This window comes from Planifilum fulgidum, from assembly GCF_900113175.1.
Classification (GTDB): Bacteria; Bacillota; Bacilli; order Thermoactinomycetales; family DSM-44946; genus Planifilum; species Planifilum fulgidum.
Genome location: NZ_FOOK01000004.1, coordinates 1 through 57009 on the forward strand (window position 1 = coordinate 1; position 57009 = coordinate 57009).

61 protein-coding genes are annotated in these 57009 nt (G+C 60.5%); 53 read left to right on the forward strand and 8 right to left on the reverse strand.

Annotation, left to right across the window (positions count from 1 at the left end; translation table 11 throughout):
- From BM063_RS02885 to BM063_RS03050, 33 genes are all read left to right on the forward strand, one after another.
- Positions 1-192 (forward strand): transposase (locus BM063_RS02885; RefSeq protein WP_177198945.1); only part of this gene is annotated, 192 nt, incomplete at its 5' end.
- A gap of 182 nt (positions 193-374) precedes the next feature.
- Positions 375-1340, forward strand: a complete 966-nt coding sequence (gene spoIIIAA, locus BM063_RS02890) for a stage III sporulation protein AA (protein WP_092035987.1) — start codon at positions 375-377, stop codon at positions 1338-1340.
- Entirely contained in the window at positions 1334-1852 is a 519-nt protein-coding gene (gene spoIIIAB / locus BM063_RS02895; RefSeq protein ID WP_092035831.1) for a stage III sporulation protein SpoIIIAB, read from the forward strand. Before spoIIIAA ends, spoIIIAB begins: the two co-directional genes overlap by 7 nt.
- 24 nt (positions 1853-1876) lie before the next feature.
- The gene (gene spoIIIAC / locus BM063_RS02900) at positions 1877-2083 is read left to right on the forward strand and encodes a stage III sporulation protein AC (RefSeq protein WP_092035832.1); all 207 of its coding nucleotides are present in this window, start codon (positions 1877-1879) and stop codon (positions 2081-2083) included.
- Between the two features lie 13 nt (positions 2084-2096).
- Positions 2097-2486 carry a stage III sporulation protein AD gene (spoIIIAD, locus tag BM063_RS02905; protein WP_092035833.1) on the forward strand — a complete coding sequence of 130 codons (390 nt, stop codon included), beginning with the start codon at positions 2097-2099 and terminating at the stop codon, positions 2484-2486.
- Positions 2487-2498: 12 nt separating this feature from the next.
- Positions 2499-3689 carry a stage III sporulation protein AE gene (gene spoIIIAE, locus BM063_RS02910; RefSeq protein WP_092035834.1) on the forward strand — a complete coding sequence of 397 codons (1191 nt, stop codon included), beginning with the start codon at positions 2499-2501 and terminating at the stop codon, positions 3687-3689.
- Between the two features lie 12 nt (positions 3690-3701).
- Positions 3702-4340 carry a stage III sporulation protein AF gene (gene spoIIIAF, locus BM063_RS02915; protein ID WP_177198946.1) on the forward strand — a complete coding sequence of 213 codons (639 nt, stop codon included), beginning with the start codon at positions 3702-3704 and terminating at the stop codon, positions 4338-4340.
- 12 nt (positions 4341-4352) lie between these two features.
- Positions 4353-4982, forward strand: a complete 630-nt coding sequence (gene spoIIIAG, locus BM063_RS02920; RefSeq protein WP_245751991.1) for a stage III sporulation protein AG — start codon at positions 4353-4355, stop codon at positions 4980-4982.
- A gap of 30 nt (positions 4983-5012) precedes the next feature.
- Positions 5013-5552, forward strand: coding sequence for a SpoIIIAH-like family protein (locus tag BM063_RS02925; protein ID WP_092035836.1), 540 nt, complete (start codon positions 5013-5015; stop codon positions 5550-5552).
- A 153-nt stretch (positions 5553-5705) separates the two neighbouring features.
- Positions 5706-6206: an acetyl-CoA carboxylase biotin carboxyl carrier protein gene (gene accB, locus BM063_RS02930; protein WP_092035837.1), complete on the forward strand. Its 501-nt coding sequence runs from the start codon at positions 5706-5708 to the stop codon at positions 6204-6206.
- 17 nt (positions 6207-6223) lie between these two features.
- Positions 6224-7591 carry an acetyl-CoA carboxylase biotin carboxylase subunit gene (gene accC / locus BM063_RS02935; RefSeq protein WP_177198947.1) on the forward strand — a complete coding sequence of 456 codons (1368 nt, stop codon included), beginning with the start codon at positions 6224-6226 and terminating at the stop codon, positions 7589-7591.
- Complete coding sequence (locus BM063_RS02940) at positions 7584-7982, forward strand: Asp23/Gls24 family envelope stress response protein (protein ID WP_092035839.1); 399 nt, start codon at positions 7584-7586, stop codon at positions 7980-7982. The genes accC and BM063_RS02940 overlap by 8 nt, the downstream gene beginning before the upstream one ends.
- A gap of 37 nt (positions 7983-8019) precedes the next feature.
- Entirely contained in the window at positions 8020-8556 is a 537-nt protein-coding gene (amaP, locus tag BM063_RS02945) for an alkaline shock response membrane anchor protein AmaP (RefSeq protein ID WP_092035840.1), read from the forward strand.
- Between the two features lie 14 nt (positions 8557-8570).
- The gene (locus tag BM063_RS02950; protein WP_245751992.1) at positions 8571-8801 is read left to right on the forward strand and encodes a DUF2273 domain-containing protein; all 231 of its coding nucleotides are present in this window, start codon (positions 8571-8573) and stop codon (positions 8799-8801) included.
- A 44-nt stretch (positions 8802-8845) separates the two neighbouring features.
- The gene (gene nusB / locus BM063_RS02955; RefSeq protein ID WP_092035841.1) at positions 8846-9274 is read left to right on the forward strand and encodes a transcription antitermination factor NusB; all 429 of its coding nucleotides are present in this window, start codon (positions 8846-8848) and stop codon (positions 9272-9274) included.
- Positions 9274-10245: a tRNA (adenosine(37)-N6)-threonylcarbamoyltransferase complex transferase subunit TsaD gene (locus tag BM063_RS02960; RefSeq protein WP_092035842.1), complete on the forward strand. Its 972-nt coding sequence runs from the start codon at positions 9274-9276 to the stop codon at positions 10243-10245. The genes nusB and BM063_RS02960 overlap by 1 nt, the downstream gene beginning before the upstream one ends.
- A gap of 91 nt (positions 10246-10336) precedes the next feature.
- Positions 10337-11206, forward strand: coding sequence for a bifunctional methylenetetrahydrofolate dehydrogenase/methenyltetrahydrofolate cyclohydrolase FolD (folD, locus tag BM063_RS02965; protein WP_092035843.1), 870 nt, complete (start codon positions 10337-10339; stop codon positions 11204-11206).
- A 21-nt stretch (positions 11207-11227) separates the two neighbouring features.
- On the forward strand, positions 11228-12586 hold the full coding sequence (xseA, locus tag BM063_RS02970) for an exodeoxyribonuclease VII large subunit (RefSeq protein ID WP_092035844.1): 1359 nt from the start codon (positions 11228-11230) through the stop codon (positions 12584-12586).
- The gene (xseB, locus tag BM063_RS02975) at positions 12579-12845 is read left to right on the forward strand and encodes an exodeoxyribonuclease VII small subunit (RefSeq protein ID WP_245751993.1); all 267 of its coding nucleotides are present in this window, start codon (positions 12579-12581) and stop codon (positions 12843-12845) included. Before xseA ends, xseB begins: the two co-directional genes overlap by 8 nt.
- Positions 12846-13742, forward strand: a complete 897-nt coding sequence (locus BM063_RS02980) for a polyprenyl synthetase family protein (protein WP_092035845.1) — start codon at positions 12846-12848, stop codon at positions 13740-13742.
- A gap of 764 nt (positions 13743-14506) precedes the next feature.
- Positions 14507-15121 carry a hypothetical protein gene (locus BM063_RS02985; protein ID WP_092035846.1) on the forward strand — a complete coding sequence of 205 codons (615 nt, stop codon included), beginning with the start codon at positions 14507-14509 and terminating at the stop codon, positions 15119-15121.
- Positions 15102-16991, forward strand: a complete 1890-nt coding sequence (dxs, locus tag BM063_RS02990; RefSeq protein WP_092035847.1) for a 1-deoxy-D-xylulose-5-phosphate synthase — start codon at positions 15102-15104, stop codon at positions 16989-16991. The genes BM063_RS02985 and dxs overlap by 20 nt, the downstream gene beginning before the upstream one ends.
- Positions 16992-17055: 64 nt before the next feature.
- Positions 17056-17868, forward strand: coding sequence for a TlyA family RNA methyltransferase (locus tag BM063_RS02995; protein WP_092035848.1), 813 nt, complete (start codon positions 17056-17058; stop codon positions 17866-17868).
- A gap of 61 nt (positions 17869-17929) precedes the next feature.
- Positions 17930-18448 carry a hypothetical protein gene (locus BM063_RS03000; protein WP_092035849.1) on the forward strand — a complete coding sequence of 173 codons (519 nt, stop codon included), beginning with the start codon at positions 17930-17932 and terminating at the stop codon, positions 18446-18448.
- A gap of 29 nt (positions 18449-18477) precedes the next feature.
- Positions 18478-19359, forward strand: a complete 882-nt coding sequence (locus tag BM063_RS03005; RefSeq protein WP_092035850.1) for an NAD(+)/NADH kinase — start codon at positions 18478-18480, stop codon at positions 19357-19359.
- Positions 19356-19805, forward strand: a complete 450-nt coding sequence (gene ahrC, locus BM063_RS03010) for a transcriptional regulator AhrC/ArgR (protein WP_092035851.1) — start codon at positions 19356-19358, stop codon at positions 19803-19805. Before BM063_RS03005 ends, ahrC begins: the two co-directional genes overlap by 4 nt.
- 32 nt (positions 19806-19837) lie before the next feature.
- Positions 19838-21526, forward strand: a complete 1689-nt coding sequence (gene recN / locus BM063_RS03015) for a DNA repair protein RecN (protein ID WP_092035852.1) — start codon at positions 19838-19840, stop codon at positions 21524-21526.
- A 154-nt stretch (positions 21527-21680) separates the two neighbouring features.
- On the forward strand, positions 21681-23027 hold the full coding sequence (gene spoIVB / locus BM063_RS03020) for a SpoIVB peptidase (RefSeq protein ID WP_425439110.1): 1347 nt from the start codon (positions 21681-21683) through the stop codon (positions 23025-23027).
- A gap of 81 nt (positions 23028-23108) precedes the next feature.
- Complete coding sequence (gene spo0A, locus BM063_RS03025) at positions 23109-23888, forward strand: sporulation transcription factor Spo0A (protein WP_092035853.1); 780 nt, start codon at positions 23109-23111, stop codon at positions 23886-23888.
- Positions 23889-24679: 791 nt separating this feature from the next.
- On the forward strand, positions 24680-25840 hold the full coding sequence (gene steA / locus BM063_RS03035) for a putative cytokinetic ring protein SteA (protein WP_245751994.1): 1161 nt from the start codon (positions 24680-24682) through the stop codon (positions 25838-25840).
- 8 nt (positions 25841-25848) lie between these two features.
- Positions 25849-26496: a copper transporter gene (locus tag BM063_RS03040; protein ID WP_092035855.1), complete on the forward strand. Its 648-nt coding sequence runs from the start codon at positions 25849-25851 to the stop codon at positions 26494-26496.
- Positions 26474-27154 (forward strand): glycosyltransferase family 2 protein, encoded by a 681-nt coding sequence (locus tag BM063_RS03045; RefSeq protein ID WP_092035856.1) that lies wholly within the window; start codon positions 26474-26476, stop codon positions 27152-27154. The genes BM063_RS03040 and BM063_RS03045 overlap by 23 nt, the downstream gene beginning before the upstream one ends.
- Complete coding sequence (locus BM063_RS03050) at positions 27151-27993, forward strand: hypothetical protein (protein WP_092035857.1); 843 nt, start codon at positions 27151-27153, stop codon at positions 27991-27993. Before BM063_RS03045 ends, BM063_RS03050 begins: the two co-directional genes overlap by 4 nt.
- A gap of 45 nt (positions 27994-28038) precedes the next feature.
- On the opposite strand, the gene BM063_RS03055 is transcribed toward BM063_RS03050, so the two are convergent.
- Together BM063_RS03055 and BM063_RS03060 are read right to left on the reverse strand one after the other, a co-directional pair.
- A complete protein-coding gene (locus tag BM063_RS03055; RefSeq protein ID WP_092035858.1) occupies positions 28039-29016 on the reverse strand; it encodes a superoxide dismutase in 978 nt (325 codons plus the stop codon).
- Positions 29017-29095: 79 nt separating this feature from the next.
- Complete coding sequence (locus tag BM063_RS03060) at positions 29096-29341, reverse strand: DUF2627 family protein (RefSeq protein WP_092035859.1); 246 nt, start codon at positions 29339-29341, stop codon at positions 29096-29098.
- Positions 29342-29476: 135 nt separating this feature from the next.
- On the opposite strand from BM063_RS03060, the gene BM063_RS03065 reads away from it, so the two are divergent.
- The 7 genes from BM063_RS03065 to lipB all read left to right on the forward strand — a co-directional run bounded on the left by BM063_RS03065 (position 29477) and on the right by lipB (position 39270).
- Positions 29477-31528, forward strand: coding sequence for a sigma-54 interaction domain-containing protein (locus BM063_RS03065; protein WP_092035993.1), 2052 nt, complete (start codon positions 29477-29479; stop codon positions 31526-31528).
- 271 nt (positions 31529-31799) lie between these two features.
- Positions 31800-32894 carry a Leu/Phe/Val dehydrogenase gene (locus BM063_RS03070; protein WP_092035860.1) on the forward strand — a complete coding sequence of 365 codons (1095 nt, stop codon included), beginning with the start codon at positions 31800-31802 and terminating at the stop codon, positions 32892-32894.
- Between the two features lie 794 nt (positions 32895-33688).
- A complete protein-coding gene (lpdA, locus tag BM063_RS03080; protein WP_092035862.1) occupies positions 33689-35116 on the forward strand; it encodes a dihydrolipoyl dehydrogenase in 1428 nt (475 codons plus the stop codon).
- Positions 35117-35147: 31 nt separating this feature from the next.
- A complete protein-coding gene (locus tag BM063_RS03085) occupies positions 35148-36140 on the forward strand; it encodes a thiamine pyrophosphate-dependent dehydrogenase E1 component subunit alpha (protein ID WP_092035863.1) in 993 nt (330 codons plus the stop codon).
- 12 nt (positions 36141-36152) lie between these two features.
- Positions 36153-37136 carry an alpha-ketoacid dehydrogenase subunit beta gene (locus BM063_RS03090; RefSeq protein WP_092035864.1) on the forward strand — a complete coding sequence of 328 codons (984 nt, stop codon included), beginning with the start codon at positions 36153-36155 and terminating at the stop codon, positions 37134-37136.
- Positions 37137-37196: 60 nt separating this feature from the next.
- A complete protein-coding gene (locus BM063_RS03095; RefSeq protein ID WP_092035865.1) occupies positions 37197-38492 on the forward strand; it encodes a dihydrolipoamide acetyltransferase family protein in 1296 nt (431 codons plus the stop codon).
- Between the two features lie 106 nt (positions 38493-38598).
- On the forward strand, positions 38599-39270 hold the full coding sequence (gene lipB, locus BM063_RS03100) for a lipoyl(octanoyl) transferase LipB (RefSeq protein WP_092035866.1): 672 nt from the start codon (positions 38599-38601) through the stop codon (positions 39268-39270).
- Positions 39271-39511: 241 nt separating this feature from the next.
- Here lipB and BM063_RS03105 read toward each other — a convergent pair whose 3' ends face one another.
- The 5 genes from BM063_RS03105 to prli42 form a co-directional block, all read right to left on the reverse strand.
- Complete coding sequence (locus BM063_RS03105; protein WP_092035867.1) at positions 39512-40246, reverse strand: metallophosphoesterase family protein; 735 nt, start codon at positions 40244-40246, stop codon at positions 39512-39514.
- Positions 40247-40332: 86 nt separating this feature from the next.
- Positions 40333-40851, reverse strand: a complete 519-nt coding sequence (locus tag BM063_RS03110; RefSeq protein ID WP_092035868.1) for a DNA topology modulation protein — start codon at positions 40849-40851, stop codon at positions 40333-40335.
- 402 nt (positions 40852-41253) lie between these two features.
- On the reverse strand, positions 41254-41433 hold the full coding sequence (locus tag BM063_RS17175) for a hypothetical protein (RefSeq protein WP_143085216.1): 180 nt from the start codon (positions 41431-41433) through the stop codon (positions 41254-41256).
- Positions 41434-41538: 105 nt separating this feature from the next.
- Entirely contained in the window at positions 41539-41709 is a 171-nt protein-coding gene (locus BM063_RS17525) for a hypothetical protein (RefSeq protein ID WP_177198949.1), read from the reverse strand.
- Positions 41710-41760: 51 nt separating this feature from the next.
- The gene (gene prli42, locus BM063_RS17530; protein ID WP_177198950.1) at positions 41761-41853 is read right to left on the reverse strand and encodes a stressosome-associated protein Prli42; all 93 of its coding nucleotides are present in this window, start codon (positions 41851-41853) and stop codon (positions 41761-41763) included.
- Between the two features lie 260 nt (positions 41854-42113).
- Between prli42 and BM063_RS03115 the strand changes: the two genes are divergently transcribed.
- The 6 genes from BM063_RS03115 to BM063_RS03135 all read left to right on the forward strand — a co-directional run bounded on the left by BM063_RS03115 (position 42114) and on the right by BM063_RS03135 (position 49038).
- Positions 42114-43766 carry an acyl-CoA mutase large subunit family protein gene (locus BM063_RS03115; RefSeq protein ID WP_092035869.1) on the forward strand — a complete coding sequence of 551 codons (1653 nt, stop codon included), beginning with the start codon at positions 42114-42116 and terminating at the stop codon, positions 43764-43766.
- A gap of 86 nt (positions 43767-43852) precedes the next feature.
- Positions 43853-44263: a cobalamin B12-binding domain-containing protein gene (locus BM063_RS17535; RefSeq protein WP_177198951.1), complete on the forward strand. Its 411-nt coding sequence runs from the start codon at positions 43853-43855 to the stop codon at positions 44261-44263.
- Positions 44260-44688, forward strand: a complete 429-nt coding sequence (gene mce / locus BM063_RS17540) for a methylmalonyl-CoA epimerase (RefSeq protein WP_177198952.1) — start codon at positions 44260-44262, stop codon at positions 44686-44688. The genes BM063_RS17535 and mce overlap by 4 nt, the downstream gene beginning before the upstream one ends.
- A gap of 24 nt (positions 44689-44712) precedes the next feature.
- Positions 44713-46254, forward strand: coding sequence for an acyl-CoA carboxylase subunit beta (locus BM063_RS03125; protein ID WP_092035870.1), 1542 nt, complete (start codon positions 44713-44715; stop codon positions 46252-46254).
- 387 nt (positions 46255-46641) lie between these two features.
- Positions 46642-47763, forward strand: coding sequence for a M20/M25/M40 family metallo-hydrolase (locus BM063_RS03130; protein WP_092035871.1), 1122 nt, complete (start codon positions 46642-46644; stop codon positions 47761-47763).
- A 141-nt stretch (positions 47764-47904) separates the two neighbouring features.
- Positions 47905-49038 carry a DUF3866 family protein gene (locus tag BM063_RS03135; RefSeq protein WP_092035872.1) on the forward strand — a complete coding sequence of 378 codons (1134 nt, stop codon included), beginning with the start codon at positions 47905-47907 and terminating at the stop codon, positions 49036-49038.
- 231 nt (positions 49039-49269) lie between these two features.
- Here BM063_RS03135 and BM063_RS03140 read toward each other — a convergent pair whose 3' ends face one another.
- Positions 49270-50163 (reverse strand): alpha/beta hydrolase, encoded by an 894-nt coding sequence (locus BM063_RS03140; RefSeq protein WP_092035873.1) that lies wholly within the window; start codon positions 50161-50163, stop codon positions 49270-49272.
- Positions 50164-51280: 1117 nt separating this feature from the next.
- On the opposite strand from BM063_RS03140, the gene BM063_RS03150 reads away from it, so the two are divergent.
- The 7 genes from BM063_RS03150 (at position 51281) to BM063_RS03180 (ending at position 56876) form a co-directional block, all read left to right on the forward strand.
- Positions 51281-51826, forward strand: coding sequence for an NUDIX domain-containing protein (locus BM063_RS03150; protein ID WP_092035875.1), 546 nt, complete (start codon positions 51281-51283; stop codon positions 51824-51826).
- On the forward strand, positions 51823-53016 hold the full coding sequence (locus BM063_RS03155; RefSeq protein WP_092035876.1) for an endonuclease Q family protein: 1194 nt from the start codon (positions 51823-51825) through the stop codon (positions 53014-53016). Before BM063_RS03150 ends, BM063_RS03155 begins: the two co-directional genes overlap by 4 nt.
- Before the next feature lie 63 nt (positions 53017-53079).
- Positions 53080-53733, forward strand: coding sequence for a stage II sporulation protein M (spoIIM, locus tag BM063_RS03160; RefSeq protein WP_092035877.1), 654 nt, complete (start codon positions 53080-53082; stop codon positions 53731-53733).
- A gap of 141 nt (positions 53734-53874) precedes the next feature.
- Positions 53875-54354 (forward strand): ferric iron uptake transcriptional regulator, encoded by a 480-nt coding sequence (fur, locus tag BM063_RS03165; protein ID WP_092035878.1) that lies wholly within the window; start codon positions 53875-53877, stop codon positions 54352-54354.
- A 109-nt stretch (positions 54355-54463) separates the two neighbouring features.
- Positions 54464-55597: an alanine dehydrogenase gene (gene ald, locus BM063_RS03170; protein WP_092035879.1), complete on the forward strand. Its 1134-nt coding sequence runs from the start codon at positions 54464-54466 to the stop codon at positions 55595-55597.
- 115 nt (positions 55598-55712) lie between these two features.
- The gene (locus tag BM063_RS03175; protein ID WP_092035880.1) at positions 55713-55955 is read left to right on the forward strand and encodes a DUF4227 family protein; all 243 of its coding nucleotides are present in this window, start codon (positions 55713-55715) and stop codon (positions 55953-55955) included.
- A gap of 93 nt (positions 55956-56048) precedes the next feature.
- Positions 56049-56876, forward strand: coding sequence for a purine-nucleoside phosphorylase (locus BM063_RS03180; RefSeq protein WP_092035881.1), 828 nt, complete (start codon positions 56049-56051; stop codon positions 56874-56876).
- Positions 56877-57009: the final 133 nt, after the last annotated feature.

Sequence of the window (57009 nt, forward strand, 5' to 3'; positions counted from 1 at the left end):
AGTCAGACCATTGAGCGCAGCTTCGCTGACGCCAAAGAACTTCATGGGCTTCGTTATGCACGCTACAGGGGGCTTGCCAAAGTCAGAGAGCAATGCCTCCTTATTGCCGTGGCTCAAAACATCAAAAAAATGGCCTTGCTCCTCTCGAAGAGAGGAAAAGGCTTTGTGATCCGCCTAATTTACCAAATCTAATTTCCTTTATCTGTTTATTCCCCATAAACATGCAACCCCTGGCGCTTTTCTTGCGAAAAGAGCCAGGGGGTTTGTCATCAATCTCGAGCGGCTTGGCCGCTCTTTTTTGTTGGCTTGGTCATATTGCACCGGGACGGGCAATAAGTATGAGGTAAACCGAGTGGACAGGAGGCTTCTCCATGATTGACCGAGTGCTCCGCGTGCTTCCGCTGTCCATCCGGAATTTGCTGGAGTCCCTGTCGCCTGTGGAGAGAAGCCGGCTGGAGGAGATCCGAGTGCGGAAGGATCGCCCGCTGGAGGTCATTACCACGGAAAAGTCCCGGTTTGTCACTCCGGAGGGGCGCCTCACGCGGGATCCCCGGGAGGCGTACCGGCCTTCCGGCGAAGATTGCCGGAAGATGCTGAATCTGATCAGCAACCATTCCCTGTACGCACTGGAGGAGGAGCTGAGGAGGGGCTATGTCACCATCGAGGGGGGACACCGGATCGGGTTGTCCGGAAAAGTAGTCGTCGAAGGCGGGAGAGTGAGGCACCTGAGGGACATCACCGGGTTCAACGTCCGGATTGCCCGGCAGATCCCCGGGGTGGCCGGCGGTCTCATCCCATACCTCTTTCAGGGGGGGCGGGTGGAGAATGTGCTCATCGTTTCTCCTCCGCAATGCGGCAAGACCACCTTGCTCCGGGATCTGGCGCGGATCGTCAGCACCGGGGACAAGGGCCTCTCCCCCCTAAAGGTGGGGATTGTGGATGAACGCTCGGAACTGGCCGGGTGCGTGCAGGGAATTCCCCAGCATGATGTCGGTCCCCGCACGGATGTGTTGGACGGGTGCCCGAAGGCGGAAGGGATGATGATGATGATCCGCTCCATGTCGCCGGACATTCTGGTGGTGGATGAAATCGGCCGCAGGGAGGACGGGGAGGCGGTGTACGAGGCGGTCCATGCCGGAGTGCATGTGTTTACCACCGCCCACGGCCGAACCCTGGAAGAGGTGTGCCGAAGGCCCACGATTTCCGCCCTGGCGCGGGACGGGGTGTTCGGCCGGTATGTGCTTTTGAGCCGGCGCCGCGGCCCCGGAACGGTGGAGGGCGTGTTCGACCGGTCCTTTCGGCGGGTCGAACGGCTGGAGATGGTCCGTTCGCCATGTTGAAGCTGATCGGAGCCGTTTTGATCCTGATTTCCACCACCATGACCGGATTTCGCATCGCCCGCCGCTATGCCGAACGTCCCAGGCAAATCCGGCAGCTCCGGCAGGCCCTGTCCCTGTTGGAGACGGACATCGCCTACGGATCCCGCACGCTGACGGAAGCTTTTCGGTGGATCGGGAAACGGGAGCGGGAGCCGGTCGCTTCCCTCTTTTCCTCCTGCGTCCGATATCTGGAGACCCTCGATGGAGCATCCACGTACCAATGCTGGAAAAAGGCCGTGGAGGAGACGTGGCCGCATACGGCGATGGGCGTGCCCGAGCGGGAAGTGATGATCGATTTCGGCAAGACTCTGGGTTTGTCCGACCGTCAGGATCAGCTGCAGCACCTGAGGATGGCCGTCGCCAACTTGAAGGTGGAGGAAGATCATGCCCGGGACGAGCAGGTGCGTTACGAGAAGATGTGCAAGACCCTGGGTTTTCTTGCCGGAGCGCTCCTCGTCATTCTGATGATCTAGCCTTTTGCGACCGGGGGGTCACCGATGTCGTTCAATGTGGACGCTGTCTTTCAAATCGCCGGGATCGGGATTATCGTCGCCATGATGCACACGGTCCTCAAGCAGATGGGCAAGGAGGACTATGCCCAATGGGTGACGCTGATCGGGTTTATTGTGGTTTTGTTCATGGTGGCCACGATGGTTGAGGATCTGTTCCAGACGATCAAAAACGTTTTCCTGTTCCAATCGTGAGGGGGCGATCCCCTTGGAAATCATCCAGGTGGTCGGCCTCGGCTTGATCGCCACCTTTCTCATCCTGGTCATCAAGGAACAAAATCCCGTCTTTGCCTTTTTGCTGGCCACCTTCGCCGGAATCGTCATTTTTATCTCCCTTGCAGGCAAGTTGGCCGATGTGATCCGGACCCTGGAACAGCTGGCCGCCCAGGCGGGTGTGAAAGCGGCCTTTCTCGAGACGGTGCTGAAGATCATCGGCATCGCCTACATTGCCGAATTCGGCGCACAGGTGACGCGGGACGCGGGCCAAGAATCCATCGCCTCCAAGATCGAGATGGCCGGAAAAGTGCTGATCATGGTGATGGCAATCCCCATTGTGACGATGATCATCGAAACGATCGTCAAAATTCTTCCATCGTGAGGATGGTTGTTCATGGATCGGCTCCTGAAGCGGATCGGGCTTGTTGTGGCGATCTTCCTGACGGCGCCGCTCGTCTGCGCCGCCGCGAATGACCAGCCGGATTCCTCCGTCAGCGAACAATTGGTGCGGACCCAGCTGGAGCAGTTGGACACGGAACCGCTGGAGTCTTTTTGGCGGGATCTGAAACAGGAGTACGGCCGGTACATGCCGGGGGGAGAAAAAGGGGATCTTTTTGACGCGGTCCTTTCCCCGGAGGGCGGTTTTTCCCCGGAAGAGACGCTCAAGGCCTTGGCCCGCTACTTTTTCCACGAGATCCTGTACAGCGGAAAGCTGCTCGGCACGGTGATCGTCCTCGCCGTATTGAGCATGATCCTTCAGCTCCTTTCCACCGCCTTTCAGCACGATCAGGTGAGCCGGGTGGCCTTCGCCGTCGCCTTCATGGTGATCATCATCCTCGCGATGGACAGTTTTTCCGTGGCCGTCGAGTCGGCCAAGACGGCCATCGAGCGGATGATCCACTTCATGCTGGCCCTGATTCCGCTGGTGTTGACGCTGCTGGCGTCCATGGGCAATTTCGGCTCCGTGGCCATGCTTCATCCCCTGATCGTGTTCATGATCCATGTCGTCGGAACGCTTATCTACACCGTGATCTTTCCGCTCCTGTTCTTTTCGGCGGTGCTCGGCATCGTCAGCTGCCTTTCGGAAAAATACAAATTGAACCAGTTGGCCGATCTTTTCCGGCGGGTGAGCATGGCGCTGTTGGGAGGGCTTTTGACCATCTTTCTGGGCATCATCTCGATCCAGGGGGCGACGGCGGCCGTCACCGACGGGGTGACCATCCGCACGGCGAAATACCTGACGGGAAATTTTGTTCCGGTTGTGGGCAGGATGTTTTCCGATGCGGCGGACACAGTGGTGGGCGCCTCCCTTCTGGTGAAGAATGCGGTCGGGATGGCGGGGGTGTTGATTTTGCTGTTTATCAGCGCCTTTCCGGCGTTGAAGATCATCTCCCTGGCCGTCATCTACAACTTTTCGGCGGCGGTGATGCAGCCCCTCGGGAGCGGTCCGATCATCGATTGCCTGAACATCATCGGGAAAACCCTGATGTACATTTTCGCCGCGCTGGCCACCGTCGGGCTGATGTTCTTTCTCGCCGTCACCATCATCATCGCGGCCGGGAACATCTCGGTGATGATCCGGTAGGTGAGGGAAATGATGGAATTCGTCGGCGGATGGCTCAAACAGATCATCCTGTTGGTGCTTGTCGCCACCTTTTTCGATTTGCTTCTTCCCAACCACTCGATGGAGCGCTATGTGAAGCTGGTGATGGGCCTGTTGATCATCCTGGCGATTTTGAATCCGATTTTCTCGCTTTTGGACAAGAATCTGGATCTCGCATCCTTCACCCCGGACAGCCAGGGGGTGCCGGAGGGGAACGCCGCCGCCTTGAGCGCCATCCGCCGGGAAGGGGAAGCCCTTCAAAAAACCCGGGATCGGTTGATTCTTTCCCAGGTGCAGAAGAAGTTGGAGGAGACGATCAAACAGGATGTGGAGAGGCAATTTGACGTGAGGGTCGTAAAGAGCCAGGTGTCCGTCTCCCAGCCCGGGGAAAAGGAATCTCCCGAAATCCAGCGGGTTCACCTGGTGATTTCCCCTCGGCGGAACGAAGGGGAAGGGGGTGAGGTGATGCCCGTTCAACCGGTGGAACCCGTGGTCATCGGTCCGGATCGGACCGCTTCCGCGGGACGGGATTCCCCATCCCCCCGGGTGCCCTCCCGGATTGCCAGTTATCTTGAGCAGAAATGGGAATTGTCAACCGAACAGGTGCATGTGACCTGGGAGGATGCTTCCTGAGGAGGGGTGCCGGTGTTCAAAGGGCTGTTTGACCGGCTGGAGAAAATGTGGGGAGGCGGCGAACAGGGAGCCAAAAGGGTGAACACCTTCCGCTGGTTGATTCTGATCGGCTGCCTGGGTGCCGCGCTGATGATCCTGTCCTCCTTCTTCTCCGTCGAACGGGAAGTGCCGGGGGATTCATCCTCGGCGGATTTAAAGGGAGATTCCGTCCCCGCCGCGGCCTTCGGAAATAAGGACATGACCATGCAGGACTATGAGGAAATGTATGAATCCCAGCTGAGAGATGTCCTGGGAAAGATCGTCGGCGTGGAAAACGTGTCGGTGATGGTCAATCTGGAGTCCTCCGAGGAGACGGTGGTGGAGAAGGACCGGCGGGAAACAGAGCAGGTGACGGAAGAGAGCGACAAGAAGGGAGGCACGCGGAAGATCAACGAGCACACCGTGGAGGACAAGGTGGTCCTTTACCGGACGGACGAAGGGGAGAAACCGATTGTGGTCAAGAGGATCAAGCCCCGGGTTCGCGGCGTGTTGATCGTGGCGGAGGGGGCGGAGGACCTGAAGAGGAAAGCGCTGATCATCGAAGCGGTGCAGCGGGTGTTGGACGTGCCCGTACACCGGATTTCCGTAATGCCGAGAGGATAGCAATTCGGACCCTTGAGGGAGGGATGCAGGATGACGATGAACAAACAGACGGTCTGGCTGGTGACGATGCTCACGCTGATGGTGGTTCTGTCGGCCTATTACATTGTGACGGGCCCCGTGGAACCGGTGGATGAGGCCGGCCGGCCGTCCGGGGAAAATGAGGTGCAGGTGGATCTCAAAACGGAAGAAGCCGATTCAAAGGAGGAGGTCCAGAAGGCGTCCAGCGACTATTTCGTGGGATACCAGCTGCAGCGAAACAATCTTCGTTCCAAGATGACGGAAGAGTACATGAACATCTTGACCAATCCCAAATCGTCGAAAAAGGAACTGGAAGAGGCCCAGCGCAAGATCGACGAGCTGATGAAGGTGGATAAGACGGAGTCCGTGCTGGAGGAGCTGATCCGGAACGAAGGATTCCGCGACGCGGTGGTGATCTCGGGGGACAGACACGTGGATGTGATCGTCCAGAGCGAGAAGCTGACCCATTCCCAGGTGGTCAAACTGATCAGCTTGGTGAAGAAGCACCTGGATGTCCCCGCGACGCAGGTTTCCGTCGCGTACCGTCCGTGACGCTCACCGCCTTGTCCCGCCCCCCTGCGGGGGTTTTTTCTTTTCATTCCAGGTTAAAATGGAGGGAAGGGGTGGCCAAGCGGGGCAAAAAACTTGTATGATAAAATCGTCACCGCTTGAAAAGTGAGAGGAGTGAAGCTCGTGCCGTTCCGAATGCATGAACTGCGGGAACTGATTCGTTTGATTGATGAATCGCGAATCGACGAATTTCAAATGGAAAAAGACGGCGCGAAACTGGTGATAAAGAAGGGGACGAAGGAACAGCCTTCTGCCGTGGCGCTTCCGCCTGCCTCGGAAAAGGCGGAGGCGGCGCCGAAGCCGGTTGCAGCCCAGCCTTCGCCGGCCCCGTCGCCGCAGCCTGCCGCCACCCCAGAGCCGAAGGCGCCCGAGGCCAAGGCGGAGGATGATGCCAAGTTACATAAGATCGTCTCTCCCATGGTGGGGACCTTTTACCGGGCGCCCGCGCCGGATGCCGACCCTTATGTTCAGGTGGGCGACCGGGTGGAGGAAAACACCGTGGTCTGCATCATCGAGGCGATGAAGCTGATGAACGAAATCGAAGCGGATGTGCGTGGCGAAATCGTCGACATTCTGGTGGAAAACGGTCAGCTTGTGGAATACGGCCAGCCCCTGTTCCTGGTGAAGACCGAATGAGCGCGGGAGGAAGCCGTTTGTTCAAAAAGGTGCTCATCGCCAACCGCGGAGAGATTGCGGTTCGCGTGATCCGCGCCTGCCGCGAGTTGGGAATTGCCACGGTGGCCGTTTATTCCCAAGCTGACCAGGATTCGCTGCATGTGAAAATGGCCGATGAGGCGTACTGCATCGGTCCGGCTCCATCCCGCGACAGTTATCTGAACATGACCAATCTGATCAGCACCGCCACCCTGATCGGAGCGGACGCCGTCCACCCCGGATACGGTTTTTTGGCGGAGAATGCCGATTTTGCCGAGCTTTGCGCCGCTTGCGGCATCACCTTCATCGGTCCTCATCCGGATGCGATCAGCAAGATGGGCGACAAGACGACCGCCCGGGAAACCATGAAAAGGGCGGGAGTGCCGGTGGTGCCGGGAACCGAAGGCGTGATCGAGGACCTGGATGCCGCGCTGGAGACGGCGGCGTCCATCGGATATCCGGTGATGGTCAAGGCGACCGCGGGAGGCGGCGGAAAAGGAATGCGCGTCGTTCACAGCGAAGATGAACTGAGACGCACCATCCGGATGGCTCAGCAGGAAGCCGAAGCCAACTTCGGCAATCCCGGGGTGTACCTCGAAAAGTATCTTTCCCGCCCGAGGCACGTGGAGATTCAGATTTTGGCCGATCAGCACGGCAATGTGATTCATTTGGGGGAACGCGATTGTTCCATCCAGCGAAGGTACCAGAAACTGATCGAGGAGGCCCCTTCCCCCGCTCTCACCCCGGAGCTGAGGGAGAGGATGGGGCAGGCCGCCGTCGCCGCTGCCAAGGCGGTGAATTACTCCGGCGCCGGAACGGTGGAGTTTTTGCTGGATCGCGACGGGAATTTTTATTTTATGGAAATGAACACGCGAATTCAGGTGGAACACCCCGTGACGGAATGGATCACCGGAGTGGATCTGGTGAAGGAGCAGATCCGGGTGGCGGCGGGAGAGCCCCTCTCCATCCGCCAGGAGGATGTGAAGCTGGACGGGTGGGCCATCGAGTGCCGCATCAACGCCGAGGATCCCGACCGGAACTTCATGCCTTCCCCGGGGACGATCCAGTTTTATCTTCCTCCGGGAGGCGCGGGCGTCCGCGTCGACAGTGCCGCCTACAGCGGTTATCGCATTCCGCCTTATTACGATTCGATGATCGCGAAGTTGATCGTCTGGGGCAAGGACCGGGACGAGGCGATCCGCCGGATGGTCCGGGCCCTGAGTGAGTTTGCCATTGAGGGTGTGAAGACGACGATTCCCTTCCACCTGAAGCTGCTGAATCACCCGAAGTTTTTGGAAGGGGATGTTCACATCCAATTCCTTGAGACCACCAATCTCGATGAGGAGCGGACGAACGAAAATGAGTAAATGGGATGTGGAGTATCAGTCGACCGACTTGGGAAAAATCGAGATTGCCCCGGAAGTGATTCAGATCATCGCGGGTCTGGCCGCCGTTCAAGTGGACGGTGTCGCCGGCATGAGCGGCGGGGTCGTTGACGACATCACCCAATTTCTCGGCCGAAAAAACCCGCGCCAGGGGATCCGCGTGGAGTTTGAAGAGGGACTGTCGATCGAGGTGGCGATCCACGTCAAATACGGTTCCTACATTCCGGATGTGGGGAAAGCGGTTCAGGAACAGGTGAAAAACGCGGTGGAGACGATGACGGGATTGCGCGTTGAAAGCGTGAATGTCCGCGTGGAAGCGGTCAAGTTCCCCGAGAAGTCCGGCGCCGTCGAAGCGACCCAACGGGTGAAGTAACGTCCGCAAAGCAATGATCTTGGAAGGGGGAGGGGATATGAGTCTGTTCGACAGACTCCTCCTGGTTTTTCACAGCCTGGTGGTTGCCGTCCTGTCCGCGATGGTTGCTCTCGCCGGAGCGGGGGCGGCTTCCCTGGAGTGGGTTTGGGAAGCGCCTCATCTCCGCTGGGCGGTGGCGGTGATCGGTCTGCTTCTTTTCCTGTTGAGCCTACGCCTGTTGTTTTCGGTCATGCGGCGGCCGAAGGGCGAAGGGGTGGACCGCTTGACGGAGTTCGGCTACATCCGCATCTCGTTGGACACGCTGGAGAGCATCGCGCAGAGAGCGGCCCGCGGGGTAAAGGGAATCCGCGATTTGACGGCGCGGGTCCGGTTTTCCAGCGATTCGCCCTCGTCCGTCGGCATCGGTCTGAAAATCACCGTGGACGGGGAGACGCCGATTCAGCTCCTTTCCGAGGAGCTCCAGCGGACGGTGAAAAAGCAGGTGGAGGAGATTGCCGGGGTCGAAGTGAATCAGGTGTCGGTGCTGGTGAAGGACACGGTCCAGCCTGAGCGCTCCCGCATCCGTGTCGATTAAGGCGGTGATCCCTCTTGAACTTTATCCCTTGGGAGAAGTTGTTTGAGACGCACGGCGGCCGAATCGCGGGCACGTGTTTCGGATTGGTTTTGGGATTCATTTATCTCATTGTCGGCTTCTGGAAAACGGTGGTTTTTGCGATGTTTGTCGGATTGGGTTATCTGTGGGGCTGGCGGTTGGATCGCCGGGAGGATATGGAAAAGGTGGTGTCTGCCATACTCTCGGACAAGTGGATTCGAAAGTAGGACCCGGTCCCACGGCCCGGGTCTTTTTTCGAGGTGGTGAGGACATGAGTCGAAGAGTGGCCAGGGAAAAAGCGCTTCAGGCCCTGTATCAGTCCGATGTGCGGGGAGAGGAAGAGGAGGGGGTTCAGAGTCTGGCGGAGGAAGTTTCGGAGCGGGAACGCCCCTTTTTTTGGCGCCTGGTGCGCGGTGTGTGGGAGAAGCGGCAAGTCATCGATCCGGTGATCGGACAGCATCTCAAAAAGGGCTGGTCCCTTTCCCGGTTGGCGGTCGTTGACCGTTCGATTTTGCGCATGGCGGTGTATGAACTGCTTTTTGAGCCGGAGATTCCGTACGGCGTCACCCTCAACGAGGCGGTCGAGCTGGCCAAGACCTTCGGTGACGAGAATTCGGGCCGCTTCGTCAACGGAGTGCTGGGAGGGGTTGTGAAAAACATCGAGACCATCCGGGAACAATTGGCGGCGGAGGGTTCGTGATGGAGAAGCGCCCGGCGGTGCTCGGGATTGACACGAGCAATTATTTCACCTCCCTGTGCCTCGTCGACGAGGAGGGGAATCCCCTGTTCGACGGGCGGATGGGATTGGAGGTGCCCCGGGGAGAGCGCGGCCTTCAGCAATCCGTCGCCGTGTTCGGTCACGTTCGAAATCTCCCGCGCCTGCTTTCCCGGATGAAGCTGGAGGATGTGCGAATTGCCGCCGTCTGTGCCAGCCGGGCTCCCCGGCCGCAGGAAGGATCCTACATGCCGGTGTTTGAGGTGGGGCTTTCCTGGGGCTTTTCCCTGTCCAGGGCGTGGGGGGCCCCCTTTTGGGAGACGACGCACCAGGAAGGGCACATCGCCGCCGGCGTCGCCACGGCCCGCCCCGACCTGAGGGAGGATTCTTTTTTGGCGGTCCATCTCTCCGGCGGAACCACCGAGCTGTTGCGGGTGGTGAAAAAGGGCGAAGGGTATGAGATCAACCGGCTCGGCGGAACGAGGGATCTGAACGCCGGCCAACTGGTGGACCGGGTGGGCGTGGCGATGGGACTTCCCTTTCCCGCCGGTCCGTCCTTGGAGAAATTGGCCCTTCGCTATGAGGGTTCGCCGGTGACGGTCGCCTCGGCCGTCCGGGGGCTGGATTGTTCCTTTTCGGGGCCGGAGACCGCCTTGCTCCGGATGTGGGAAAAGCGGGAACTGCCTCCCGAGGGGATCGCTTTCGCCACCCTGCGCTGCATCGCCAACACGCTGGAACGGTGGCTTTTGAACGCCTTTCAGGCCGCGGGCGACCGCACCGTGCTGATTGTCGGGGGGGTGGCCGCCAACGGGCTGATCCGCGAGCGTTTGCGCCTTCGCCTGGAGCATCCCGCCGTGGGAGCGCGCCTTCATTTCGCCGATCCCCGCTACTCGGGGGACAACGCCTTCGGGGTGGCCCGGATCGGCCTGGAGATGTGGCGAAGGCGGTCGGGATGAATCGGTCAGGCTGTTCTTTACTTCGATCTGGAAAAAGGATACACTGTGTTCATGAATAATGGTTGAGTCTTCTACAGAGAGGAGCATTTGATTGTCGTCTGCACAACTGATTGACGGAAAATCGATGGCTCAGGATGTGAAGCGGGAACTCGCGTCCCGGATCAAGCGGCTGGAATCGGAGGCCGGCGTCCGCCCCGGATTGGCGGTGATCCTCGTGGGGGACGATCCCGCTTCGGAGGTTTACGTGCGGGGGAAAATTCGGGATTGCCGCGATGTGGGGATCCGTTCGGAATGGATCCGGCTGCCGGACAGCAACCCGGAAGAGGATTTGCTCCGCCAGATCGATCGCCTGAACGAGGATCCCCGGTTTCACGGCATTTTGGTGCAGCTTCCGCTTCCCCGCCACATTTCCGCCGAACGGGTGATCCATCGCATTCGGCCGGAAAAGGATGTGGACGGGTTTCATCCGATCAATGTGGGAAAAATGGTGATCGGCCAGGAGGCCTTTCTGCCGTGCACCCCCTACGGGATCATGGAAATGCTCCGGCGCAGCGGCATCTCCGTCGCCGGCAAGCATGCGGTGGTGGTGGGCAGGAGCAACATCGTCGGAAAGCCCGTCTCCATCCTGCTCCAGCAAGCGGATGCCACCGTCACCCTGTGCCATTCGAAGACGCGGGACCTTGCGGCCCACACCCGGAGGGCGGACATCCTGGTGGTCGCCGTGGGAAAAGCCCGCGTGATCGGACCGGAACACGTGAAGCCGGGGGCGGTGGTCATCGACGTGGGGATCAACCGGACGGAGGAGGGCCGTTTGACGGGAGACGTGGATTTTGAGGCGGTCCGTTCGATCGCATCGCACATCACGCCCGTTCCCGGCGGCGTGGGGCCGATGACCCGGGCGATGCTCTTGGTCAACACGGTCCGGGCGGCGGAGCGGACGGCCGGAATCGGCCAAGGTTGAGGATCCTGGGGGACGGAAGGGATGCATTTCAAACGCCAGGCGCTGTCGGTCACCGAGCTGGTGCGGTATTTGCGCACGGTATTGGAGGAGGACGAGGGCCTCTTTTCCGTCTGGGTCCGAGGGGAAATCTCCAATTTTCACCATCATGTCCGCGGGCACATGTATTTCACCCTGAAGGACGAAAACAGCCGGATCAGGGCGGTGATGTTTTCCGGGAACAACCGCCGCCTTCGGTTCATGCCCCGCGACGGCGACCGGGTGTTGGCCCGGGGCTATGTGTCGGTGTATGAAAGGGATGGTCTGGTTCAGCTGTATGTTCTGGAGATGCATCCCGACGGTGTCGGGGAACTGTATGTGGCCTTTCAGAGGCTGAAGGAGAAATTGGAGGCCGAAGGGCTTTTCGCATCCGAGCTGAAAAAACCCCTTCCCTTTTTGCCGCGGCGAATCGGCGTCGTCACTTCTCCGGGCGGTGCGGCCGTCCGGGACATCATCACCACTTTGCGCCGGCGCTTTCCGATCGCCCGGATTTTGATTTATCCCGTTCCCGTTCAGGGGGAGGAGGCGCCCCGGGCGATCGCCGAAGCGCTGGAGCTTGTGAACCGGCGGAATGAAGTGGATGTGGTGATCGTCGGCCGGGGAGGGGGCTCCCTGGAGGAGCTTTGGGCCTTCAACGAAGAGGTGGTCGCCCGCAGCATACACCGGTCGCAGATTCCCGTGGTGTCCGCGGTGGGTCACGAGACGGACGTGACCATTTCCGACCTGGTGGCCGATGTCCGGGCGGCCACCCCGACGGCCGCCGCCGAGTTGGTCGCCCCGGCCCTCCAGGATTTGGAGGACCGGCTGGCAGAGCTTGCGGGCCGTCTGGTGCGCTCCCTGGAGAAGCTGTTGAACCGCAAGCGGGAGCGGCTTCAAGCGTTGAAAAACCGCCCGGCCTTTCGACATCCCCGGGTGAGGCTCGAGCAGCAGAATCAGCGGCTGGATCAGCTGGCATGGGACCTTCACAGGTCGTTTCGGGCCCGCCTGGATTGGAAGCGCAGCGAGCTGGAACATCTGGTTTCCCGCCTGGCAGCCCGCCGCCCTGCGGAGAGGATCTCCGCCCTCCGGGAGCGGCTGGGGCGGCTGGAGCGGGCGTGCGCGGCGGGGATGATCCATCTTCTGAGAAGCCGCCGCGCCCTTTGGGAAAACCGGGTCGGAAAGCTGGACAGTCTCAGTCCGCTCAAAGTGATGCGCCGGGGATATTCTCTCGTATACCGCTACGGGGAAAACCGATTGATCCAGTCCGTCTCGGAGGTGGAGCCCGGAGACCTGATCCGGGTACGGTTTGCCGACGGGCGAATTGATTGTCAAGTGTGGGGACGGGAGGCATTGTCCGATGAGTGAACCCATGGAAAAAAAGCAGGAGGACCGGGAAGCGCTTTCCTTTGAGGAAGCGATGGAGCGGTTGGAGCGGGTGGTGGAGCGGCTGGAGAGCGGCGAGACCTCCCTGGAGGAATCCATCCGCCTCTTTGAGGAGGGCATGCGCCTTGCCCGCCTGTGCGGCCAGCAGTTGGAGCGGGCGGAACAGCAGGTGGAGATCCTGCTGAAAGAAAACGGGGATTGGGTGAAAAGGCCCTTCCGGCCGGAGGAGGACGCGGATTAAGTGGAACCGATTGAAAAATACCTGGAAGCGCAGGCCGACAAAGTGCATCGATTCCTTGAGAGGGAAGTGGAGAGCTGGACGGAGATCCCTCCTCCCCTCCGCGAAGCGATGGCATATTCCCTGCTGGCGGGCGGGAAACGGTTGCGCCCCATCCTGGTGCTGGCCACCGCCGAGGCCCTCGGGGGTTCCGCGGATAAGGCTCTTCCCTTTGCCGGTGCGGTGGAAATGATCCACACCTATTCCCTGATCCATGACGACCTTCCCGCCATGGACGACGACGATTTTCGCCGCGGCAAGCCGACCAATCACAAGGTGTTCGGCGAGGCGATGGCCATTTTGGCCGGAGATGCGCTTCTCACCAAGGCCTTTGGTCTCCTGGCGCGGGCGGCCAGGGAGGCGGAACTCCCGGCGGAGACCGCCCTCGCCCTGATCGAGGAGGGTTCCCGGCGCTTCGGAGCGGAGGGGATGGTCGGGGGACAGGTGCTGGACATTCAGAGCGAGAACCGCCGACTTTCCCTCTCCGAGCTGGAGGCGATCCACCGGGGAAAAACGGGGGATCTCATCATTTATTCGGTCCGTCTCGGCGCCCTTATCTCCGGCTCCACGAAGGATCAGCTCGAGCTCCTCACTTCCTTCGCGGGCCTTTTGGGACTGGCTTTTCAGATTCAGGACGACATCCTGGACGTCATCGGCGATCAGGAGACGATCGGAAAACCCGTCGGCAGCGATCAGGCGAAAAACAAAGCGACGTATCCGTCTTTGATCGGATTGGACAAGTCCCGCGAATTGCTCCTGAAAACCGTGGAAGAGGCGAAAAAATTGCTCTCCCGCCCCTGCGGAATAAAAGCGGAGCGGCTGATGCAGGTGGCTGATTATTTCGCCCTTCGCAACAGGTAAGTCTCATTGTCGCCCTTTGGCGAGTGTGCTATAATATTGGTTAGCCAAGGAGTGGTGCAGTATTCTAGTCGGCCCGTCTCCCCTGAAGACGGGGCTAAAAATCCGTCAAAGGGCACATCGATGAAGTTCTTGGTGTTGGCTTCCGACGCCCAGTCGGGGGTTGATGCTGAGAGTTAAGGAAGGGGGGCGATCCACAAGGGCATGTGGGCGTTGACCCTTCTTCCGCGGAGGCCCAAGTGCGTCCCCGGCTGCGGGAGCCGTCGGGGATGGCTTGGGGGATGAACCTGCATGCGGGATCAAACCTGTGTGCAGTGTAGCCTGCCTTGAGTGGTGCAGCGGGGAGGCGGAGAGCCCGCAGGCGGTCCGCTGAAACCTGCACTGCAAAAGAGGCTAGGGGGAGGTTCGGTGCCGTCGAGGAAAACTCCTAGACTGTTTGCTTGACGCAAGGCTATCCGGGGATTGAAGTGCGTACTAAGTGGCAATCCAGTCCGGCGTTTGGCGACAGCGCCGAAAAGGTCTTAAAGGGGAACCGCTCGGTCGGCGACGACCGAGTGACCTTTTGGGAAATCCTACTGGACCTAAGTCGCAGGGTTTACCCGGGTAGTCACCACTCCGCCCTCTTTATTTTTGCTGTTCACTGAGAATACATGCGTCCGTTGGCGGACCATGCCGGAAAGAGGCTGGTCAAGCCGGGATCTGTTGCCGGCCCTCGAGCGGCCGGCATTTTACTGCCGCCGGGTCCGCGGCGGGGAGCTGGTCTTGTCATGAGCGAGTTGCTGAGAAAATCGCTTCGATGGGCCACGTTCATCGGACTTGTCACCGCCCTGCTGGCCATGCTGATGACGGTCGTTTCCACCGCACTGCTCAATGGCGTTTCCTGGCTGGGCGGGCTGTTGGTGGTTCTGGTGATCGTGGTGGTCAATGTGATCTTTGACATGTTGGGAACGGCGGCAGCGGCGGGGACGGAGCGCCCCTTTCACGCGATGGCCGCCAAGAAGGTGCCGGGCGCCCGGCACGCCATCGCGATTCTGCGCAGAGCGGACCAGTTTTCCAACTTTTGTAACGATGTGATCGGCGATATCTGCGGGATCATCAGCGGCGCCGCCGCCTTTGCCGTGGTCGGTTCCCTGGCGACGGAAGTGGGTGGAAACCGGACGGCCTGGGACGTGTTTTTGGTCTCCGTCATTTCCGCCCTCACGGTCGGATGGAAGGCCCTGGGAAAAACCCTTTCCATCCGCTACGCCAATTCGATCCTCTTTCAGGTTGGCAAGTTGTTCTTTTTTCTGGAAGACAAGCTTCATATAAGGTTGTTTAATGAAAAAAATAACAGGAAACGAAAGCGAAAGCGAGGCGTTTCTCGTGCTCCTCGAAAAAATTAATTCTCCGGAACAGTTGAAACAATTGCCCGTGGAAGAGCTGCCCCGGTTGGCGGAGGAGATTCGCCGTTTCTTGATCGAAAGTCTCTCGGTGACGGGCGGTCACCTTTCTTCCAACCTGGGAGTGGTGGAGCTCACCCTTGCGCTTCACTATTTCTTCGACAGCCCGCGTGACAAAATTCTTTGGGATGTGGGGCATCAGGCGTATACGCACAAGATTCTCACCGGCCGCCGGGAGGCTTTTCCCACGCTGAGGCAGTATCAAGGCTTGTCCGGATTTCCCAAAAGGGAGGAGAGCGAGCACGACGTCTGGGAGACCGGTCACAGCAGCACCTCCCTCTCCGCCGCCATGGGGATGGCTGCGGCCCGCGATCTGAAGGGGGAGGATTACAAGGTGATCGCTGTGATCGGGGACGGGGCCTTGACGGGCGGCATGGCCCTGGAGGCGCTCAACCACATCGGCAACGAGAAGAAGGATATCATTGTTGTGCTGAACGACAACGAGATGTCCATCTCCCCCAACGTGGGCGCTTTGCACAACTATTTGGGACGCCTGCGCACCCACAGGCATTATCACAAAGTGAAAAAAGACGTGGAGCTTTTGCTGAAGAAAATTCCCACGGTGGGGGAACCCTTTGCCCGCGCTCTGGAGAGGGTGAAGGACAGTCTCAAATATTTGGTGGTTTCCGGAGTGCTGTTTGAAAAATTGGGATTCACTTATCTCGGACCCGTGGACGGGCACAAGATCGACGAATTGATGGAATGCCTCCGGCAGGCCTCCCAAACGCCGGGACCGGTGCTGGTCCATGCGGTCACCGTCAAGGGGAAGGGTTACAAACCGGCGGAGGAGGATTCGGTGACCTACCACGGTCCGGGCCCCTACAAAATCGAATCCGGGGCGTTTATCAAGAAACCCGCAAAGGGACCCAATTACGCCAAGGTGTTCGGTGATGCGCTGGTCCGCCTGGCCGAACGGGACCCGCGAATCGTGGCCATCACTCCCGCCATGTTGGAAGGTTCCAAATTGACCGGTTTCGCCGAGCGGTTCCCGGATCGCTGTTTCGACGTGGGCATCGCCGAGCAACATGCCGCCACCTTTGCGGCGGGGCTCGCCACCCAGGGAATGAAGCCGGTGCTGGCCATCTATTCCACCTTTTTGCAGCGGGCCTATGATCAGGTGATCCACGACATCGCCCGTCAAAATCTGAACGTGGTTCTCGCGGTGGACCGGGCGGGTCTGGTGGGGGCCGACGGAGAAACGCACCAGGGCGTGTTCGATATAGCCTTTTTGCGCTGCGTCCCCAACATGGTGGTGATGATGCCGAAGGACGAAAACGAGCTGCAGCACATGTTGTACACCGCCCTTCAATATGACGAGGGCCCCGTCGCCGTTCGCTTCCCGCGGGGCAACGGACTTGGCGTGCCGATGGACGAGGAATTCAGGGCCCTTCCCATCGGACGGGCCGAAGTGATCCGGGAAGGGAGCGACATCGCCCTGCTCGCCTTCGGCAACATGGTTCCGCTGGCGGAACGGGCGGCGGAGCAGATGGTCCGGGAAGGCTTTTCGCCGCGGGTGATCAATGCCCGTTTCGCAAAGCCCCTGGATGAAGCCCTCCTCCTTCAGATCGCCGAGGAAGGCATTCCGGTGCTGACCCTGGAGGAAGGAAGCCTGATCGGCGGGTTCGGCAGCGCCGTGCTGGAGTTTTACGCGGAGCAGGGATTCCATGACATGGTCGTGGAGCGCCTGGCCATTCCGGACCGGTTCATCGAACACGGAAGCGTGGAACAGCTCCGGAGGGAGATCGGGCTGACGGTGGAACAAATTGTGCAAAAGGGGTGCAGCATGATGCCCCGGAAGCGCAGAAGGGCATAACAAGGTATAGGCGGCAAAAAATCGGGAAGCGAGGTGGACCCGCCCGGGTTGCGGGGAGAACAAATTGGCCAAGGAACGGCTGGATGTGTTGCTGGTCAAAAGGGGTTATGCTCCGAGCAGGGAACAGGCGCGCCGCACGATCATGGCGGGATTGGTCCGGGTCGGCGGGGAACGGGCGGACAAACCCGGCGTCCGCGTCCCGGTGGATGCGTCGATAGAGGTGGAAGGGCCGCTCCATCCCTACGTCAGCCGGGGCGGGCTGAAACTGGAGGAGGCGCTCCGAGTCTTCTCGATCGATTTGACCGGCCGGGTGGTGATCGACATCGGCGCATCCACCGGGGGGTTCACCGACTGCGCCCTGCAAAAGGGAGCGAGGATCGTCTACGCCGTCGATGTGGGCTACGGCCAATTGGCCTGGAAACTGCGTCAGGACCCCCGGGTCGTGGTCATGGAACGGACCAATTTCCGCCATTTTCGGCCGGAGGATTTGAAAGGAGAGCGGCCGGACGTGGGAACCGTCGATGTTTCCTTCATTTCCCTCGCCCATATATTGCCGCCCCTTGCCCGCCTTCTCTCCCCGCCCGGGGAGGTGGTCGCCCTGGTCAAGCCCCAATTTGAAGCGGGGAAGGAGCAGGTGGGAAAAGGGGGAATCGTCCGGGACCCCGCCGTCCATCGAAGGGTGCTGATGGATCACCTGGATGTGGCGGCGCAGTCGGGTTTTCGGGTGCTGGGCCTCACTCCTTCGCCGATTGCCGGCGGTGAGGGCAACATCGAGTTTTTGAGCCATTTGATCCTGGCGTCCTCTCCGCGGCCGGCTGTCTCCGCTGAAGACGTGGAACGGGTGGTGGAGGCGGCGCACCGGCGCATTTCCAAATGAATCTCCCAGAAAAAGGATTTCTTCGTTTTGGCTCCGAATAGGTAGGAAAAGGGGGGACCCTATGCTACAGCAAGGGGATTTGATCGTCCTTTTCCTCTTGGTCGGAGCCATTGTCGCCATCGCCGTCCGTCCGCTTCGCATGCGGGCGAAATCCGCCGTCCCGTGGTCGGAGTCGGACGGCGGCTTCAGCGGGGAAGTGCCGGGCCTGTTGGCTGCTCACGGTTACGAGGTGGTTGCCGGAAAACAGCGGGTGCCCGTCTCGGTGCGCATCGGGGAGAGGATTTACGACAGCCGCCTTTACATCGACTACATCGCCAGACGGCAACAGGAGATCTATCTGGTGATCATCGCCAGATCGCGCAAGCCGCTCCGGATGTCCGGGGCTGCGGTGAGGGACCGTTTTTTGGCCCATTATCTGGCCTTCCAGCCCGAGGGAATATTGTATGTGGAGCCGGACAAGGGAAGCGTAACGCCCGTCACTTTCGAGTTGGAGGGGATTCCGCTTCCCCGACGGCGCCCCTTTGCGGCTTACCTCTTGTCCGCCGGGGTGGGCTTGCTTATCGCACTGCTTTTCCGGTGAATCGGATCTTTGGATGGGGTGGGGAGCTATTGAACCGAATCGGGATTTCCGTCAACAAAGGAAAGCCGAAAGCGCGGGTGGTGGCGCGCCAGCTGGTGTGGCTGATCGAAGAGCGGGGGGCGGAGGTTTATCTGGAACCGGACATCGCCGCGGAGATGGACCGCCCCGAGCTGGGCCTTCCCCTCGATCAGTTTCCCGACCGGGTCGATATCGTCTTCGTTCTCGGCGGTGACGGGACGCTTCTGGGGATCGCCCGGCGCTTCGCAAAGTCCCGGGTCCCCATCCTGGGCTTCAATCTGGGCCATCTCGGGTTTCTGTCGGAGGCGGAGCCGGACAGTCTCTCCAGCGCCGTGGAACGGGTGTTGGCCGGCGATTACATCATCGAGGAACGGATGATGCTCGATGCCGAGGTGATTCGCGACGGCCGCGTGATGGAAACCAGCGTTGCCTTAAACGACGTGGGCATTGCCAAGGGTTCCTTCAGCCGGATGATCACCTGCACGGTGTTTATGGACGGCGCCTATTTGGGCACGTACTCGGGCGACGGATTGATCGTGTCCACCCCCACGGGTTCCACGGCCTATTCCCTTTCCTGCGGGGGGCCCATCGTGTGGCCGGGGCTTCAAACACTTCTCCTCACACCGATTTGTCCCCACTCTTTGACGGCCCGTCCGATGGTCCTGCCGCCCGACGGGATTTTGGAAATCCGCGTCAGTTCCACGCATCGGGACATGGGATTGACCATTGACGGGCAACTGGGTTACCGGTTGGAAGTGGACGACATCATCCGCGTAAGCCGCTCCAGATCCGTGACCTCCTTGATCAAGTGGAAGGAGCGAACCTTTTTTGAAGTGGTGCGAAAAAAGCTTCAGGGCAATGGCGGTGAGGACGGCTGGGAGGACAAAAAATGATGAAGGCGCAACGACACATCAAAATCCGTGAAATCATTGCCAACAAGGATATCGAGACCCAGGAAGAGCTGGTGGAGGAACTGAAAAAAGCCGGCTACAATGTCACCCAGGCCACCGTTTCCCGGGACATCAAGGAACTTCACCTGGTCAAGGTGCCCACCAATGACGGCCGGTACAAATATTCCCTTCCCGCGGACCATCGATTTAATCCCTTGCAAAAGCTGAAGCGGATGCTGACGGAGTCCTTCGTGGGCATCGAAAAGAGCGAAAACCTGATCGTCATGAAGACCTTGCCGGGAAACGCCAACGCGGTGGGCGCGCTCATCGACAACCTGGATTGGCCGGAGATCATCGGAACGATCGCCGGAGACGACACCATATTGATCATTTGCCGGGACCGGGAAAAGGTTCCCGAAATCGTCAACCGATTCATCGACTTGCTGTAAGGCTCAGGGCTGCCGTTCAGGGGTGGTCGCGCGTGTTGAAAGAACTTTCCATCCGACATTTCGCCATCATTGAACATGTCCGGTTAACCTTCGAGAACGGGTTTCACGTCTTGACCGGGGAAACGGGGGCGGGAAAATCGATATTGATCGATGCCCTCAGCCTGGTCGTGGGTGGACGAGCCTCGGCCGATTACGTGCGGCACGGGGAAAAGAAGGCGGAGATCGAGGCGCTGTTTGAAATATCCGCCGATCATCCCGTCTGCGGGGTTCTCGAAGAAATGGGCCTGGAACCGGAGGAGGATCTGCTTCTGATCCGGCGGGAAATCAGCGCAAGCGGAAAAAGCGCGTGCCGGATCAACGGAAGTCCGGTCACCCTTTCGATGCTGAAGAAGGTCGGTCGCTCCCTGCTGGACATCCACGGTCAACACGAACATCAGTCCCTTTTGCGGACCGAGGAGCATTTGGAATGGTTGGACGCCTTCGGGGATCCGTCCCTGAAGGAGCTTAGGCGCCAGTACGAGGCCCTGTATCACGAGTACCGGGCCTTGGAAAAAGAGCTGAAACGGCTGACTTCGGACGAGCGGGAAACGGCCAGGCGCATCGATCTGCTCAGCTACCAACTGGAGGAAATCGCCGCCGCCAATCTGGCGGAAGGGGAGGATCAGGAGCTGGAACAGGAGCGGAATCGCCTGGTAAACGCCGAGAAGCTGGTGAAGGCGACGGGCGATGCCTTCGAGGCGCTGTACGGGGAGGGACGGGGGGCCGATTCCCTGCAGAGCGCCCTGGTTCACCTGGAGGAGATCCGTCGCTTCGATGAATCGGTCGGCCCGGTGGCGGAACTGGTGCAATCCGCCGCATATCAGGTGGAAGAAGCGATCCGCCTGCTCGGCCGGTACCGGGACGAACTGGAATTTGAACCGGATCGCCTGAACCAGGTGGAGGAGCGCCTCGATCTGATTCACCGGCTCAAACGGAAGTACGGAGACACGATCGAAGCCGTTTTGGCCTACGGAAAGTCCGTCGCCGAGGAGCTGGAAGAACTGAAGAACCGGGATGAGAACCGGGAAGAAGTGAAGCGGAAACTGGAGGCCGTCCAAGAGAAGCTGGAGAGCGCGGCGAAACGGTTGACAACGGCCCGGAAAAAGGCGGCCGAGCGGCTGGAACGGAGGATGGAAGAAGAATTGTCCGACCTCAACATGGCCAACACCACCTTCCGGGTCTCCTTCCAACCGGCGGAACAGGGCTTCACCCCCACCGGCTGCGATCGGGTGGAGTTTCAGATCGCCCCCAACCCCGGCGAACCGCTCCGTCCCCTTGCCAAGATCGCGTCGGGCGGGGAATTGTCCCGGCTGATGCTGGCGTTGAAAACGATCTTTATCGATGTGGACCCCATCGGCACCGTGGTCTTTGACGAGATCGACACCGGGGTGAGCGGCCGGGCGGCACAGTCCATCGCCGAGAAGATGGCCGCTCTGGCGCGGAAAAATCAGGTGTTGTGCGTGACCCACTTGCCCCAGGTGGCTTGCATGGCCGATTTCCATTACCTTATCGTCAAGGAGGTTTCCGGACAAAGGACGCGGACGCGGGTCGAGCGACTGGACGCCGAGGGCCGGGCGACGGAGCTGGCGCGCATGCTGGGCGGCGTGGAAGTGACGACGACGACGCGCCGGCATGCGGAGGAAATGCTTCGGCTGGCCGAGCGCATCAAACAGGCCACCTAGAGAAGGGCTGCGCCGGTTGCATCCTGCACATGCAGGAGCGACCGGCGCAGCAGTTATTTACCGGTCATAAAAAGGAGCGGCGCGGACACCTTAAGGATACGGAAGACACAACAATCCAGGCAAAAGGGGGGGCGAGGGCAGGAGGCGCAGGAGAGTGATCAGCTTGCCACGATGGAAGAGACAGCAGTGGGTGGGTATTCTCCTGGTGCTGCTGCTGGTTTTCGTAAGTACCACGTCCTTTTTCCGCCAGTTCACTTCTTTCCCCGCCGAATTGCGCCTGCTTTCCGGAGATCGGGAGCAGCTTCGCTTAACCATCCCCGCCACGGTAACGGCCGATGTGGCCGATCCCGATATCCTTGCGGTCAACGGAGCGAATCAACCGTCCGTTCCCGTCGATCTGCACCATCCATTCACCCTTTTTTCCAAGAAAAGGGGCCATACCCGTCTCACCCTCCGCCTGTTCGGAACCCTTCCGCTGAAGACGTTAAACGTCCGCGTTTTGCCCGACATCCGCGTCATTCCCGGAGGCCAATCGATCGGGGTGAAGCTCCGGTCCCGGGGAGTTCTGGTGGTGGGCCATCATCGGGTTCCGGGCAGCGGGGACGGCAAATCGCCGGGTGAACGGGCCGATATCCGGGTCGGGGATTACATTTTGGAGATGAACGGTCAGGTCATCGAGGACGTGAATCAGGTGGCCGCCGTGGTCCGCAAGGCGGGAGAGAGCCGGCAGCCCATCGATGTCCTGATCATGCGGGATGGACAGAAAAAGAGGACCCGCCTCGATCCGGCCTACGATCCGAAGGAAAAGGTTTACCGCATCGGCCTGTACATCCGCGATTCCGCGGCGGGCGTGGGCACGCTCACCTTTTACGATCCGGAGCGAAAAGTGTACGGGGCGCTGGGCCATGTGATATCCGACATGGATACCGGGAAACCCATTTCCGTCGGCGGAGGAAAGATCGTCCGTTCCAACGTCAATTCCATCCGAAAGGGAACTTCCGGCGAGCCCGGAGAGAAAAGGGCCATCTTCTTTCAGGAACATCAGATTTTGGGAACCATAACAAAAAACACGCCCTTTGGCATCTTCGGGAACTTGTTGAAACGCCCCGAGAACGGACTTCATTCCGATCCGGTTCCGGTGGCCTTGAACGAACAGGTGAAGGAAGGACCGGCTGAAATTTTGACGGTGGTCGAGGGAGAGAAGGTGGAGCGGTTTGACATTGAAATCGTGCACGTGAACCGCCAGAGGGGGCCGGCGACGAAGGGGATGATCGTCAAGGTGACCGATCCCCGCCTGCTCGCCAAAACCGGGGGGATCGTGCAGGGGATGAGCGGCAGTCCCATCCTGCAGGACGGGAAACTGGTGGGGGCCGTCACCCACGTGTTCGTCAACGATCCGACCACCGGTTATGGGACGTTCATCGAGTGGATGCTTCAGGATGCGGGGATCTTCACTAACGGGGCTCGACAAGAGTCCCTTTTTTTATACGGTAATTTATAGAAAAAATGATGTCTATTTGGAGGAATTGATCTGGCCCCTGTCGAAGGAATCTCATAGATCGTGAGAGGGGGAGGTTTGGCAGTGGATAAAATCCGTGTCCTGTTGGCCGATGACAATCGCGAATTCGTCCAGATGCTCCGGGACCATTTGTCGGCCCAAAGCGACATGGAAGTCATCGGAGTGGCATACAACGGAAACGAAGTGATGGAGCAATTGTCGAGGCAGATGCCCGACGTTCTGGTACTGGATATTATCATGCCCCATCTCGACGGATTGGGCGTTTTGGAAAAACTTCAAGAAAAAAAGTTTCAGAGAGTTCCCAAAATAATCATGCTGACCGCCTTCGGTCAGGAAAACGTGACACAGCGGGCGGTGGAACTGGGTGCCGCGTACTACATACTGAAACCCTTTGATCTGGACGTTCTCACCGACCGCATTCGGCAGGTGCAAGGAATTCAGGGATCGGTGGCACCGACCCAGGCGGTCCACGACTCCGGCTCCCGCGCCTCCAACCTGGATGCGAGCATCACCCACATGATCCACGAGATCGGGGTGCCCGCCCATATCAAGGGGTATCTTTATCTGCGGGAAGCCATCTCCATGGTTTACAAGGAGGTGGAACTGCTGGGGGCCATCACCAAGACCCTGTATCCCCGGATCGCCGAGAAGTACAAAACGACGCCGAGCCGGGTGGAGCGGGCGATCCGCCACGCCATCGAGGTGGCCTGGAGCCGGGGAAACATGGAGTCCATCCGCAACCTGTTCGGGTACACCATCAATGTGACCAAGGCCAAACCCACCAACAGCGAGTTCATCGCCATGGTGGCGGATCGCCTGCGAATCGAGCACAAGGTGGGATAGGGGCGATCCGACGCGCTGTACACACCGCCAGGGGAGACGAAACCCCGCCGCACCCCTGCGCCCGTCGGCATTCCGCCGCGGGTTAAGGGGTTTTTGTTTGCGCGCCCGCACCAAGCGGTGCTGGAAGACCCGGGCATTTTGACGGGAAACGATAAACCTCTGCCAATACCGCGCATACACGGCGCATCCCAGAGATCGGCGGGCCGGGCGCCGGACGGAAAACACGCGAAAGCCGGGATTTCAGCCTTTGCGGCGGAAGTCGACAAGCGCCGAAAAACGCGGCAAGCGGAGCCAGCCGAACCGGCCAAAAGGGATCAACCGGCGGAAGAAAAACAGGTGGGACGGTCGCGGATCCAGTCGGGGAGATCACGGATGCGGGGCTTGGGGAAGAGGTTCCGCCGCGGCGCCAAATGACGAACGGACGGATTTGAAGGCATGGCGGAAGTCCGTGACATCCAGGAAAACATGATTAAAGAGGTCGCAGCGCTTTCCGTTTCCGCCTGTGTATGACATCGGAACCATGAAGAAAATCCCGCGGGCGTCCACCTGCCGATCCAAGCATCGCGGATGTCCGGGCCGCACTCCGAAATACGGGGAGGGAGGGCAGAGAGCGATGAGGGACATCTTTCCGCTTTGCGAGGGCGGACGTGAGGCAGGGCGGAAAGGGGCGAAGCCGGGCGGAGGAATTGATCCTTCCGATCCTTCCCTCCCGCCGAGGGCTTTTTTGTATGAAAATGGAGGAGACACGCATACTAACCCCAGGGATAGCGAAAAAAAGGAGTCACCCCGGCATGCTTCAATGGGCGATGCGACATCGGCACGGCGAAATCGTCGGAACGGCGGTGGTCGACGGAAAAACGAAACATCTTTTGAAGCGGATCCGTCCGGGACAGATCGCCGTGATTCACCATCGGGATCTGGACGAGGTGGCGGCGATGGGCCTGGTTGAAAAGCGGGTTCGCGCCGTGATCAACGGGGATGAATCCATCAGCGGAATCTATCCCACGCCGGGTCCGGGAAGGCTTCTCGCCGCCCACATTCCCGTCCTGGACAAGGCGGGGAATGTGTTGGAGCGGCTGGAAGACGGGATGCCCCTGTGGATCGAAGGGGATTGCTTCGGCAGTTGGAACTCCCGGGGTGAAAAGGTCGCCCTGGGACGCGGCCGGCGTCTGACGGCCGATCTGCTGAACGAGAAGCTGGAGCAGGCGCAATCCAACATGTCGCTCACTCTGGAACGATTTATCGAAAACACCCTGCGCCATGCCGAAAAGGAGAAGCAATTCGTCACCGGGTCCTTTCCCTCGCCGCCCCTGAAGACGGAAATCCGCGGCCGGCATGTGATCATCGTGGTCCGCGGGGCCGGCTACAAGGCGGATCTGTATGCGCTCCGCTCCTATATCGAAGAGGTGAAGCCGGTTCTGATCGCCGTGGACGGCGGGGCGGACGCGCTTCTCGAAAACGGATACCGGCCCCACATCATCGTCGGGGACATGGATTCCGTGTCCGACCGGGCGCTCCTCTGCGGGGCGGAAGTGGTGGTTCATGCGTACCCGGACGGAAGGGCACCGGGACTGAAGCGGGTGAAGGCGCTGAATCTCAACCCTCACATCCTGCCCTCGGTGGGCACCAGCGAGGATGTGGCGATGCTCCTCGCCTATGAAAAGGGGGCGGAGCTGATCGTCGCCCTCGGGACCCACACCAACATGGTGGATTTTCTGGAAAAGGGCAGAAAGGGGATGGCCAGCACCCTGTTGGTCCGGATGAAAATCGGAACCAAGCTGGTGGATGCCAAAGGAGTGAACCAGCTGTACCGCAGCCGGATGCGATGGCGGGAACTTTCCCTGTTGGGTGCGGCTTCCGCTTTTCCGGTGATGGCGCTCGCCGCCATCAATCCGAACGCCCGCCACCTGTTCCGCATGCTGTGGCTGCATCTGAAAATGCTCGTCACCTAGGTGATTCCATGCTCACGACTCGGTATCATCTCAGCACCATCGTCGCCATTTTTTTTGCCCTGGGGATCGGCATCCTGGTCGGAGGTTCCCTGGGGCAGCAATGGTTGAGCGAGCGGCAGCAGGCCCTCGTGGAACGCCTGGAAAAACGGTACGAAGAGGTGCGAGACCGCAGCCGGCAGCTGGAGAAGCGCATCGCGCTTCTTCAATCGGAGCTTATGGAAGGAAGGAGACAAAACCGGGAGCTGTTGAAGGCCGCGGTGAAGGATCAGCTGACGGGGCGGCGCATCCTCCTCCTGGGAGGGGATCGCAAAGCGGCCGAATCCCTGTCCGAAATCATCCGCTGGGCGGGGGGCAGCGTTTCCCGGGCGTCCGATTTGGCCGGATTGCCGGGAGAGGCGGACGCCGTCCTGCTGTTGGAGGGATATTCCGATGACTGGAAAACCGGTTTGATGAAGCGGATGGGAGAAGGTTTGTCCATGCCCGTCATTGTCCGGGTGGGCAAGAATCAAAACGTTTCATCGGGGGAAATCCCCGTCCATTCCTTCGACGGAAAAATCGATGATCATTCCCTGGATGCCCTGGAACTGATCCGAATGCTCAACAAGTCGATGATCGGAAAAGAGGAGCCTGTCCATGAAATCCAAACCGGCGGTTAGCGTGATCATTCCTGCCTACAACGAAGAGGAGCGGATCGGGGGCACCCTGCGGGCGGTAAGGCGCCTCGGATGCGATGAAGTGATTGTCGTGGACGATGGAAGCCGGGATCAAACGGCTGCCATTGCCGGCCGTTATGCCGACCAGGTGATCCGTCTCGCCAAGCACCGGGGCAAGGGTGCCGCTTTGGCCGAAGGAATCCGGTATGCCAAGGGCGAGATCCTGTTGTTTTTGGACGCCGATCTGAAGGAACACGCCAGGCTGTCCGCGCCGCTTTTGGAACCGATTCTGAAGGGGGAGGCGGACATGACCATCGCCCGTTTTCCCGCTCCTTTGCGCAAGGGGGGGTTCGGATTGGTCAAGGGATTGGCCCGGTCGGGCGTGCGGCTGTTGACCGGAAAGACGCTCCAGGCCACCCTGTCGGGCCAGAGGGCGGTGAGTCGCAAAGTGATCTCGCGCCTTACGTATTTTCCCTCCGGGTTCGGCATTGAGCTGGGTTTGACCGTACAGGCGCTCCGGGCGGGCTTTCGGGTCAAGGAGGTGCCCCTTCCGATGCGCCACCGCGAAACCGGTCGCGATCTTCGGGGATTTTGGCACCGGGGAAAGCAGTTTGTCGCCATCCTGCACACCTTGCTCCGCCTCTGGAGGCAACCGGTATGATGATGGCGCTGTGGGTGCTGGGAGCGGCTCTTTTTTCCGTGGCCGTCGGCCGTTGGGGGACGGCCGCAGGCGGCGCTTTTCTCTCCTCCAAGAAAGTGATGGCGCCCAATTTTCGCAACGAAGTGATCCCCACCAGCTTCGGCGGGGTGATGGCCCTTCTTCACGTGTTTGCGGTGCTGGTGGCGGTCGGAATTCCCAGGTTTTTTCTCCCCTTGGTCTCCGATTCGCTGTTTTTTGCGGTGCTGTTTGCGACCGGAACCGTCGCCTTTTTGGGATGGCTGGATGACACCCTTGGCGACACCCGGCCCAAGGGATTTCGCGGTCACCTGCTTTCTCTGGTGAGGGAGCGGAACCTGACCACCGGGGGCTTGAAGGCGCTGGGAGGAGGAATGGTGGCCGCCCTTTGCGCCGCGGCCTTCGCCCGGGACTTTGTGGAATGGCTGGTCGATGCGCTGTATATCGCCCTGATGACCAACTGGCTCAATTTGCTGGATCTCAGGCCGGGGCGGTGCCTCAAGTTTTATTTGGCCGGCGGAACCCTTCTGCTGGCTTTCTCCCTCGACCGGGCGGAGTCACTCCTATTTGTCCCCCTGTGGGGGTTGGCCCTCGCCCTGCTCAAGGAGGATCTGGCGGCCAAGGTGATGTTGGGGGACAGCGGTTCCAATCTGCTCGGCGTTCACCTGGCCCTTTGGTCCCTGAACGTCCTTTCCTTCCAGGCCATCCTCCCCTTGCTCGCTTTGCTGATGCTCGGTCATTATTACGCGGAGCGCCATTCCATCACGAAAAGGATTGAAAAAAGCCGCTTTCTTGGATATCTGGACCGGCTGGGAAGGCAGTAGGAAAGCAGTGAAAAACCCCCGAAGGGGGCGTTTTTTCTTTAATCATTAAAAGGGCTTCCACCTCAACCGACGGGCCTTCAGATAGCGGCGGTTGACGGCGGGCCAGTTGACCACGTTCCACCAGGCGTCGATGTACGCCTTCCGGTTGTTCTGATACTTCAGATAGTAAGCGTGTTCCCATACATCCAGGGGAAGCAGGGGAACCACATCCCACTGGGACAGGTTTTGGTGTTTTTCCGCCTGCAGAATTTGCAGCCGTTGAGAGCGGGGGGACCAGACCAGAAGGGCCCAGCCGGATCCCTCCACCGCTTCGGCCGCCTTGGAAAAATGCTGTTTGAAGGCGTGGAAACTGCCGAAGTCCCGGATGATCTGTTTCCTGAGGTCGCCGGAGGGCTCTCCCCCTCCATCGGGACTCATGGTTTCCCAGAACAGGGTGTGCAAGTAGTGACCCGCGCCGTTGAAGGCCGCTTCCCGCTCCCAGTGTTTGATCAGCTCGAAATTTCCCGTCCTGCGCGCCTGGTACATCATCCGTTCCGCCCGGTTGAGGCCGTCCACATAGCTTTTGTGATGCTTGTCGTGATGAAGGCGCATCGTTTTTTCGTCGATGTGAGGTTCAAGGGCGTCGTAGGGGTAGGGAAGGGGAGGCAGCGTGTGCCGGCCGATCGGCACGGGATTGAAGAGAAGCCGTTCTTCTGCACGGGAATCCTTCGGCTCCGCTCCGGAGAATTCCCCCGGCAACTCTTCCGTGCCGAGGATGCCGGCGGCGGGGGAAGCCGGGATGTCCCCCAGGATGCGCTGAAGCCGGTGATGGCTGTTCCAGGCTTTTTTCATCAGATCATAGAGCGGGATGGGATGATCCCCGATTTGAAGGCTCCTCTTTTCCAGGGATTTCAAGCGGTGCAACATCCGTTCGACCTCCGCGTTTCCCGCGTCGAGGCCATCCAGCAGGGCCCGTCCGCGGCGGGCAAAGGAGCGGACGGCCCGCTTGATCGCTTCCGCATGTCTGTCGCCTGGATAATCCATGATAACCCCTTCTTTTCACGCGATTTACCGATAGCATATGAGAGAGGGGTTGGAGGTGTGCCCAGGGCGTGCGCCGCGCTCATTCCTTCTTTCTCCGGAGTTTCGGCTGAATCTTGTTCCGCTTGGCGTCCCGGTGGTAAATGAATCCGCCGAGAAAGGCCAGTCCGAGCAGAAAGAGGGTGAGCCCGCCGAGGAAGGAAAGCCAGTCAAAGCCCTTTCCGGCCATGTAATCGAAAAACACGTTCCGCATCCAGGTCCAGCCGTAGACTCCGAGGGCCCCGGGGATGCAAAGGATCAGAATGGCGATCACTCGCTGAAAAACCATGGTTTCACCCGCCTTTTCGGAATTCCTCTCTAAATGGTACCTTATTTTCCCGACATCCGCCATGTTGTTGCCGTTATGGTAAGATGGTACCGGATGCACCCTGAGGAGGAATCCGGCGAAAGGGGGGAATCGGATATGGAGCGCTTTCTGATCATCGGCGGGGACCGGGGAGGAGCCGCCCTGCTCCGGGCCCTGGATCAAATGGATCGGGTGAAGGTGATCGGTGTGGTGGACCGCGATCCCGAGGCCCCCGCCTTCGCCGAGGCGAGGAAGCGGGGAATTCCCGTCGGAACGGATCCGGAACCCTTTCTGACGCTCATCCCCGACGTCATCATCCAGTTGTCGGAGTGGCCGGACCTTTCCCGGCTTCCCCGCGACGGCCAAAAACCCCTTTTGATCAGCGGGGCGGTCAGCCGGGTGATGGTGAAGCTCATCGAGGAAAAGGAGAAATGGGTTGAAGCGTGGCGGATGCGTCAGGGGGAGCTGCACACCATAATCGACTCCACCCATGACGGGATGATCGCCGTCAACGCCAAGGGGGAAATCACCCTGTTCAACCGTTCCGCCGAACGGCTGATGGGCATGAAGGCGCAGGATGTGATCGGCAAGCCGGTGACCCAGGCCGTTCCGGGAACCGGATTGGACCGGGTGCTCAGGACCGGGCGCGCCGAACTGAATCGACAGCAGGAACTGCCCAACGGGGTCAAGATCGTGACCAACCGGGTGCCGGTGAAGGACCGGAACGGCCGGGTGATCGGCGTGGTGGCCGTTTTCCGGGACATCACCGAAGTGCTCGCGCTGACCAAGCAGGTGACGGATCTGGAGTCGATGAAAAGTCTGCTCCAGGCGATCATCGACTCCTCGGACGAGGCGATTTCCGTGGTGGACGCAAGGGGCATCGGCATCCTGATCAATCCCGCCTACACCCGGTTGACGGGGCTGCCGCCCGAGGAGGTGATCGGAAAACCCGCCGATGCCGACATCTCGGAAGGGGAAAGCATGCACATGAAGGTGCTGAAGACCCGGAAACCGGTTCGGGGCGTTCCGATGAAGGTGGGTCCCAACCGGAAGGACGTGGTGGTCAACGTGGCGCCCATCATTGTGGACGGGGAGCTGAAGGGGAGCGTCGGCATCATTCACGACATGTCGGAGATCAAACGGCTCAACCGGGAGCTGGAACGGGCCCGCCGGATCATCCGCACCCTGGAGGCCAAATACACCTTCGATGACATCATCGGCGAGAGCGAAGGGATGCGCATGGCCATCGACCAGGCCCGGCAGGCCGCCCGCACCCGGGCGACGGTTCTGCTGCGGGGGGAATCCGGAACCGGGAAGGAGCTGTTTGCCCACGCCATCCACAATGACAGCGATCGGAAGTACCACCAGTTCGTTCGGGTCAACTGCGCCGCCATCTCGGAGTCCCTGCTGGAAAGCGAGCTGTTCGGATATGAGGAGGGTGCCTTTACTGGGGCCCGCCCCGGAGGAAAAAAGGGACTTTTCGAGGAGGCGAGCGGAGGAACGATCTTCCTCGATGAGATCGGCGAGCTGGCTCCCAACATCCAGGCGAAGCTCCTCCGGGTGCTGCAGGAGAAGGAAGTGATCCGTGTGGGGGGAACCCGCCCGATTCCCGTGGATGTGCGGGTGATCGCCGCCACCAACGTACATCTGGAGAAGGCGATCCAGGAAAAGCGGTTCCGGGAGGATCTCTATTACCGGCTCAACGTGCTTCCGATCTCCATCCCGCCCCTGCGCTTTCGCAAGGAGGATCTGCCCCTTTTGGCCAACCACCTGATCAAAAAATTTAATCAGGAATACGGGCGTAACGTGGAGGAGATCGACGAAGAGGCGGTTCAGGCGCTGATGGATTACGATTGGCCGGGGAACGTGCGGGAGCTGGAAAACGTGTTGGGCCGTGCGATGATCAACATGAATTTCAGCGAGCGGCGGATGAAAAGGGAGCATCTCCCTCCGCTCCACGGCGCGGCGATCAGCCGGTCCGGTTCCGACGTCCCCGAAAAACCCGGCGGAGACACGGAGAGTCTGCAGGAGGTGCTGGCCCGGGCGGAACGGGAGCACATCGAAAGGGTGTACCGGGCCTGCCGCGGGAACAAGACGGAAACGGCCCGCCGGTTGGGAATATCCGTGCGCAACTTGTATTACAAATTGGAACGCTACGGAATCGGGTGAGGAGTCTGCAAAAAATTGCAGGAAATAATCCGCAGACTTTCTGCAATTTATTGCAGAGAGTCCCTGTCTTTCATTTCATGCCACAGCGTTTTTTCAGGGGGAACAAGGGGAATCGGGAGAAGCGGAGGAGGTTGGCACGGATATTGCTTCCCTTGCATGGAGGCCCATTCTTTCGCCAAAACTAAAAGTGGCAATTGATGGAATGATGGAAGCGCTTTCGGACGCGGCGCCTCCACGGCCGCTTCTGTCAAGCCTTTGAGGAGGGTTGCAAATGAAATGGTTCGACTATATGGAGAGGTATGATTATGAACAATTGCTCTTGTGTCAGGACAAAAATTCCGGTTTAAAGGCGATCATCGCCATTCACGACACCACCCTGGGTCCCGCCCTGGGCGGAGTGCGCATGTGGAACTACGCTTCGGAGGAAGAAGCGATCATCGACGCCCTCCGGCTGGCGCGGGGCATGACCTACAAGGCGGCGGCCGCCGGCCTGAATCTGGGGGGAGGAAAGACGGTCATCATCGGGGATCCCCGGAAGGACAAGAACGAGGCGATGTTCCGCGCCCTCGGCCGCTTCATTCAGGGATTGAACGGGCGTTACATCACGGCGGAGGACGTGGGGACGACGGAGGAGGATATGGACATCATCCATCAGGAGACCCGGTATGTGACCGGCGTTTCCCCGGCGTTCGGATCCAGCGGGAATCCCTCTCCCGTCACCGCCTACGGCGTCTATCGGGGAATGAAAGCCGCCGCGAAGATCGCCTTCGGCAGCGATTCCCTGGAAGGAAGGACCGTGGCGGTCCAGGGCGTGGGCAGTGTGGCCTACCATCTTTGCAAGCACCTGCATGAGGAGGGCGCCCGCCTCATCGTGACGGACATCGTCCGGGAAAACGTGGAGCGGGCCGTGCGCGATTTCGGCGCCGAATCGGTGGATCCCGACAAGATTTACGATGTGGAGTGCGACATCTTTTCTCCGTGCGCCCTGGGGGCCATCATCAATGACGAAACCCTCCCCCGCCTCAAGTGCCGGGTGGTGGCCGGTTCGGCCAACAATCAGCTGAAGGAAGAGCGCCATGGAGACCGGCTGGAGGAATTGGGCATCATCTACGTGCCGGATTACGTGATCAACGCCGGCGGGCTGATCAACGTCGCCGACGAATTGCTCGGGTACAATCGCGAACGGGCGATGAAAAAGGTGGAAACCATCTACGACAATGTCCTGAAGGTTTTTGAAATCGCCAAACGGGACGGGATTCCTTCATACAAAGCGGCGGATCGGATGGCGGAGGAAAGGATTCAATCCATGGCCCGTTCCCGGAGCACGTTTTTGCAAAATGAACGCCATGTATTGAATATGGTCTGAAGGGCTCGCCGGCCTTTGGCAGCGAAGGGGCGCGAGGGATCCATCGGGACGGCGGCCCTGCGGGGCGGGTTTTGCGGACCGGACGCATGTGCTGCGGTCGGTTGACCGCTCCCCCGCCCGCCGAAAAAGACCGAAGGCGAAAACGTTGCGAGCCCGTTTCTCCTTGGCGGGCCAAGCTTCCCGGACGCTCGAAGTCGTTGGCGATTTGCCGGTCGTCCGCTTCCGCCCCCGGCGGGAACCGCGCGTGCGGAGGAGCAGGGTCCCATCTGCGATCAAAAGGGGATGAACTTGCCGCCTTTGCGGGGACGGGAAGGCGAAGGTGGGGTTTCCGCCTCGTCCTTTTGCGGTTCCTGCCGCCTTTTTCGCAACTTGCGGGACGGAAACGACGGAGCCGTCGTTCTTTGCGGGAAAATCCGCCGCCCGGGTCCGTCGGGACGGATGGACGGGATCCCGGCGTCTTTGCCTGTTTTGGCCTTGAAGGCGGCCTTTAGCCTTCGGATTTTTTGGACGGGTGCGTTTGGACGGCGAAAGGATGGACATGACCGGCGACACTTTCGGGACCTCCGAAGGAGAGGAATTGCCGCGGCGGACCCCTGGGATTTTCAGCTGCGCGGCGGTCCTGACGGAACATGCGGATGCCGTCATCCTCCCCGGCAGCCCCCCTTGCGGTAAAATGTTTTACGGAGGAAAGGCGGGTTTCCCGGATGGGTGATCCTGCGGGTCCGTCCGAAGGGCCCCTGGCGTCGGACGGGAAGACACGCCGGCGGAATACGAGAAGGGAGTCGAGGGAATCCATGGCTGAGCAATACGATCTGGTGGTTTTGGGTGCGGGTCCGGGCGGTTATGTGGCCGCCATTCGGGCGGCTCAACTGGGCATGAAGGTGGCCGTGGTGGAGAAGGAGAAGGTGGGGGGCGTCTGTCTGCACAAGGGATGCATCCCCACAAAGTCGCTCCTCCGCAGCGCGGAAGTCTACCACGAGATGAAGCACGGCGAGGATTACGGAATCACGGCGGAAGGGGTTCGCGTCGACTTCAGCCGGGTTCAGAAGCGCAAGGAAAAGGTGGTGGAGCAGCTGCACCGGGGCGTCCGGCATCTGCTCAAAAAGAACGGCGTCACCGTCGTGGAGGGCACGGGGCGCATCCTCGGACCGTCGATTTTTTCGCCCCAGGCGGGGACGGTTTCCGTGGAGAAAAAGGAGGGGGGAGAGGCGGAAATGCTCGTTCCCCGGTACCTTTTGATCGCCACGGGTTCCCGCCCGCGCAGCCTGCCCGGCCTGGAGGTGGACGGGCGCTATGTGATGAATTCCGATCACGCGCTTCAGATGGAGGAACTTCCCCGTTCGATCATCATCGTCGGCGGCGGGGTGATCGGAATCGAGTGGGCCTCCATGCTGAACGATTTCGGCGTGGACGTGACGGTGGTCGAATTTGCCGATCGGATCCTGCCCTTTGAGGATCCGGACGTCTCCAGGGAGATGACCCGCCTTCTCAAAAAGCGAAAGGTGAAAATTTTGACGAAAGCCAGAGTGTTGCCGGAAAGCGTTCGGATCGAAGGAAATGGGGTCACGCTGAAGGCGGAAAAGGGAAACGAGACGGTGGAACTTGAGGCGGAACGGGTGCTGGTCTCCGTCGGCCGGCAGGCCAATGTGGAGGGCATCGGCCTCGAAAACACGTCGGTCAAGGTGGAAAACGGCTTTATCCGGGTAAATGAAATGATGCAGACGGCGGAATCCCACATTTACGCCATCGGAGACGTGGTCGGAGGGTATCAGCTGGCCCATGTCGCCTCCCACGAGGGATTGGTGGCGGTGGAGCACATGGCCGGCAGAAACCCGAGCCCCCTCAATCCCCTGCTGATCCCGCGCTGCACCTACAGCCGCCCCGAGATCGGGAGCATCGGCCTCACCGAGGAGGAGGCGAAGCGGCAGGGGTACTCGGTGAAGATCGGCAAATTCCCCTTCCGGGCGACGGGCAAATCCCTGGTGTTCGGCGAAACGGACGGTTTCATCAAAATCATTGCGGACAAGAAAACGGAAGACCTGCTCGGCGTCCACATCATCGGCCCCCATGCCACCGATCTGATTTCCGAAGCGGGATTGGCCAAGCTGCTGGATGCCACACCGTGGGAGATCAGCCACACCATCCATCCCCATCCGACCTTGTCCGAGGTCTTCGGGGAGGCGGCGCTGGCGGTGGAGGGAGAGGCGATCCACGCGGGTTGATCAAGGCGCAGTGAAAAGGAGGGACCCCCCAATGGGTGAAGCGCGTCATCATTCCCTGGGTTTGAGCGATGAGCAAGTGTTGGACATGTACCGGTACATGCTCCTGGCGCGGAAGATTGACGAACGGATGTGGCTGTTGAACCGGGCGGGGAAAATCCCCTTCGTGATTTCCTGCCAGGGACAGGAAGCGATTCAGGTGGGCGCCGCCTTTGCCCTGGATCGGGAAAAGGATTGGCTGTGCCCCTATTACCGGGACATGGGCATGGTGCTGGTTTTCGGCCAGACGGCGAAGGAACTGATGCTTTCCGCCTTTGCCAAGGCGGAGGATCCCAACAGCGGGGGAAGGCAGATGCCGGGTCATTTCGGCGACAGCCGGTTCCGCATCCTGTCCGGGTCCAGCCCCGTGACGACCCAGCTGCCCCACGCGGTGGGGATCGGATACGCGGCGAAGCTGGAGGGAAAGGATCTGGTGGTGCTGACGTGCTGCGGCGAAGGCTCCAGCAACCAGGGCGATTTCCACGAGGCCTGCAACTTCGCCGGGGTTCACAATCTGCCCGTCATTTTTCTGGTGCAAAACAACAAATATGCCATTTCGGTGCCGCTCAAGAAACAGGTGGCCGGAGGAAAAGTGTACAAGCGGGCTGAAGGTTACGGATTTCCGGGAGTCCGCGTCGACGGAAACGATCCCCTGAAGGTGTACGAGGTGGTAAAAAAGGCGGTGGAACGGGCCCGCAGGGGCGAAGGGCCGACCCTGATCGAAGCGGTCGCCTATCGGCTGGTTCCCCATTCCAGCGATGACGATGACCGCAGCTACCGCAGCCGGGAGGAAGTGGAGGAGGCGCGGAAGAACGATTCGCTCCTCCTGTTCAGAAATTACCTGGTGGATGCGGGGATCTTGACGGAAGAGAAGGAAAGGGAGCTCACCGAGCGCATCGTCCGCGAGGTGGACGAAGCGACGGAATACGCCGAAGCCGCCCCGTATCCCGAGCCGGAAGATCTGTACAAGCATGTTTATGCGGAATAGGAGGAGAGAAAGATGCCCGTGATTTCCTACATCGATGCGGTGACACAGGCCCTTCGCGAAGAAATGCGCCGCGATCGGCGGGTGTTTGTCCTCGGTGAGGACGTGGGAGTGCGGGGAGGGGTGTTTCGCGCCACCAGCGGTCTGATCGAGGAATTCGGCGAGGATCGGGTGTTGGACACTCCCTTGACCGAATCGGCCATCGTCGGGGTGTCCATCGGTGCCGCGGCCTACGGACTCCGCCCGGTGGCGGAAATCCAGTTTGCCGATTTCATCATGCCGGCGATGAACCAGATCGTCAGTGAAGCGGCCCGGCTGCGCTACCGGTCCAACAACGACTGGCATTGTCCTCTCGTCATCCGCGCCCCCTACGGCGGCGGCGTTCACGGCGCCCTGTACCACTCCCAGAGCGTCGAGTCCCTTTTCATGAGCGTGCCGGGATTGAAGATTGTCGCGCCTTCCACCCCCTATGACGTGAAGGGGTTGTTGAAGTCGGCCATCCGGGATGAGGATCCGGTCCTCTTCTTCGAGCACAAGCGCTGTTACCGGCTGATCAAGGGCGAAGTGCCGGAGGAGGACTACACGATTCCCATCGGCAAGGCGGATGTGAAGCGGGAAGGAACGGACGTCACGGTCATCTCCTACGGGCTCACCCTGCATTTTGCCCTGAAGGCCGCGGAGGAGCTGGAAAAAGAGGGGATCAGCGTCCACGTGCTGGATCTTCGGACCCTTCGTCCGCTCGACAAGGAAGCGATTCTGGAGGCGGCGGCCAAGACCGGGAAAGTGCTCATCGTCCATGAGGACAACAAGACGGGAGGGGTCGGCGGGGAAATCTCCGCCATCATCACCGAAGAGGCCTTCTTTGAGCTGGATGCCCCCGTTCGTCGCCTGTGCGGACCGGACGTGCCGGCGATGCCCTACAGCCCGCCGCTGGAAAAGGAGTACATGCTCAGTCCGGAGAAGGTGGCCGCGGCCCTTCGCGAGCTGGCGGAGTTTTGATGCATGCCTCGCGGGAAGCGAAAGGGGAGCGGTGCCACTCTCGGAAAAAGGAGGTAGAATATGGCCACCGATGTGACGATGCCCCAACTGGGAGAGAGTGTGACGGAGGGAACCATCACCCGTTGGCTGAAAAAACCGGGCGACCGGATCGCCAAATATGAACCCTTGTGCGAAGTGGCCACCGATAAGGTGAACGCGGAAGTTCCGGCCACGATCAGCGGAACCCTTCTGGAGATCGTCGCCGAGGAGGGAGCGACCGTCGAAGTGGGCCAGCTGATCTGCCGGATTGAGGAGGAAGGCAGCACGCCTTCCCCGCAACCTGAGAATCAGGGGAAGGATTCCGCCGCATCCTCCGCTGCCGCCCCGGCCGGGCAAGGGGACCAGTCGATGAAGCGGCGGTATTCGCCGGCGGTGCTGCGGCTTGCCCAGGAACACGGGATCGATTTGGAGAAAATCGAGGGGACGGGCAGAGGGGGGCGGATCACCCGGAAGGATGTCCTCCGGTATATCGAAAGCGGAAAAGCAGGCGCTTCCCCTTCCGCCGATTCGGAACGGATCGGGAAAAAGCCCGCCGCGCCGGCCGGGAAACCGGCGGCTCCGGAGATTCGGGTTCCCGTCGCCGAACTCCCGGCCAAGGAGGGGCTTTCCGTCCCCCTGGAAGAGGGGGATCGGGTAGTTCCCGTGACCAGCGTGCGCCGCACCATCGCCCAGCGGATGGTGACCAGCAAGCACGAGGCTCCCCACGCCTGGACGATGGTGGAGGCGGACGTCACGGGATTGGTTCAACTGCGCGAACGGCTGAAAAAAGAGTTCAAGGAGCGGGAAGGGATTTCCCTGACCTATCTGCCCTTTTTCATCAAGGCGGTGGTGGATTCCCTCAAGGAATTCCCCTACCTCAATTCCGTCTGGGCGGGCGACCGGATCATCCTCAAAAAACGGATCAACATTTCCATCGCCGTCGCCACGGACGACGCCCTATACGTGCCGGTCATCCATGACGCGGACGAGAAGAGCATCGCCGGCCTGGCCAAAGCGGTCCACCGGCTGGCGGAGAAAACCCGGGCGGGCAAGCTGACCCTCGAGGACATGCAGGGGGGAACCTTTACCGTCAATAACACCGGTTCCTTCGGATCGATCCTGTCCCAGCCGATCATCAATCATCCGCAGGCGGCGATCCTCTCGGTGGAGTCGATCGTGAAGCGTCCGGTGATCAAGGATTCGATGATCGCCATCCGGGATATGGTGAATCTGTGCCTGTCTTTGGACCATCGGGTTCTCGACGGATTGATGGCGGGCCGCTTCCTTCAGCGCGTGAAGGAGCGCGTGGAGGCCTACGGCCCGGACACGCAGATATAGGTCGGGTTTGAGCCTGCGGTGGCGGAAAGCGGGCCGTCACCCGGCTCCTGCTCCGGGAGCGTTCGTTTTCTGCCCTCCCGGAGTTTTCTCTTAGGGGGGATGAAAGATGTTTGAGGTGTATCGACTCGGGACGGTCCCGTACCGGAAAGCCTGGGACATGCAAAAGGAGCGGGTGCGCCGGATTGACGAAGGGGATGCTTCCAACCAGCTCCTCTTGCTGGAGCATCCCCACACGATCACCCTGGGGAGGGGCAGCCATGCGGAACATCTGCTGCTCTCCTCCGAAGAATATGCCCGGCGGGGGATCGATGTGGTGGAAATCGACCGCGGCGGAGACGTCACCTATCACGGTCCGGGTCAGCTGGTGGGTTATCCGCTCTTTCATCTGGGAGAGCGGGGAAACGACGCCCACTGCTATTTGCGCGACCTGGAGGAATCCCTGATCATCGCGCTCCGCGCCTTCGGGATCGAAGGGGAGCGGAAGCCTCCCTACACCGGCGTTTGGGTCGGGGACGAAAAGGTGGCCGCCATCGGCGTCAAGTTCAACCGCGGCCGAAGGAGAAGGGGTTACATCACCAGCCACGGATTCGCCCTGAACGTGTGTTCGGATCTCAGCTATTTCGATCTCATCGTCCCCTGCGGTATCCGGGAATACGGCGTCACCTCGATGGAGCGCCTCGGGAAAAAAGTGTCCATGGACGAGGTGATGGACCGGGTGGTGGAGGGCATCAGCCGGGTGTTCGGATGGGAAGCGGTGGAAGGGGTGCATTCATCGTAGAGGGGCGGTTGTGTGGGCACCGGGATATGAATTCGGTCGGATCTTCGCAATAGGAGGCTCCTGACCCGGCGGAGAGAAGACGGTTGTCCGCTTTTCTTTCGAAAACGGATTGTTCCCTGGTGCCCCATGACATCTGAAACGAAACCGCGAATGGACGGCTCTCCGTGCCGAAGCCCCCAGGACTTGCCGCAAAAAAATCCTCTCCGCGTTTTCGCGGAGAGGCGGTTGGGCGGCCGGTGACTCACCTCCCGGCAGGGCTTGTCGCTTCCCGGACGACGCGGATGAGGAGATCGCGATTGGGGTAGCCGCCGTTTGTGAACTGCTTCACCACTTTTTCCACATCGTAGGGGACCCGCTGGATGGTCACGCGGAAGCGGTCCCCCTCCGCCTCCACGAGGGCGTAGGAGGCCTGCGGCAGGCCGTCGAAGGGAAGGCCGACGCTGCCGGTGTTGACGATGCAGCGGCCGTCAATGAAGCGGATATAGGGGAGATGGATGTGGGCGCAGACAAACAGCCGGATGCCGTCGCGACTCATCATCCGCACTTTCATCGTCGCCGCATCCGTTTCCGGAGGGACCACGTCAAACAGGCTCTCCGGCGTGGCGTGAAAAGCGTGGACCCGAATCGTTTCCGAAAGCTCCAGTTCAAGGCTTTCGGGAAGATGGCGCAGGTATTGCAGATCTTTCTCCTCCAGCTGCGCGGCCGTCCACTCGCGTTCCCGGTTCATCATCGCCCTGGCCGCCTCCGGCACCTCCCCGGGCCGCACCCCCCGCACCGTCCACTCGTCGGCGTTCCCCTTGATTACGTCGGCGGTCAGGCTTTGCACCCGTTCCAGCACCCGCTTCGGTTCGGGTCCGCGGAAGGCGATGTCGCCCAGCACCGCGATCCGGTCGACCTTTCGCTTCTCGATGTCCTCCAGGACGGCATCCAGCGCCACTCCGTTTCCGTGGATGTCGGCGATAAAGGCGACGCGCACAGGAAATTCCTCCTTTTTGTGTTTGCATGTCCCGACCCTCATAGGCGGTCCGCCGGGCGGCGAATCGCCGGAGCCGGTTGCGCCCGTCAACCGGCGGCCCGATTTTCCAAATCCCGCAAAAAGCGGGAAACATCCCGGGGGCCTTTCAGCACGATGATCCGTTTGCCGCGCGCGTGTTTCAGTTTTTCCTGGATCAGGGGCCTCCGGATCCGGGGAAATTGCCAGATCCACCGCAAGAAGGGAAGGTCGATCTTCTCGGGACAACCGGGAGGCAGATCCGGCCGGGAGCGTCCCCGGTTCCGCCACCACCGCTTGATCACCCGCCACAGGCAGAGGAGGCGGGGGAAATCGAGGAAAATCACCGTGTCCGCCTCCGCCAGGCGGATGTCGATGGTTTTGGTGTAATTTCCGTCCATGATCCAGGCGTCCCGACGGGTGAGCCTTTCCACCCGGCGGAGCCATTCCGCCTCGGAGGGTTCGATCCATCCCGGTTTCCAGTAGTGGACATCGAGATGGATCACTTCGATGTCCAACATCCGGCCCAGGCGGCGGGCGAGGGTGGACTTGCCGGAACCGGCGGAGCCGACGATCATGATTTTCTTCATCGCTTCATCCCTTTCACGTTGGAAAATCGGGGTTGAAAGAGGGGTCAGAGGCCGCTTGCGTCCCCTCCCCGTGTCATCGCATCCGGCTGCCCGATGCTCACCGGGCCTTGTTCGCCGCCCTTCCCGGTTGTCCTGGGCTTCCGACGGCTCCTTGGCGGCGCAGATCCCCCTTGCCGCGTGCCTCCGGCTGTTTCTCGGCCCGCTTTTCGACGGTCCGTTTCAGATGATTCCGCTGAGTGCCTCCGTCGGTCACCACGGCGCGGACAATCCTTCATGGGCGGGGAAAGTCCAAGGTCCCGGGCGGAGGGAGGGCTGGAGGCCGCTTCTTAAACGGCGCAAGATGTTTGCTGCGTCGGGGTATCCGCCGAAGGGCTCAAGACAGCAGTGTGCCGGGTAAGAGGGTCATGGCCCGCGGGATGAGGGGGCGATCGGACAAGGGGTGAGGAAGGCAAGGGTGGCTGCGGCGGGGCCGATTTCCGCGAAATTGCGGTTCGGCGCCGCGGCGACGATGGTGACGATGGCGACCCGTGGGGTCAGCAGAACGGACCGCCGAATGCCCATCATGCAGTGACGGCGGTCCAAGCTGAGGATCTCCTCTCGCGGATGTCTCCCACCGTTTGAGCCCCCGGGCCTTTCCCCAAGCAAAAAGGCTCCCGGCGGAGCGGGAGACCTTTTGGGTGGGATGATTTACTGCAGACCGACGAAAGCGTCGTACAGCGCCAGTCCGGTGACGCCGATCAGGGCGAGGCTGAACAGCCCTCCGACGAAAAAGCCGAAGCGGTTACCCGTCTTTTTGTTGTGGAGGGTTCCGATCACAGCCAGAATGCTCATCAGCACCAGGATGATCACCATGTACATTGAAGAAATCACCCGCTTTGCGTCAGATGTTTGTTCGAAGAAGACGAGGCATCAGAAAAAGAGTCCGACCCCGGTCAAGACGGTGGTCACCACCAGCGCGAAGATGATGGTATAGACGACCAGTTTGATCCACAGGGGTTTCACCAGGCGATTCACCTCACTGTGTTATTGTATCCAACTTCTCACCGGATGTCCATGACCAAAGAGGGAAACCTTGTGCGGCGTCCCGGCCGGGGGAGGTGCGGCAAGGCGTCCGAAGATCCGGCATTCATCCAGCGCGGAGGGCTTTCCTTTTCGGGGGATTGGAACCCCTTTCATCGATCTCCTAGGGAGAAGGTTTTTTTGATATCATAAAAAGAGTGAGCGTGCAAAACAGATCATTGGCTTCAAGGGGGAAAGAGAGGGTGGCGGAGAAAGCGTTTGAGCGGCTGTATCAGGAGTGGCTGGAGAAGACCGAGGAACTTCTCGCCAAATTTCCGGAACGAAAGGAACGGTTCACCACCCTTTCCGGAATAGAGGTTGAGCGCCTGTATACACGGCTTGTGGACGAAAAGCGATTGATCGAAAAAATCGGGTTTCCCGGAGAGTATCCCTATACGCGGGGGATTCGGCCGACGATGTACCGCGGGAGGTACTGGACGATGCGTCAGTACGCCGGGTACGGGTCGGCGGAGGAGACCAACCGCCGGTTTCGCTATTTGTTGGAACAGGGACAGACCGGCCTGTCCGTCGCCTTTGATCTTCCGACGCAGATCGGATACGATTCCGACGATCCGATGGCGGCGGGGGAAGTGGGCAAAGTGGGCGTGGCCATCGATTCCCTGGAAGACATGGAGCGTTTGTTCGAAGGGATTCCCCTGGATCAGGTGAGCACATCGATGACCATCAACGCGCCGGCGTCGGTGCTGCTGGCGATGTACATCGCGGTTGCCGAGAAACAGGGCGTTCCGCCGGAAAAACTCCGGGGGACGATCCAGAACGACATCCTGAAGGAATACATCGCCCGGGGCACCTATATCTTTCCCCCGAAACCGTCGATGCGCCTGATCACCGACATCTTCGCCTTCTGCGCCGAGCGGGTTCCCCGGTGGAACACGATCAGCATCAGCGGATATCACATCCGTGAAGCGGGCTCGACGGCGGTGCAGGAGGTGGCCTTCACCCTCGCCAACGGAATCGCCTACGTGAAGGCGGCCCTGGACAAGGGATTGGACGTGGACGAGTTCGCGCCGAGGCTCTCCTTTTTCTTCAACGCCCACAACCACTTCTTCGAAGAGATTGCCAAGTTTCGGGCCGCCCGGCGCATGTGGGCGCGGATCATGAAGGAGCGGTTCGGCGCCAAGGATCCGCGTTCGCTCCAGCTCCGCTTCCACACCCAGACGGGCGGCTCCACCCTGACCGCCCAACAGCCGGACAACAACATCGTCCGGGTCGCCCTGCAGGCGTTGGCCGCGGTGCTGGGAGGAACCCAGAGTCTGCACACCAATGCCCGGGATGAGGCCCTGGCCCTGCCGACGGAGGAGTCCGCGCGCATCGCCCTGCGCACCCAGCAGATCATCGCCTACGAGACCGGCGTGGCGGACACCGTGGATCCCCTGGGCGGCTCCTTCTACGTGGAAGCCCTCACGGACAAGATCGAGGAGGAAGCGGTGAAATATATCGAAAAGATCGATGAGATGGGGGGCGCCGTCGCCGCGGTGGAACAGGGGTTCATGCAGCGGGAGATTCACCGCGCGGCGCTGGAAACCCAGCGCCGGATCGAATCGGGCGAAGAGGTGGTGGTCGGTGTGAACCGCTTCCGTATGGAAGAGGAACCCGAACCCCAGCTGCTCCGGGTGGATCCGTCCCTGGCCAAGCGGCAGATCGAACGGCTCAAGGATCTCCGCAGCCGCCGTGACGCCGGGAAAGTGGAGGAATCTCTGGCGGCCCTGAAGCGGGCGGCGGAAGGGACGGACAACCTGATGCCGTACATTCTCGACGCGGTGCGCGCCTATGCCACCGTGGGGGAAATCTGCCATGCCCTGCGCGAGGTGTTTGGCGAATACCAACCGGTGTAATCCCGTCGTTGATCCGGTTTCAAATTGCGCGGAAGACGTTCCTGCCCGTGACGGCCGGGCGAGATGAGAGATCGAGGTGACGAGGAATGAATCGACCCATTCGCGTGCTGGTGGCCAAGCCGGGGTTGGACGGCCATGACCGGGGAGCCCTGGTCATCGCCCAAGCTCTCCGGGATGAGGGGATGGAAGTGATCTATACGGGGCTGCGCCAGTCTCCGGAACAGATCGTGAACACGGCCATCCAGGAGGACGTGGACGTGATCGGGCTGTCCTGCCTTTCCGGCGCCCACAACGAGCTCTTTCCCGAGGTGACCCGCCTCCTCCGGGAAAAGGGGGCCGGGGACATTCTGGTGATCGGCGGGGGAACGATTCCCCGATCGGACATTCCCTTTCTGGAAAAACACGGGATCGCCAAGGTGTTCACCCCGGGAACCCCGACCAAGGAGACGGCGGATTTTATCCGCAAAGCGTTGGCGGAAAGGAAGGGGAGCCGATGAGCCGGACCGTCGATCCCAAAAAGATCAGCCACATCGGAATCGCGGTGAGGGATCTGGAGGCGGCCCTGCCCCTTTACACGGACGTTTTGGGACTCGCCCTGGAGGGGGTGGAGACGGTTCCGAGCGAAGGGGTGAAGGTGGCGTTTCTGCGGATCGGCGAAACGCGGATCGAGCTGCTCGAGCCCCTCGGTCCGGACAGCCCCATCGCCTCTTTTCTGGAAAAGAGGGGAGAGGGGATCCACCACATCGCGCTGGAAGTGGACGGGATCGAGGAGCGGCTGCGTTTGCTTTCGGAGAAGGGAATCCGCCTGATTCACGAGCGCCCGAAACAGGGAGCGCACGGAGCCCGCATCGCCTTCCTGCATCCCAAGGCGACGGGCGGCGTGCTGTACGAATTGTGCGAACCGGACAAGACGGAATCCTAGCTTTGCAGCAGACGGAGGGAAGCCATGTATCGCAAGATTGACGAATTGGCGGAAAGACGCCGGAAAGTGGAAATGGGCGGCGGGGAGGAAAAGATCCGCGCCCAGCATGAACGGGGAAAACTGACCGCCCGGGAGCGGGTGGATCTGCTCCTGGACGAGGGAACCTTTGTCGAGCTGAACCCCTTTGTGGAACACCGGGCCACCCACTTCGGGATGGACAAGGTGGAAGCCCCCGGGGAAGGGGTGCTGACCGGCTTTGGAAAGATTCACGGCCGCCCGGTGTATGTCTTCGCCCAGGATTTTACGGTTTTCGGCGGTGCGCTCGGGGAGATGCACGCCCTGAAGATCGCCCGGATCATGGATTTGGCGGCCAAGAACGGAGCCCCCGTCATCGGGTTGAATGATTCGGGCGGGGCGCGGATCCAGGAGGGCGTCGTTTCCCTGGACGGATACGGGCACATCTTTTATCGCAATTCGATTTATTCGGGCGTGATTCCGCAGATTTCGGTCATCATGGGTCCCTGTGCCGGCGGGGCCGTCTATTCCCCGGCGATCACCGATTTCGTTTTCATGGTGGAGAAGACCAGCCAGATGTTCATCACCGGGCCCAAGGTGATCGAAACCGTCACCGGAGAAAAGATTTCCGCCGAGGATCTGGGCGGTGCCCGCATCCATTCGTCGGTGAGCGGAAACGCCCACTTCATCGCGCCGTCGGAGCCGGAAGCGCTGGATCAGGTGCGAAAACTTTTAAGTTATCTGCCCCAGAACAACATGGAGGACCCGCCGCGGGTGTATGCCAAGGAAGACGACGGGTGGAACGAGGAACTGGCGGAGGTCGTCCCGGTGGAAGGGACCAAGGTGTACGATGTCCGGGAGGTGATTCACCGGGTCCTGGACGAGGACAGCTTCTTTGAGGTGCACGAGCGGTTCGCCCGCAACATCGTCGTCGGCTTCGGACGGATCGACGGATACAGCGTCGGGGTCGTGGCCAACCAGCCGAAGGTGATGGCCGGGGGATTGGACATCGACTCCTCGGACAAATTGAGCCGGTTTGTCCGTTTCTGCGATTGCTTCAACATCCCGATCATCACCTTTGTGGATGTGACCGGGTTTTTCCCGGGGGTGAACCAGGAACACCGGGGCATCATCCGCCACGGGGCGAAAATCCTTTACGCCTACTCCGAAGCGACGGTGCCCAAGATCACGGTCATTCTCCGGAAAGCCTACGGCGGCGCCTATGTGGCCCTCAACAGCAAGGCGATCGGAGCCGACCTGGTATACGCCTGGCCGAGCGCCGAGGTGGCGGTGATGGGACCGGAAGGGGCGGCCAACATCATCTTCAGCAAGGAAATCGCGGCCAGCGACGACCCGGAACGCACCCGGCGGGAGAAAATCGAGGAGTACCGTCGCCAGTTCGCCAATCCGTACGTGGCCGCTTCCCGGGGGATGGTGGACGATGTGATCGATCCCCGGGAAACCCGCAAAAAGCTGAAGGAAGGACTGGAAATGCTGCGGACAAAGCGGGAAAGCCGCCCGCCGAAAAAGCACGGGAACATTCCGCTGTGAGGGGGGAAATCTTGGGGAAGAAACGTTCGTCGCCCATTGCGGTCTACCGGATCGGGGCCGCCTCCTCCGGGCGGGGGAGCGGCCGAATTTCCGGATCCGGCGCGGCTGCCCGCCGGGTCTACCTGCACGGGGCTTATTGGGTGACGTTTGTCCGCGGCCGGCGGGACCGGTCCCCGTGGAGGGAAGCGGGAAGAAGGCAGCTGTTTGCGCAGCGGGACCACACCAAGGGTCGGTGGACGGGCAACGCCGGAGGCGATCGGCTGAATTCCTGCGGTTTCGTCCGGGACCCTTGGCGGAAGCCGGTTTCCCCCTTTTCGCCTCCGGGGAACGACGGCGGACGAAGGCCCGCTGCGGGGAAATCCACCAAATCACGGGAGGAAAGAGCCATTGATCAACCGGGATCGTCTGTTGAAAGAATTTCTGGAGTTGGTGCAGACGGATAGCGAGACGGGGGATGAACGGGCGATCTGCGACCTGTTGAAGGAGAAGCTGACGGCCCTCGGACTGGAAGTGACCGAGGACGGTTCGGCGGCCGCCACGGGACACGGGGCGGGCAATTTGGTGGCCACCCTGGAGGGGAATGTGGAGAAGGCCCCCGTCATCTACTTCACCTGCCACATGGACACCGTTGCGCCGGGGAAGGGGGTAAAACCCCGCATCGAGGACGGCTATGTGATGTCGGACGGGACGACGGTGTTGGGGAGCGATGACAAGGCGGGGCTGGCCGCGCTGCTGGAGGGGATCCGCGTTCTGAAGGAGCGGAACATCCCCCACGGAACGATCCAGCTGGTCATCACCGCCGGGGAAGAATCGGGCCTCGTCGGAGCCCGCCATCTGGAGAGGGATCTTTTGCGCGCCGACTTCGGGTTTGCCCTGGATTCCAACGGACCGGTCGGCGAGATCATCACCTCCGCCCCTTCCCAGGTGAAGCTCACCGTCACCATCATCGGAAAAGCCGCCCACGCCGGCGTCAATCCCGAGGAGGGGATCAGCGCCATCCAGGTGGCCAGCCGGGCGATCTCCAACATGCCCCTCGGCCGCATCGACCATGAGACGACGGCCAACATCGGCCGGTTCCAGGGCGGAACGGCGATGAACATCGTGCCGGAACGGGTGGAGATCGTCGCCGAAGCCCGCAGCCGGGAAGAGGAGAAATTGGAACGCCAAGTGGAAAAGATGGTCCGGGCTTTCCGGGAGGCCGCCGAGGAGGCCGGCGCCCGGGCGGACATCCGTGTCGAGAAGATGTATCCGGCCTTCAAGCACGGTGAATCGGATAAAGTGGTGCGGAAGGCGTCGGAAGCCGTCAAACGCGTGGGCCGCGAGCCGCGCATTCTGGCCAGCGGCGGCGGGAGCGACGCCAACATCTTCAACGGCTATGGCGTTCCGACGGTCAATCTGGGCATCGGTTACGAGGAAATCCACACCACCAAGGAGCGGATGCCGCTGTCCGAGCTGGAAAAGGCGGCGGAGCTGGTGGTCGCCCTGGTCGAGGTGTCCCGGGAGGGATAGTTTGAGCGGGCGGTCGCTTATACCGATCGGGAATGGGGAGCCTTTTGGCTCCCCTTTGCTGTTTTGGGCCGCCGTACATATTTTTGCTCTTTCCTGCATACCCTTTCCCCGAACTTTTCAGCCTTCGGGGGGGGTGAAGGGATGATCCGTTGGGAGCTGGGGCGGGTGGAAGAGGTGCTGGAGGAGAGGGAGGAAATCCAGCGGCTCAAGGTGAGGTTGGTGGAAAGCGGGGAAACGGGGACGGCCGTCCACTACCCGCCGCTGTTGGGGAGGGTGGAGGCCGGTGATGAAGTGTGGCTCAACGCGACGGCGGTTCGGCTCTCCCTGGGAACCGGCGGCAATCATTTTGTCGGCTGGGTGAACCGGCCGCCCCGGTCGACCCCCGTCCGGGGGCACATCATGAAGTTGCGCTACACCCCGTGGCAGATCGCCCTCCGCACCGGGGAGGAACAGGGAAGCCCCCACCATGAAATCCTCCGGGATTGCCGAAGCCTGGAGGGCGCGCCGGTTCTGATCGGCGAATTGCACAGCATGCTGCCGGTGGCGGTTTCCACCTGGCGGTATCTGGCGGACAGGGAGGGGGCGGAACCGCGGATTGTTTATGTGATGACCGATGGGGGGGCGCTGCCGATCGCCCTCAGCAGGCATGTCCAAACGTTGACGGAACTGGGATGGCTAAATGGCACCGTCACCGCCGGCCACGCCTTCGGCGGGACGCTGGAGGCGGTCAACCTGTATTCCGGTCTGCTTCTGGCGGTTCATGCGCTGAAGGCGGACCTCGTCTTCGTCTCCATGGGTCCCGGGATTGTCGGAACGGAAACCGCCTACGGTTTCACCGGGGTGGAACAGGGGCAGGCGATCAACGCCGTCCACTCCCTGGGCGGCGTTCCCGTTGCCATTCCCCGCCTGCAGAAAGCGGATCGCCGCTTGCGGCACCGGGGATTGAGCCATCACACCCGGACCGTCCTCGCCTCCGTCGCCCTCGCCCCCGCCGTCGTCCCCCATCCCGAGGATCAGGATCTGTCGGAACTGCGCCGGACGGCGAAGGCGAAGCATCACTGGATTCCCTTCCGCCTCTCCCTCGAACAGGTGGCCGAAAGGATGTCCGCCTATCCCCTCGCGGTCCGCACCATGGGCCGCACCTTGGAGGAGGATCCCCTCTTTTTCACGACGGTTGCCGGCGCGGCGGAAACCGCCTGGCGTCTGTGGCGGGATCTCAGCGACGGGCTCGCTCCCGCCGAGTCAATAGCTCGCTTAGCGTCAGGGAATGGCTAGCCAGTTGCCGCAGGCAGGCCCGTACCTGCCACGCCTTGCCCACGATCCGCAACCGGCCGTTTCCCATCTCCATTTTCATCGAAAGAGCCTCCCGATCCGTTTTTTCCAACATTATGATCCGGCCCGGAAAAGATGATTCGCGCCTCGAAAGGAAAGGGGATGGGCCGCCGATCCAAGATTTCGGGCGAAACATGCGAAATCGGGGCCGGAAGGCCCCGATTTCAACAAGGATCAAGGGAGGCGCGCCCGGACGAAGGCGCCGATTTCTTCGATGGCCTGCTGGGCTTCGGGGATGGGAAACCCGTGGAAGACGTGCCACATTTCATCCCAGATTTTGAATTCCGTCTCCACTCCGGCGGATTTTGCCCGCTCGACGAGGCGGACCGAATCGTCCAGCAGGCATTCATCGCTTCCCACATGAACCAGCAACGGCGGCAGATTGCGAAGGTCGGCGTGGATCGGGGAGACGAGCGGATGCCGGGGATCGAGATCGCCAAGGTATAGCTTGGCGAGGAGATGGCTTTTCTCCGGGTCCAACCAGGGTTCCACGTCGGCCTTTGTCTTCATCGACTCCCCCGTCCCTTCCAGGTCGGTCCAGGGGGAGAGGAGCACCGCCGCGGAGGGGAGGGGGTCCCCCTCGTCCCGCAGGGTGAGCAGGGTGGCCATCGTGAGGCCGCCTCCCGCCGAATCTCCCGCGATCACCAGGTTTTCGGGACGGACACCCGATCGGATCAGTTCCCGGTATGCGGCCGTCGAGTCTTCCAGGGCGGCTGGAAAGGGATGCTCCGGCGCCAACCGGTACTCGATGAGCAGCGCCCGGCTCCCGCAGGCGCGTGCCAAACGGGAGACAAGGCCGCGGTGGGAGTCGCAGCTTCCGAAACAGTAGGCACCTCCGTGGAGATAAAACAAAACCCGGTCCTTCCGGGCATCGGGGGTGGAGATCCACTCCCCGGGGACCCCTGCGATTCGGGTTTTCTCCACGGTCACATCGGATTCGAGGGGAGAAAAACCGCCCAGGTAATCCAGCTGTCTCCGCTGTTCTTCGATCGAGGGCGCCCCTTTTTTCGCCGCCTCCTTCTGTTCCCGAAGCATCTGCCTGATCGCTTCGCTCTGGGGACTGGCCATAAGGGGATCCTCCTTTGCGGAAAGGGTTGTTAACGGGATTTTGGCACAATTTCGACTTGTTGTAAAGGGAAGGTGAACCGCTTAAAATTTTGGAATGGTTTCGTCATCCCGCCGATTCCACGGACAGGTGACGCGGAGGGCCCCTTTCTTCAGGAACCCGGCGGTCGCCCCTTCCCCGGCCCCTCGTTTCCCTGCCGCTTGGAGTAAGGCGAATCGTCGCCTGCGCCTCGTGGGGGGACGAGAGGGGCAAAAGGGGAGCGGCTAGATCGATCGGGCGTCCGCTGCGGGCGATCCGTCCGCAAAGCCCCTGCCTGCGTCACCAATCGGCTTCAGGATATTTCCCGTCGGTCCGCCGCGCCTTTCGGAGGCCGATCGAAAAGTCCGGCGATCATGAACGCTGGACGGTCCCGCTTCCGTCCCGGTCAAACCGAGCCGCTTCGGTCCGTCCATCCCTGCATCCCCGGTGCGGTTTACCGGCGCACCTGGTCGCGGCTGATCGGATGGCCAGACGCCTTCCGTTCCCGGCAAAACCCGGCACACCCGTCAGGGAACCGGGCTCCTCCGGGATCGCCTGCTTGCCCCTCCCCGCATGCGGCTTTCATCGCCGCATTTTTTGATCGCCGTCCTTTCCCCGCAGGCAGGGGGGACAGGCGGCCGATATCCGCATCCCCCGCGGCGTCGGCGAAGATCTTGCCCCGGATTTCCGGGGAAGACGAATTTTCGGATCCGAAAACCGTCCGCCTTCCCCGGTCTGACAGCCGGCAGTATATCCTTTTCCGGACGGCAGGAAGCGGCGCGCCCACGAAGCCGGTGGCCTCCCGCAGGATTCGCCGATCGGCGTCGGCCCGTCCACGATTTTCCGGCGATTCTTCGTGCGGGAAGGTCATCCACGGAGTGTCGACATTCCCGAACCGTATCGTCCGAACCGAAGTCGATGAACGCGTCAAATTCGGCCGTTTTCCTCCGGCGCCCCCATCAAGGAGCCATACTTTTCCCCTTTTCCTGACATTGGCCGGTTCCCGCATCCGCACGGCATCCATCTTTCCGGTGGTGTATAATTGAAAAACAGCGGAAACTCACTTTTTGGCTGAAAGCACGAATTGGGGAGTGAACCTGTTTGAGCGATCTGAAGGAGAAAACGATTCGCAGCCGAACGATCTTTGAGGGGAAATTGATCCGCGTTCAACTGGATGAGGTGGAGCTTCCCGACGGAAGGACCTCCACCCGGGAGATTGTGAGACATCCCGGTGCGGTGGCGGTGATGGCCTTCACCGGGGAAGGGAAGCTGATCCTGGTGCGCCAGCACCGGCATCCGCTGGAAAAAACCACCCTGGAGATCCCGGCCGGAAAGCTGGAGCCCGGGGAAGATCCCAAAGCGTGCGCGTTCCGCGAGCTCGAGGAGGAAACGGGATACCGGGCGGAGGAGATGCATCCCATCGTTTCCTTTTATACTTCCCCCGGTTTTGCCGATGAAAAGCTTCATCTGTTCGAAGCCCGGGGCTTGACAAAGGGAGAGATGCGGCCGGATGCGGACGAATTCGTGGAGGTGGAGGAGCTGACCCTGGAGGAGGCCTATGGGAAGATGGAGGAAGGGCTGATCTGCGACGCCAAAACGGTCGCCGCCGTGTACATCTGGCATAACCGGGTGTTGGGCGGCCGATGAGTTTCAGACGGGTGTTTGCGGACCTCCACATCCACATCGGCCGGACGGAGAGCGGACTGCCGGTCAAGATCAGTGCCGCCCGCAATCTCACGTTTCACGAAATCGTGCGCGAAGCGGCCCACCGCAAGGGACTGGACATGATCGGCATCATTGACGCCCATTCCCCGCCGGTTCAGGAGGAGATCGCCCGGGGACTGGAGCGGGGGATCTACCGGGAAGATCCCGAGGGGGGAATCCTCTACGGAACAACCACGGTGATCCTGGGAACGGAGATCGAAGTGAAGGAAGAAGGGATGGGCCCGGCCCACCTGCTGGCCTATTTTCCGACCTTCGCGTCGATCCGGCGGTTTACCGGCTGGTTGTCCCGTCACATGAAAAACGTGCGGCTGAGCACCCAGCGGCTGCACCGGCCGGCCCGGGAGCTGCAGGAACGGGTGGCGGAGGAGGGGGGGTTGCTCATTCCCGCCCACGTGTTCACCCCCTTCAAGAGCGTTTACGGGAGCGCCACCGACCGGATGAGCCGGTTGCTTGACATGGACGGAATTGTGGCGGTGGAGCTGGGTTTGAGCGCGGATGCGTCGATGGCCGACCATCTCCGGGAATTGTCCCGGGTTTCCTTCGTCACCAATTCCGACGCCCATTCCCTGGCCAAAATCGGCCGCGAGTACAACGAATTCCGCCTTTTACGCCCCTCGTTCCGGGAATTGGAGCTGGCGCTGCGCCGGGAAAAGGGGCGGGGGATTGCCGCCAATTACGGACTGAATCCGAAGCTGGGCAAATACTACAGGACGCGCTGTACCGGTTGCGGCGCCATTTTGTCCCCGGACAAGGGAGAGACGGGCCCCTGTCCCCGCTGCGGCGGCAATCGGATCGTGAAGGGGGTGTCGGACCGGATCGCCGAAATCGCCGACGGACCCTCCAAAGCACCGGCACACCGGCCTCCCTATGTGTATCAGGTGCCCCTCGAATTCATTCCCCAACTGGGGCCGAAGACCCTTGACCGTCTCTTGGGGAGGTTCGGAACGGAGATGAATGTGCTTCACCAGGCCCCGATCGAAGAGGTGGCCGCTGTGGCGGGGGAGACCATCGCCCGGTTTATCCGCTTGGCCCGCGAGCGGCGGCTGGAATTTGAAGAGGGGGGCGGGGGAGCGTACGGCCGGGTAAGGGCGTCCTCCGGAGGCGCGGATTGAGAAAGGGACTTCTATTTTCCCCTTGTTCGTCATAGAAATAGAATGGACAAGGGGGAGGTTCCTATGAAGGCGAAGCGGAAAAACCTCGGGGACACGCTCAAGCTCCACGTGAGGAATCAGATGTCCCTCTACCTGTTCATCACCGTGCTGTTTATGATGGGGGTCGTGTTCGGGGCGGTGGTGGTCAACACCCTTTCACCCGCCCAGAAGGAGGGCTTGCTGGAGTATTTGGGATATTTTTTCCGAGGCTTGGAGCAGAATACCATCGCCGAGCCGCAGATCGCGTTTCAGCATTCCATGGGGGACCATCTGAGGAACCTGGGGCTGATGTGGATGCTCGGCCTTTCCATCATCGGCATTCCCCTCATCCTCATCTTGATCTTTTTAAAAGGGTTGGTGATCGGTTTTACGGTCGGTTTTCTGGTCAGCCAGCTCTCCTGGCGGGGATTATGGTTTGCCTTTTTGTCGGTGGTTCCCCAGAATTTGCTGGTGGTTCCCGCCATGATCATCATGGCGGTCTCCGGAATCCATTTTTCCCTCCTGCTGGTGAGAAACCGGCTGATTTCCCGACGGGGAAGCATTTATCCGGAGTTTCTCGCCTATTCCGGCCTGGTGATGGCGATGGCGGTGGTGTTGGTGTTTGCCTCCCTCTTTGAAGCGTATCTGTCGCCGGTTTTGATGCGGATGGCCGTTCCTTCGGTGGGGATGCTGAATTGACCCGGATGTGCGGAAGAGGGTGCAAAAAAGGGGAACAAATGTATTTTATAATCATTATTAATTGATATTGATTATTATCTGTTTGACTTCCCCCCCGTCTCTCCAATATAATGGTGACAAGAAAGGCCGGGGGGGTTGCCTGTGGAGGATCGGGTCAATCAAATCAAGCAACAGTTATCCGCCCATAACTACAAATTGACCCCCCAACGGGAAGCGACGGTCCGCGTGTTGTTGGAGAACGAAGAGAAACACCTCAGCGCGGAAGATGTCTACCTGTTGGTGAAGGGGAAGTCGCCGGAAATCGGATTGGCCACTGTCTACCGGACCCTGGAGCTTTTGAGCGATTTGCAGATCATCCACAAGCTCAACTTCGGTGACGGGGTTACGCGGTATGAATTTCGCGCAGAGGGTGCCGAACATCATCACCACCATCTGTATTGCCTGAACTGCGGTGCGGTGGATGAAATCATGGAGGACCTGCTGGGTCCCATCGAGGAAAAAGTGGAGAAGGAGTTCGACTTTCAGATCATCGACCATCGGCTCACATTCCACGGGATCTGCCACCGGTGCAAGGGACAGGTGAAGGATCCCAAAAAATTGGTAGGATCAAAGGTGACGTGAGGTCTCAAGCGATCTCACGTTATTTTGTGGTGTATGATCGGCGGAATGAAAGTGGTATGATAATAGGCGGAGAATTGATCCATGCACTGTTTTTAAGGAGGCGAGCCCCTTGATTATCGGTGTTCCCAAGGAGATCAAAGACAATGAAAACCGGGTGGCCATCTCTCCGGCGGGCGTCGATGCCCTCGTGGAAGCGGGTCACGAAGTCCTGATTGAATCGGGGGCGGGGGAAGGAAGCGGTTTCCCCGATGAGGCGTTTGTCGAACACGGGGCCAAAATTGCCCGGAGCGCCGAGGATGTGTGGTCCTCCGCCGACATGGTGCTGAAGGTGAAGGAGCCGCAGCCGAGCGAGTACCGCTTCTTTCGCGAAGATCTGATCCTGTTCACCTATTTGCATTTGGCCGCGGAACCGGAACTGACGCGCGCGCTGATGGAGAGCAAGGTGACGGCGATCGCCTATGAGACCATCCAGCTGGAGAACGGCTCCCTGCCCCTGCTCACCCCGATGAGCGAAGTGGCCGGGCGGATGTCGGTCCAAATCGGGGCGCAACTTTTGGAAAAGCCCAAGGGCGGAAAAGGAGTGCTTCTCGGAGGCGTTCCCGGGGTGCTGCCGGGGAAGGTGGTGATCATCGGCGGCGGGACGGTCGGAACCAATGCGGCCAAAATGGCCCTGGGCCTGGGAGCCGATGTGACGATTCTGGACGTCAATCCCGACCGGCTGCGGGAATTGGACGACATTTTCCGCGGACAGGTGCGGACGCTGATGTCCAACAGCTACAATATCGGACAGGCCGTAAAGCAGGCCGACCTGCTGATCGGAGCGGTCTTGGTTCCCGGCCGGAGGGCGCCGCGCCTGGTGACGGAAGAGATGGTCAAATCCATGTCTCCGGGGTCGGTGATTGTGGACGTGGCGATCGACCAGGGCGGGTCGATCGAGACGATCGACCGGGTGACCACCCACAGCAATCCCACCATCGTGAAACACGGGGTGGTCCATTACGCCGTGGCCAACATCCCCGGAGCGGTGCCGCGCACATCCACCCTGGCCTTGACCCACGTGACCGTGCCCTATGCCGTTCAGATCGCCAACAAGGGTGTGGAAAAGGCGGCGAAGGAAAACCGCGCCCTGGCGCTGGGGGTCAACGTAATGAAGGGGCACGTCACCCATCAGGCGGTGGCCGAAAGTTTGTCCCTCCCTTACGTGCCGCTGAGCGATGTGCTGGGCAATCCCGTCATGGGATGAGGTTTTCCACCGGAAAAATGTAAGGGCTTTTATCGGGGAGAGGGGAGTTTGAGCGGAATAAACACGGCAAGCCATCCCATACGATGGTAACAGGACATCGGAAGGGACGATCCGCATGATCGTGTCGCTCAGGCGCTTGGTGGAATGGATCAAATTCTTGATCCTGTTTGTATTGTTCACGATCCTCGTGTATCAGGTGCTTGCCTTGTTTTCCGATTGGCTCCAGCCCCGATATCCTTACCGGGAGCCGGCGGGGAGGGCCGTCAAGGTCTTTGCTCCCGCTTCCCCCGGCGGTCCCGATCCCGCTTCGGTGGACATCGGGGAACGCCTTCTCCTCTACTTTCGCATCGGAGAATAAGCCCGCCCCGAAAAAAGGAGGCGGGCCTTCTCCTTATAGGAGCTTTCGGAAGCAGCGCGAAGGGACGGTCTTGATCGATCGGGAGGGATCCGTATGAAGGAAAAGATTGAACAAGCTGCGGCGATGATCAGGAAGCAGTCGTCCATTCATCCGCGGATCGGTCTCATTCTCGGTTCGGGATTGGGGGTTTTGGCGGATGAAATCGAAGAGGCAGTCGTCATTCCCTATGCGAAGATTCCCCATTTTCCCGTTTCCACGGTGGAGGGACATGCGGGACGGCTGGTGCTCGGCCGGCTGGAAGGTCAGGCGGTTGTGGCGATGCAGGGGCGCTTTCACCTGTATGAGGGGTATTCCCTTGAAGAGGTCACTTTCCCGATCCGGGTGATGAAGCGGTTGGGCGTGGAAACCGTTCTGATCACCAATGCGGCGGGTGGAATCAATGAATCCTTCCAGGCGGGGGATTTGATGCTGATCCGGGATCACATCAACTTCATGTTCCGCAACCCGCTGGTCGGACCCAACGATCCCGAGCTGGGGGACCGCTTTCCGGACATGACGGAGGCTTATGATGCGGATCTCCGTCGGTTGGCCAAAAAGGTGGCCGAAAAACTGGGCATTGATCTGAAGGAGGGCGTTTACGCGGCGATGCTGGGTCCCTCCTACGAAACGCCGGCGGAAATCCGCATGTTGCGCACCGTCGGCGGGGATGCCGTCGGCATGTCGACGGTGCCCGAAGTGATCGTCGCCCGCCACGCGGGGATCCGCGTTCTCGGCCTCTCCTGCATCGCCAACATGGCGGCGGGGATCCTGCCGCAGCCTTTGAGCCATGAAGAAGTGATGGAAACGGCGGAGCGGGTGAAGGAAACGTTTCTTCGCCTGGTGAAGGGGATTCTGCGGGAACTACCCGGAGAGGGAGAATAATGCCCGGCCGGAGGAAACAGTGCGGAGGACCGTTCATAGGTCCTCCTTTTTGCGTATTGTCCTATGGCCGCAGTTTCCGATTTTTTCGCAATCGAAGACATTTTGATCCATTTATGGTAACATGATTGTCGAA

Bases quoted from the DNA above. Each gene is read 5' to 3' on its own strand.
- BM063_RS03175 (WP_092035880.1), top strand. From the start codon at position 55,713: ATGATCGTGTCGCTCAGGCGCTTGGTGGAATGGATCAAATTCTTGATC.
- BM063_RS03085 (WP_092035863.1), top strand. From the start codon at position 35,148: ATGGGTGAAGCGCGTCATCATTCCCTGGGTTTGAGCGATGAGCAAGTG.
- spoIIM (WP_092035877.1), top strand. From the start codon at position 53,080: ATGAAGGCGAAGCGGAAAAACCTCGGGGACACGCTCAAGCTCCACGTG.
- BM063_RS03055 (WP_092035858.1), bottom strand. From the start codon at position 29,016: ATGGATTATCCAGGCGACAGACATGCGGAAGCGATCAAGCGGGCCGTC.
- BM063_RS03135 (WP_092035872.1), top strand. From the start codon at position 47,905: ATGATCCGTTGGGAGCTGGGGCGGGTGGAAGAGGTGCTGGAGGAGAGG.
- BM063_RS02925 (WP_092035836.1), top strand. From the start codon at position 5,013: ATGACGATGAACAAACAGACGGTCTGGCTGGTGACGATGCTCACGCTG.
- BM063_RS02960 (WP_092035842.1), top strand. From the start codon at position 9,274: ATGGAGAAGCGCCCGGCGGTGCTCGGGATTGACACGAGCAATTATTTC.
- BM063_RS03060 (WP_092035859.1), bottom strand. From the start codon at position 29,341: ATGGTTTTTCAGCGAGTGATCGCCATTCTGATCCTTTGCATCCCCGGG.
- accB (WP_092035837.1), top strand. From the start codon at position 5,706: ATGCATGAACTGCGGGAACTGATTCGTTTGATTGATGAATCGCGAATC.
- steA (WP_245751994.1), top strand. From the start codon at position 24,680: ATGCTTCAATGGGCGATGCGACATCGGCACGGCGAAATCGTCGGAACG.
- BM063_RS03070 (WP_092035860.1), top strand. From the start codon at position 31,800: ATGAAATGGTTCGACTATATGGAGAGGTATGATTATGAACAATTGCTC.
- BM063_RS03110 (WP_092035868.1), bottom strand. From the start codon at position 40,851: ATGAAGAAAATCATGATCGTCGGCTCCGCCGGTTCCGGCAAGTCCACC.
- lipB (WP_092035866.1), top strand. From the start codon at position 38,599: ATGTTTGAGGTGTATCGACTCGGGACGGTCCCGTACCGGAAAGCCTGG.
- BM063_RS03050 (WP_092035857.1), top strand. From the start codon at position 27,151: ATGATGATGGCGCTGTGGGTGCTGGGAGCGGCTCTTTTTTCCGTGGCC.
- BM063_RS03095 (WP_092035865.1), top strand. From the start codon at position 37,197: ATGGCCACCGATGTGACGATGCCCCAACTGGGAGAGAGTGTGACGGAG.
- spoIIIAB (WP_092035831.1), top strand. From the start codon at position 1,334: ATGTTGAAGCTGATCGGAGCCGTTTTGATCCTGATTTCCACCACCATG.
- xseA (WP_092035844.1), top strand. From the start codon at position 11,228: ATGCATTTCAAACGCCAGGCGCTGTCGGTCACCGAGCTGGTGCGGTAT.
- BM063_RS03000 (WP_092035849.1), top strand. From the start codon at position 17,930: ATGCTACAGCAAGGGGATTTGATCGTCCTTTTCCTCTTGGTCGGAGCC.
- BM063_RS03180 (WP_092035881.1), top strand. From the start codon at position 56,049: ATGAAGGAAAAGATTGAACAAGCTGCGGCGATGATCAGGAAGCAGTCG.
- xseB (WP_245751993.1), top strand. From the start codon at position 12,579: ATGAGTGAACCCATGGAAAAAAAGCAGGAGGACCGGGAAGCGCTTTCC.
- BM063_RS03065 (WP_092035993.1), top strand. From the start codon at position 29,477: ATGGAGCGCTTTCTGATCATCGGCGGGGACCGGGGAGGAGCCGCCCTG.
- BM063_RS02985 (WP_092035846.1), top strand. From the start codon at position 14,507: ATGAGCGAGTTGCTGAGAAAATCGCTTCGATGGGCCACGTTCATCGGA.
- BM063_RS03045 (WP_092035856.1), top strand. From the start codon at position 26,474: ATGAAATCCAAACCGGCGGTTAGCGTGATCATTCCTGCCTACAACGAA.
- nusB (WP_092035841.1), top strand. From the start codon at position 8,846: ATGAGTCGAAGAGTGGCCAGGGAAAAAGCGCTTCAGGCCCTGTATCAG.
- spoIIIAF (WP_177198946.1), top strand. From the start codon at position 3,702: ATGGAATTCGTCGGCGGATGGCTCAAACAGATCATCCTGTTGGTGCTT.
- ahrC (WP_092035851.1), top strand. From the start codon at position 19,356: ATGATGAAGGCGCAACGACACATCAAAATCCGTGAAATCATTGCCAAC.
- BM063_RS03040 (WP_092035855.1), top strand. From the start codon at position 25,849: ATGCTCACGACTCGGTATCATCTCAGCACCATCGTCGCCATTTTTTTT.
- BM063_RS17535 (WP_177198951.1), top strand. From the start codon at position 43,853: ATGAATCGACCCATTCGCGTGCTGGTGGCCAAGCCGGGGTTGGACGGC.
- BM063_RS02940 (WP_092035839.1), top strand. From the start codon at position 7,584: ATGAGTAAATGGGATGTGGAGTATCAGTCGACCGACTTGGGAAAAATC.
- amaP (WP_092035840.1), top strand. From the start codon at position 8,020: ATGAGTCTGTTCGACAGACTCCTCCTGGTTTTTCACAGCCTGGTGGTT.
- BM063_RS03090 (WP_092035864.1), top strand. From the start codon at position 36,153: ATGCCCGTGATTTCCTACATCGATGCGGTGACACAGGCCCTTCGCGAA.
- BM063_RS03125 (WP_092035870.1), top strand. From the start codon at position 44,713: ATGTATCGCAAGATTGACGAATTGGCGGAAAGACGCCGGAAAGTGGAA.
- BM063_RS03155 (WP_092035876.1), top strand. From the start codon at position 51,823: ATGAGTTTCAGACGGGTGTTTGCGGACCTCCACATCCACATCGGCCGG.
- spoIIIAC (WP_092035832.1), top strand. From the start codon at position 1,877: ATGTCGTTCAATGTGGACGCTGTCTTTCAAATCGCCGGGATCGGGATT.
- lpdA (WP_092035862.1), top strand. From the start codon at position 33,689: ATGGCTGAGCAATACGATCTGGTGGTTTTGGGTGCGGGTCCGGGCGGT.
- mce (WP_177198952.1), top strand. From the start codon at position 44,260: ATGAGCCGGACCGTCGATCCCAAAAAGATCAGCCACATCGGAATCGCG.
- spoIIIAE (WP_092035834.1), top strand. From the start codon at position 2,499: ATGGATCGGCTCCTGAAGCGGATCGGGCTTGTTGTGGCGATCTTCCTG.
- BM063_RS17525 (WP_177198949.1), bottom strand. From the start codon at position 41,709: ATGTACATGGTGATCATCCTGGTGCTGATGAGCATTCTGGCTGTGATC.
- BM063_RS03140 (WP_092035873.1), bottom strand. From the start codon at position 50,163: ATGGCCAGTCCCCAGAGCGAAGCGATCAGGCAGATGCTTCGGGAACAG.